The organism is Thiomicrospira cyclica ALM1, from assembly GCF_000214825.1.
GTDB lineage: Bacteria > Pseudomonadota > Gammaproteobacteria > Thiomicrospirales > Thiomicrospiraceae > Thiomicrospira > Thiomicrospira cyclica.
This window is the reverse complement of the sequence record NC_015581.1, coordinates 980,415-1,038,085: the sequence shown is the minus strand read 5'-3', so window position 1 is coordinate 1,038,085 and position 57,671 is coordinate 980,415. Positions and strand designations below refer to the sequence as shown.

Genomic DNA, 57,671 nt, shown 5'->3' with positions numbered 1-57,671 from the left:
ATCAAAAAACAGCGTCATATCGACAATTAAATCACGCAGAATCGGCAGGCCTGGTACCGGCATTAGTTCTATCGGTTGGCGTAATTCGGCCAGTGGCGTGATGCAACTGAGGCGATTGCGCCCATTGACCTGCATCGCATCCGAGCCGCACACGCCTTCTTGGCAGGAGCTACGAAAGCTGAGTGTTGAGTCTTGTTCGCGCAAGAGTTTGAGTGCATCCAGGAGCATCATGCCGGGGCTGATTTGTGCTTCATCCAGGGTCATTTCTTGCCAGTAGGGTTGTGCAGCTTGTGCGGCTGGCTCGGCTGCACTTTCGGGTTGGTAGCGTTGAATTTTAAACAGCACTGAGTTTTCTTTCATGAACTTTTCCTTCAGTTACCTTAATACACCTTAATACACCCGTTTAATCGGCGGAAACGCTGCAACCGTTTTGGGTTGCTGTTGCACCGGTTTTTGACTGAGACGGCGTTCGGGCTGATTAAAAAACAGTAAATGGACTAACCAGGCCTGGTCATCGCGGTCGGGGAAGTCATCACGCGCATGGGCACCGCGACTTTCGGTGCGGGCAATGGCACTTTCTAAGGTGGCCCAGGCCACGGCGAGCAGATTTTCACACTCAAAGGCTTGGATACGTTCGAGATTAAACGCCTGTGCTGGGTCGTGTAGCGGCAAGGATAGCAGCCGTTGTTCGAGTTCAGCCAGTTTGGATCGCGCGGCAACTAGGGTTGTCTGGTCTCGAAATACTCCGCAATGGCGTTGCATAATCTTTTGCAAGTCGCGTTTAAAGGTGACCACCGAGTCGTGATTATCACCGCTGTTGGTTTTGGGCTTGTCTGCTTGATAAGCCGCCATGCGCGCGATGATTGACTCGGGTATTGTTAGGTTAGAGAGCTTAGCCGGTGCGGCTGTTTCGGTTCGAGTTTCAGTTTGATTCAGAATATGTTCGGCGGCGGCTTTGCCAAATACCACGATATCCAGCAGCGAGTTGCCCCCGAGGCGATTGGCACCATGCACCGACACACAGGCACATTCGCCAATCGCATAGAGCCCCGCAACTGGCTGGTTTTCGCCGTTCGCATCACTTGTCACCTGAGTCATCACCTGGCCATGCAAATTGGTCGGAATGCCGCCCATCATATAGTGGCAAGACGGGTGAATCGGGATGGGTTGGGTAATCGGGTCGATGCCAGTAAAGGTGAGGCTGATCTCCCGAATGCCGGGCAGTTTTTGTTTAATCAGCTCGGCATCGAGGTGGGTGAGATCCAATTCAATATAGTCTTTGTTAGGGCCACAACCGCGACCTTGGTGGATTTCAGTGGCAATCGCCCGAGAAACGATATCACGCGAGGCGAGATCCTTGACCTTGGGGGCGTAGTTGGCCATAAAGGCGTCGCCCAATCCGTTGCGCAAAATACCGCCTTCACCTCGTGCCGCTTCAGAAATCAGCATACCGCGACCGGCTACACCGGTGGGGTGGAATTGCCAAAACTCCATATCCATCAGCGGCAGGCCGGCGCGTAACACCATCGCTAGGCCATCGCCGGTATTAATGCTGGCGTTGGTGTTAGTGCGATAAATTTGACCCGCACCACCGGTAGCCAGTAATACCGCATCGGCTTGAAACTGATGCCACTGGCCGGTAGCAATCTCCAGTGCCACCAAACCCACCACACGTTGATCTTCGAGGATTAAATCCAGGCTGAAAAATTCACTGAAAATTTGGGTGCCAGCGGCTAGGTTTTGCTGATACAACGTGTGCAAAATAGCATGGCCGGTGCGGTCAGCCACCGCGCAGGTTCGGGTCGCTTGGCTTTGACCAAAATGCTGGCTTTGTCCACCAAACGGACGCTGGTAAATTTTACCGTCGTCGAGCCGCGAAAAAGGCACACCAAAGTGCTCGAGTTCGCGCACGATTCGCGGTGCTTGTTGGCACATGTATTCAATCGCATCCTGGTCGCCCAAATAATCACTGCCTTTGATGGTATCGAACATATGCCAGTGCCAGTTGTCTTCGCTGATATTACCTAAGGCCGCATTAATACCCCCCTGTGCCGCCACGGTGTGCGAGCGGGTGGGATAGACTTTGGAAATCAGTGCGACCTGTTTACCAGCACGCTGGAGTTCGAGGGCGGCGCGTAATCCGGCACCGCCGGCACCGACAATGAGCACATCATAACGATGCCGGTGTAGCGGCGGGCAAGTGTCATCGGCGACTGAATGGGGCATAATCCGTCCTTAACGAAGTAGTAAAATAAGCAGCAGGCTTATGATATTTAGCAGCAGTAGGCTAAATATCCCAGTGTAGAGTTTGAGTGCCAGCTGCAAATGGCGAGCCGGGCAGTAGTCGATCAGAATATCGCGCAAGCCAATCCAGCTGTGAATAAGAATCAGCCCTAAAGCGATAAGACTGCTGACCAACAGCAGGCCTGGTTGCATAGGTTGCTCGCTTTGCCCCATAAGCAGTGGCCAAATTAGCCAAATAAAGCCCGGGAAAAATAGCAGTAAATACGTGGCGCTGAGTTGTTGCCAGAGATAACTCCACTTGCCATTCGGCCAGATTTTAGTCATGAGCCGCGCCCTCCAAAAAACAAGGCTAAGGCCAGTAATCCTGTACCGACTGCCCAAAAAATAAACACCAAACTCACCGCCCAGCCACTAAACCAGGCCTGCGGAACTTGATGATTCGCTGCTGGCCACCAGTCAATAATTAGGTGACGAACTCCGCTTAACCAATGAAAAAGTAATGAAGATAATGTTAATAAAATAAATAACTTACCGCTGACAGTTTGTGTGATATATGAAGTACTTAAGCCGGCCAATAACACGGCATTGGCCAAAATTAACCCGACTATTAAACACAAGGCTAACACCGCACCGCTAATTCGATGGCTAATTGATAATAGCGCATTGGGGTAAAAGCGAATGCGGGTGAGTTTGAGGTGGACCGGGTGCTGGCTGATCGGATTACGCATGGTCAGCGTCCTTATGGCCGAGCGCTTTCGCCAATAGGTTAGGGTTTATAATCCAGTCCTGTTGGGGTCGCTGGCGAAGCGTGACTTGGTGTTGCAGTTGTGCTTCAAAGTCAGGGCGTGCTAATTCTACCGCGCCCATGCTCATGAGATGGTCACTGGTTACTTGGCAATCAATCATCGGCCAGCCCCAATCTTGCAAATGCACAGTGAGTGCCACTAACGCCAGTTTTGAGGCATTGGGTACTAAACTAAACATGGATTCGCCAAAAAACATCTGCCCAAAACTTAAGCCATATAGGCCGCCGACCAGCTGGTCGTCTCGCCAGACTTCGACACTGTGCACATAACTTTGTTGATGCAGTTCTAGCAGGCTGTGTTGTAAGTCTTGGCGCAGCCAGGTACCGTCTTGGCCAGGGCGGGGGCAACTGGCGCAGTGGTTTAGCACCTGGGCAAGTGCGTGATTAAAGGTGATTTGCCAGGGTTGTTGTCGCCAGGCTTGCTTCAGACTGCGGCGAATTTTAATCTGGTCGGTATAGAGCACGGCGCGCGGTTCGGGCGACCACCAGGTCACGGGTTCGTCTTCGGCAGACCAAGGGAATATGCCTTGCGGGTAGGCTTGGCGCAGGAGTGCGGGTGTGATTCGATCACTCAGTGCCAGTAACCCGGGTGGGTCATCAAAGCAGTGCGTAGTTGGGGGAAATGGGTTAAGGCCTTGCGCTAAACACTGCGGGTCGAGCCAGCTGGGCAGATGGGTGTCGAGGGTGCGTAACGGTGTGCTCATCCTAATAGCTCCGAATTAAACTGGCACAAACGGATGCACTTCTTTAGAATAACGCTCTTATTATTAACTAATTTTGGCATCCGTTGAGACCTATGGCTGACGCTCCAGCAACATTTGTTCATTTGCATTTGCACTCTGAATACTCGGTTAAAGATAGTTTACTTCATATTAAACCGCTAGTGGCAAAGGTCAAGGGTCTCGGGCAACCTGCGTTGGCCTTGACCGATCAATCCAATATGTTTGCGTTATTGAAATTTTATAACGCAGCACGGAGTCAGGGCATAAAACCTTTATTAGGTGCTGATTTGTGGGTGCATCATGAGGGTGAGGTGTTTAGCATCACTTTGTTGTGTCAGAATCATAGCGGTTATCTGAATCTTTCTAAGCTGATTTCGCAAGCCTATTTAACCAATCAACAGGTCTATCAAGCCAATCAATTACCCTTAGTTGAGCAGGCTTGGTTGGCCGAGCATCAAGCGGGTTTGATTGTCTTGTTAGGTTTGCATAGTAATATCGGCCAAGCGCTAGCACGGGGTAATCAAGCCCTAGCCGATCAGCAGCAGGCCTGGTGGCAAACCCATTTTGCCGACCGGGTTTATTTGGAGCTGGTGCGCACGCAACGGCCTGGAGAAGAGGCGTTTATTCAGCAGGTGTTGCCTTTAGCGCAGGCTTGGCAGTGGCCCGTGGTGGCAACTAATGATGTGCGTTTTTTAGCCCGCGAAGACTTTGATGCCCACGAAATTCGCTGTTGTATTCATAGTGGTTATGTCATAGAAGATCCAAACCGTCCGCGTACCTATTCTGAGGAGCAGTATCTAAAATCGGCCGATGAAATGCAGGCACTATTTGCCGATATTCCTCAGGCGATTACCAATACGTGGTTGATTGCTCAACGCTGTAATTTGAGCTTGGATTTGGGTACCTACTATTTACCGGAGTTTCCGATTCCACCGGACATGACGCTGGACGAGTATTTTCGGCACGAATGTCATAAGGGTTTGGATGCACGGTTGGCGTTTTTATTTGGTGATTTAGCGGCCGAGGATTTTAACGCCAAGCAACAGGAGTACCGTGACCGATTAGATTTTGAGCTGAACACCATTTTGCAAATGGGTTTTCCGGGCTATTTTTTAATCGTTGCCGATTTTATTCAATGGGCTAAAAATAATCAGATTCCGGTTGGGCCGGGGCGGGGTTCGGGCGCGGGTTCTTTGGTGGCCTATGCCTTAAACATTACCGATTTAGATCCGATTCAATACGACCTGCTATTCGAACGTTTTTTGAATCCGGAGCGGGTATCGATGCCCGACTTTGACGTCGATTTTTGTATGGAACGCCGTGATGAGGTGATTGATTATGTGTCACGTCATTATGGCCGTGACCATGTTTCGCAGATTATTACTTACGGCACTATGGCGGCGAAAGCGGTGGTGCGCGATGTGGGGCGTGTGCTGGGTCATCCTTATGGCATGGTCGATGGGGTGGCCAAACTGATTCCAAATGAGTTGGGGATTAAGCTGAAGGATGCGCTCGAAAAGGAAGAAGATTTAAAACAGCGCTACCGTGACGACGAAGAGGTCAAAATGCTGTTGGATTACGCATTGAAGCTGGAAGGCACGGTGCGTAATGTCGGCAAGCACGCTGGTGGGGTGGTGATTGGACCGAAGCCGCTGGATTATTACTGTCCGCTTTATTCCGAAGCCGATGGTCGTGGTGTGGTAACCCAGCTAGATAAAAATGATGTTGAAACCATTGGTTTGGTGAAATTTGACTTTTTGGGCTTGCGGACCCTTACCATTATTGATTGGGCACTACAGGCGATTAATGCCGGCAAACAACCGGATGATGAAGGCTTTGTTGATATTAATCGCATTCCTTTAGCCGATCCGAAAGTGTTTGAGCTGATTAAAACCGGTAAAACCACCGGGGTGTTTCAGTTGGAATCGGCCGGGATGCAGGATTTGATTCGTCGTCTGCGTCCGGACTGTTTTGAAGATATAATCGCTTTGGTGGCGCTGTTTCGTCCCGGCCCGTTGGAATCGGGAATGGTCGATAACTTTATTGCGCGTAAGCATGGTAAAGAAGCGGTGTCCTATCCCGATGCCCAGTATCAGCATGACAGTTTAAAAGAAATTCTGGAGCCGACCTACGGCATTATCCTTTACCAAGAGCAGGTTATGCAGATTGCCCAGGTACTGTCTGGCTATACCCTGGGCGGCGCCGATATGTTACGCCGAGCGATGGGCAAGAAAAAGCCCGAAGAAATGGCCAAAGAGCGTGGCAAGTTTGAGCAGGGCGCGATTGATAACGGCGTTGATGGTCAGTTGGCGATGAAGATTTTTGACTTGGTTGAAAAGTTCGCCGGTTATGGTTTTAACAAGTCTCACTCCGCTGCCTATGCCTTAGTATCTTATCAGTCGGCTTGGCTAAAAACCCATTATCCGGCTCATTTTATGGCCGCACAGATTTCATCGGACATGGATAATACCGATAAAGTAGTGCACATGATTAATGAGTGCTACGCGATGAATTTAACCCTGTTGCCGCCGGATATTAATCGCTGTGCGATTCGCTTTCAGGCAGCGGATCCGCAAACGATTATTTATGGCCTGGGCGCGATTAAAGGTGTCGGTGAGGCGGCTTTGGATCAGGTGCTGGCGGATCGCCAAGCGAATGGGCCTTTTAGCGATTTATTTGATTTTGCTAATCGCGCCGGCAAGAAGATTAACCGACGTGTTTTAGAAGCCTTGATTCGAGCCGGTGCGTTTGATTCGTTACACACCAATCGCCAAGCGATGTTGGAATCGGTGGCCATGGCCTTGACACAGGCGGATCAGTTTTTAACCAATGCGCAATCGGGTCAGAGTGATTTGTTTGGTGAATTGGCCGCTGATATGGCCCCACCAGCACAATTAGCTGTGGTCGCTGAAATGCCAGAACGCCAACGCTTGCAGGGCGAAAAAGATACCCTAGGCTTGTATTTAACCGGCCACCCCATTGAAGCTTATCGCCAAGAATTGGCGGATTATGCCCGTTTGAGCTTGGCGCAGCTAACGCCGAATAAATACGAGAAACGCTGGGTAGCCGGCCTGGTGGTGGCGATTCGGACCAAAAATACCCGTAGTGGCGACAAAATGGCGTTTATTACCCTTGATGATCGCACCGCGCGTTTGGAAGTGGTGTGCCGCCCAGCGGTGTTTGATGCCGTACGCGACTGGTTGCGGGTTGATGAAGTCGTGTTGATAAAGGGTGCTGTTAGCGAAGATAACTTTAATGGCGGTATTAAATTAGATGCCGAACAGCTGGTTACTCTGGCTGAAATGCGGGCACAAGAAGCGCGGGCGATTAAGCTATATTGTGATATTGATCAGCTGGCGGAGTCTAAAATAGCGGCACTCCAAGATGGCCTGCTACCCTATTGGGCCACGCCCGAACAACAGGGTTTACCCTTAGTGCTGGAGTGCTATCAGCAGGTTGATGGTGCACGGGTGAGTATGCAATTAAAATCCCAGGAGATGGTGCGGCCAGAAGATGGTTTATTAGAGGTGTTGCATCAGCAGGCCTGGTCATTAGAGGTAGTGAAAAAACGCCAATAACAAGCCAATAATAAGCAAGGGTGTTAAAAAACCGCTAAAATACGCGTCATATCGTGAAAAAAACGTTAATTTAAGTAATTATTTGGGACCTAGCTGGAGGGACGATGTCGAACAATATCGAGTCAATTTTGACAGAAACACGGGTCTTTGAACCCTCAGATGCCATTAAACAACAGGCTGCTATTAAGGCAGATAAACTTGATGCCATGTATGCTAAAGCCGAGCAGGATCATGTGGGTTTTTGGGCCGATTTAGCCAAGGAAAAGTTGAGCTGGCACAAGCCGTTTACCAAAGCATTGGATGATTCCAAAGCACCGCTTTATCGCTGGTTTACCGATGGTGAGTTAAATGTTTCTTATAATTGTATTGACCGTCATCTCGATACCAAAAGCGATAAATTGGCAATTATTTTTGAAGGGGATAAGGGTGATGTGCATCACTATACTTATCAAGAATTGCACGATGAAGTCTGTCGTTTTGCCAATACCTTAAAAACCCAAGGCATTAAGCAGGGTGATCGGGTCATTATTTACATGCCGATGATTCCGCAAGCGGTGATTGCGATGCAGGCCTGTGCTCGTGTTGGCGCGATTCATTCCGTAGTGTTTGGTGGCTTTTCAGCCGAGGCGTTAAAAGATCGCGTTGAAAATGCTGCGGCTAAACTGATTATTACCACCGATGGTGGTTTGCGCGGCGGTAAGGCGATTCCGCTTAAAGGTGCGGTGGATCAGGCGTTAGCGAAAGGCTGTGATTCGGTTAAAAAAGTGATTGTTTATCAGCGCACCAAACAAGAAGTGGTGATGCAAGATGGTCGTGATATTTGGTGGCATGAAGCCGAAGCGGGCATGAGTAATTATCATGATCCGGTAATGCTACCCGCCGATCATCCGCTGTTTTTGTTATATACCTCTGGCTCAACCGGGACACCGAAAGGCGTACAGCATGGCAGTGGTGGTTATCTGTTAAACGCGATGCTGACGAATGAGTGGATGTTTGATTTAAATGACAAGGATGTGTTCTGGTGTACCGCTGATGTAGGCTGGATTACCGGTCACTCTTATGTCGCCTACGGTCCGTTAGCGATGGGTGCGACCATTGTGATGTTTGAAGGCGTGCCAACCTATCCGGATGCCGGTCGTTTTTGGCAGGTGTGTCAGGATCATGGTGTTACCGTGTTCTATACCGCACCGACTGCGATTCGTGCTTTGATGAAGTTTGGTAAGGATATTCCAGCGCAGTATGATCTTTCCAAGCTGCGTATTTTAGGTACGGTGGGCGAGCCGATTAACCCAGAAGCCTGGATGTGGTATCACGAAGTGATTGGTCGCGGTGAATGTCCGATCATTGATACCTGGTGGCAAACCGAAACCGGTGCCCATATGATTGCGCCTTTCCCAGGTGTTACACCGCTTAAACCAGGTTCTTGTACGCGTCCACTACCCGGAATTGATGCGATTGTCGTCGATGAAGAAGGCCATGAGATTGGCAATAACTCAGGGGGTTATTTGGTGGTGCGCAAGCCGTGGCCATCCATGTTACAAACCGTCTGGGGTGATGATCAGCGTTATATTGACACCTATTTTGCCAAGTTTAATAACCAATATTATGTGGTTGGTGACAGTGCGCATAAAGATGCCGATGGTTACATCTGGATTTTAGGTCGTATTGACGATGTGCTAAACGTATCAGGTCATCGTTTAGGTACGATGGAAATTGAATCGGCGTTGGTCGCTCATCCAAAAGTGGCCGAAGCTGCGGTGGTCGGTAAACCCCATGATGTTAAAGGCGAATCGGTGTTTGCTTTTGTAGTCCTCAATACCGATTTGCCAGCCGGTGCGGAGCGTGATGCGATGGTTAATGAATTGCGTAACTGGGTGGCTCAAGAAATTGGCCCGATTGCCAAGCCCGACGATATTCGCTTCGGGACCAATTTACCCAAAACCCGTTCTGGCAAAATTATGCGTCGTTTATTGCGCACCATCGCCAAGGGTGAAGAAATTACTCAGGATACCTCTACTTTGGAAGATCCGTCGATTTTGAAACAGTTGCAGCAGGCTTAGTAACTTTGAGCAGCTTGAAGAGTCGGTCTTTTTGGGGTGGGCGCAAAAAATCTTTGTGCTTGCCCTAAAAACTTTTGTGTGGCTTAAAAGCGAAAATATTGCGAACTTTGCTTTCAATCCACATAATAACCCGCGTCTGACGTTAAACATAACCCGTTTAGCGGTTGGATTTTTTTCTTAACGAGGAGCAAGCAATATGATGTTTAATCCAATGCATCAGGTGGGAGGCGCGAATGAATAACTCAAAAATCAAATTCGCCGTCATCCTACTCACCATTTATACCGTGCTTTACTTTGGTGTCGCCCTTATGACATCGGCAACCTTTAAAGATGTCGCCGCATTAGAAATTTTAGGTTTACCCATCGTGGTTTGGGGTGGACTTTTAATTATTATCGCTGGCGTAATTATTACCCGTTTGTATTTACGCAAGTTAGAACAACTTGAAGAAGGAGCGAATTAAGATGGAAAATATCGTTGCTTTTGGCGTTGTTGTTCTCGGTATCTTATTATCCCTATACATTAGTTACTATCACCGTCGTTCTACGGCATCGACAGCTAACTTTTATGTAGCTGGTGGTGGCATTTCACCGCGCGTTAATGGTATGGCCATGTTTGGTGACTATGCCAGTGCCGCGAGTTTCTTGGGTGTGGCCGGTGCCGTTGCCTTGATGGGTGTTGATGGTTGGTGGTTAGCACTGGGCTTTTTTGCCGCCTGGATAGTTGTTTTGCTTATCATTGCTGGCCCGTTAAAAAATGTCGGTAAGTTTACCGTTGCCGACGTATTGAACGCACGTTATGAAGGGTCTGAAAAAGGTATTCGCATGATTGCGATGATTTCGACCTTGGTATTGTGTGTTATGTATCTGGTGCCACAGATTGTGGGCGCGGGCTTGTTATTTAACCTGTTATTAGGTTGGGATTATTTGTACACGGTTATCGTAACCGGTTCCTTAATGGCGATTTTCGTTATTATGGGCGGTATGAAGGGAACCTCTTATAACCAAGCGGTACAGGGTGCTATTTTATTTGGTGCCTTGATGTTCTTACTCGTGTTTGGGATTATTGCTTTCTTTGGCGGTAACCCAGTGGGTATGGTTATTGAAGGTAAAGAGATTGTGCCGCCGTTGGTTGCAGCTGGTAATGCCGAAGCCGTTGCGGCGATTGCTGGTATGACCAATGCTGAAAGCGCTGTAGCGATTGAAACGGTTCGCGGTATGATGACTGACGCACCGAATGCGATTTCACCGGGCGTTGGCTTACGTGACTTGATGAATAACGCCAGTTTGGTATTGGCTTTGTTCTTGGGTGTATTAGGCTTACCTCATATTTTGATTCGTTTCTATACAGTATCGAATGCAAAAGATGCGCGTAAATCAGCTGAGTTCACCATTTGGGGCTTAGCGATTTTCTACGGCAGCGTGTTCTTTGTTGGTTTGATTGCGATGTATGCCTTATACCCAACCCTGGTTGAGTTATTAGCGGCGGGACAACGTGGTGTTGCCACCAATATGACTATGCCAATGCTTGGTGAGATGATGGGCGGTCAATTGTTGATGGGTGTGATTGCAGCCGGTGCGATGGCGGCGATGCTAAGTACCTCAGCAGGCCTGCTAATCTCAGCAACAACCAGTTTGTCGCATGACTTGTATAAAGGTGTGTTGCGTCCTAACTCGACCGATGCCGAGCAGGTTCGTTTTGCTAAATTTGGTGCGGGTACGCTGGCTGTTGTTGCGATTGGTATGTCAATCTGGTTACAAGAGCAGAACGTGGCCATGTTGGTTGCGATGTGTTTTGGTATCGCAGCGAGTACCTTTGCCCCGGCATTAGTATTTGCGGTTTGGTGGCGTAAGTTAACCAGCCAAGCGGTCATTATTGGTATGGCAGCAGGCCTGGTATCTTCGTTAATCTTTACCTTTGCAGCCTTCTTTGGTACCAAAACGGTATTGGGGATTGATGTGTTGGTTAACCCAGCGCTTTACTCTGTACCCTTAGCGGTGATTGTGACGGTGGTGGTGAGTTATCTAACCAGTAACCGTGGTAAAACAGAAGAGTTCATGGCGCAAGCCCATGGCAAATAAGCCAATTCTATTGGCGATTTAATGGGTTTAAACCCATAATTAAGGGAGCTTTGGCTCCCTTTTTTATTTAGCGTTTTTTGGAAGGATTTGTTATGGCGATGTCCGAGTTAGTGAGTTTTTTAGCCCAGGTTCACCCGTTTGATCGGTTGCCAGAAACGGATTTGGCCACAGCGGCAACGGCCATCGATTTGGTCTATTTTGCTCCTGATCAAATAATTCCCTTGTCGCAACAGCAAGATCCCTATTTGTACTTGGTACTCAAAGGGCGTGTGGCCGAATGTCATGATGAAGAGGGGGGTAATCATTGTGCGCTCTATGGACCGAATGCCCAGTTTGGTGCCGCGATGTTGCTGCAACAACAAACGCAATTGACCTATCATGCGGTTGAAGAAACCCTAACCTATCGCATGGCGAATGAAGTGTTTCAGCGCTTATTAAAAAATAATCCGGACTTTGAGGCGTTTTATTTTAATGATATTACTGAAAAGTTAAGTCGCTTTCATCAGCAGTTGCAAATGGAATCGTCCTCAGAGGCGATGATGGATGCGGTGAAAATTGCGCCATTACATGCTTTAGTTACGCTGGATAGCACCACGGATATAAAGAACTGCGTCGAACAGATGGAATATTTTAAAACCGATGCCTGCTTGGTGATGGATGGCGAGCGTCAAGGGGTGATTACCTCATCCGATTTGTTACGCGGTTTGGCGATTCACGGTTTTGATTTGACCAGTCCGATTGCGGATATGGTCAGCTATCCGGTGATTTCGATTGATAAGAATGATTATCTATTTAATGCCTTATTAAAAATGACCCGCTTTGGGGTTGATCGCCTCATGGTGCGCGATAAGCAATCCTTTATAGGAGTGTTACATCAAAAAGAGCTGATGAGCTTATTTGCCAATCAATCCGGCCTAGTCATGTTGACGCTTGAGCGGGCGCAGACAGTCGATGATTTACAAAAGGTCACCCAGCAGATTGATGATTTAGTCGCTGGTTTATCAAACAAAGGCGTAAAAACGCACTATATCGCAAAGTTGGTGAATGAGTTACACCGTAAGTTGCAGGCGAAGCTCTGGCAAATTTTGGATGTTGAACAGCAGTTTACCGATGCGACCTTTATTGTGATGGGTAGCGAAGGGCGTTCAGAGCAGGTGGTACGAACCGACCAGGATAATGCGGTCATTTTTGATGAGCGGATTGATGCTAACGTGCTGGCTGAGTTCTGCGAGACCTATTCAGCTGAATTAATTCAGCTGGGTTTTCCGCCTTGTCCCGGTCATATTATGGTTTCCAATCCGCAGTGGCGTTTAAGCGAAACCGCGTTTGCGCAGCAAGTGATTGACTGGTTTGAAAATCCATCGCAAGAACGGTTTATGCATCTGTCAATTTTATTGGATGCCCAGGCGGTGCAGGGGGACCCTGCACGCTTGGAGCGTTTAAAAGCGGTGTTAGCGACACAGGTGCAAAAACGCCAAATGTTTTTAGCCCAGTTTGCCCGCAGTGTGTTGCAGTTTGATACACCGATTGGCTTGTTTGGACGTTTAATTACTCAAAAAGATGCCGGTCATTCGATTGATTTAAAAAAGGGTGGTATTTTCCCGATTATTCATGGTGTGCGTTGTTTGGCTTTGGAATATGGTGTTGCCAAAACCAATACCCATTGGCGTATTCGTGATTTGATCAACCATAATGTGTTTGATGAGCGCTTTGGTGTCGAGCTGGGTGAAACCCTGAACTTTTTAAATACCTTACGCTTGCAAGGGATGCTTGAACAGAAGGCTTTAGACTTGCCGGTGGATAATGCGATTAAAACCGATAGCCTAAGCCAGCTTCAGCAAGATTTATTAAAAGATGCCTTTGGGGTGGTGAATAATTTCAAGAAGTTTGTTGAGCAACACTATAAGTTTGAAGGGGGCCTGTAATGGTGCTTTCTTCATTACGACAGAGTCTGCACCAGGCCTGGCTAAAGTGGCAATTGCGCGACCCTGCTTATGATTTTTTATTTGCCCCTGAGCCAGATCAAGAGGTGGTGTGTTTTGACTGTGAAACCACAGGATTAGATCCTGCCAAAGATAAGATTGTGACCTTGAGCGCGATTAAGATTCGTGGTCGGGAAATTTTAACCAGTGAGAGTTTGAATCTACAGTTTAAACAACAGCGCGATATTAACCCTGAAAGCATCCTGATTCATCAGTTGCGCAATATGGATGTCACTTTAGGACTTGATGAGCGCGAAGCGATTGAACAGTTTTTGGTCTTTATTGGTTCTCGCCCTTTAGTTGGTTATTACTTATCCTTTGATGTCAGTATGGTTAACGCGATTATAAAACCCTGGTTGGGCATTCCCTTGCCCAATCGGCAATTGGACGTGGCGGAATTGTATCATCAGCAGTTTTACCAGGATTGGTTGCAACCGGACCATGAAGTATTTGATCTGAGCTTTAAAACTTTGTTGTCTAAGTTAAATTTGCCAACACTGGGCCAGCATGATGCGTTTAACGACGCGTTAATGACAGCAATGATTTATGTCAGATTGCAAGCGAATCTTGATTAGCTTGGCTTTATCTGACCTTGCGTCTTGACAAATGGCATCTAGCTGATTATCCTTTGTTCAGTTTTTCAAATAGCCGTATCAGTTACCCCAATGCTCGCGTTTATTAGCGTCACTTTTGAGGTGGTTTGATAATTGAGAACCCCGTTTTTACGGGGTTTTTTGTTGGTTTAAGTCAGAGATGATGACAGTAAGGATAAGGCATGACGCTGGAACAAAAAATTGCAGACCTGGTAACGCCAGCTATTGAAGCTTTAGGCATGACGCTTTGGGGCTGCGAATATATCGCCGCTGGCAAGGATTCAACCCTAAGAATTTATATTGATCGTCCCGATGTCGGGGTGAATGTTGATGACTGTGCGTTGGCAAGCCGTCAAATCAGCGCGATTATGGATGTTGAAGACCCGATTTCATCTGCCTATTATCTTGAGGTGTCATCACCAGGTCTGGATCGACCTTTCTTTAAACCAGAACAGTATTTGGCCTATGTAAATAAAACGGTTAATGTTCGCACGCGTGCGCCAGAGATGGGTCGCCGTAAGTTTAAAGGCACGTTGGTTGAGGTGCAGGCGGAACAAATTTTGGTGGAAGTGGATCGTGAAGTCTATGAGATCCCATTTTCGAATATTGATAAAGCAAATTTAGTTGTTGAATTGTAAGGCGGTAACAGCATGAGTAAAGAAGTATTATCCGTTGTAGAGATCATGTCGAACGAAAAAGGTGTGGACGAGGAAATCATTTTTGATGCGATTGAGACTGCCTTAGCTATGGCTACCATCAAAAGCCATGATGACAAAATTGATGTGCGCGTTGAAATTGATCGTCACACCGGTGACTATAAAACCTTCCGTCGTTGGTTAGTTATTGAAGATGATGTCGCGATTGAAGGCGAGCCAGACATGTTCTTGCGTATGATGGATGCGACGGATATTGATCCGCATATTCAACCTGAAGAATATATTGAAGAAGCAATCGACTCGATTGAATTTGGTCGTATCGGCGCACAAACCGCGAAGCAGATTATTATTCAAAAAGTTCGCGAAGCTGAGCGCCGTAAGATGGTTGAAGATTATCAGCCCCGCGTCGGTGAAATTTTGACCGGTCAAGTAAAACGTATTGACCGTGGCGATGTGATTTTGGATATGGGCGATAATGTTGATGCGATTATTCCACGTAGTGAGCTGGTCGGTCGCGAAACCTTCCGGATGGGTGATCGTGTGCGTGCCTTTTTACAAGTGGTTGATTTCCGTCCACGTGGCCCGCAATTGTTCATGTCTCGTGCCTGTAAGGAAATGATCATAGAGTTGTTTAAAATTGAAGTGCCAGAAATTGGTGATGATCTGATTGATGTGATGGCGGCGGCGCGTGATGTTGGCTTCCGTGCCAAAATCGCGGTGCGTGCGAATGACCCACGCCTTGATCCTATTGGTGCTTGTGTTGGCATGCGTGGTGGTCGCGTACAAGCGGTCACTAACGAACTTAATGGCGAGCGTATTGATATTATTCAATGGGATCCAAATGATGCCCAGTTTGTTATTAACGCGATGGCTCCGGCTGAAATTACGGCCATTATGGTTGATGAAGATCGCCATGAAATGGATTTAGCGGTCGAAGATGAGCAGTTGTCCTTAGCTATTGGTAAAGGTGGTCAAAACATTCGTTTAGCGTCTGAGCTAACCGGCTGGGAACTCAATGTGATGAGTAAAACAGCGATGCAAGAAAAGCACAACACCGAAGCCAGTACGCAAATTGAGTTGTTTGTTGCCCATTTAGAAGTGGACGAAGAATTAGCTGAAGTCTTGGTGAACGAAGGTTTTACGAGTCTTGAAGAAGTGGCTTATGTCCCAACCGCCGAGATGTTAGACATTGATGGCTTTGACGAAGATTTAGTCAATGAGCTAAAACAGCGTGCCAAAGATGCGTTATTGACCTTGGCTATTGTAAATGAAGAAAAGACGGCCTTAGCCGAACCCGCTGACGATTTATTAGCCCTTGAAGGCATGACCGTTGATTTAGCAAAAACCTTAGCCGGTCAGGGTATTGTTACCCAGGAAGATTTGGCTGAGTTGGGAACAGATGAGTTGTTGGAGTTAGTTTCTCTACCAGAGCAGGCTGCGGCTGAATTAATTATGAAGGCACGTGCGCCTTGGTTTGAGTAACAGAAAGAAAGAGGTGAGTATGACAGAAGTATCGATATCCAAGTTCGCAGAGACCCTAAACCTTTCTGTGGAAAAACTCCTAGCCCAACTTAGTGCTTCCGGTGTTAAAGACAAGAAAGCTGATGACGCTATTACCGATGATGAAAAACGGACCCTACTGGCGTATTTGAAGGGTTTGCACGGCGATGCGGCTGAGGTTGAGCCCAAAAAAGTCACCTTGCATCGCAAGCAGGTAAAAACATTGAACCTATCCTCGAGTTCTGGTAAGCGTACGGTGAACGTTGAGGTGCGTAAGAAACGTACCTATGTGAAACGTACTGAGACTGTAGCGGGTGGTGAAGTGCTAGATACAGCGCCTGATACTGCTGAAACAGCGCTTGCCTCGACGACTCCAATAGCTACGACGGATACATCGTCAATTGCAACAACCGCATCAGATGTGACTCAGCCGATAGTTGAGCCTACACCTGCCGTGGCACCTGCTGAAGTTGAAGGAATGGTGGTTAAAAAACCAAAGATTGTTGGCGAAGATGCGGAATCTAAAGCAAATAAGAAGCCAAAAGATAAAAAGGCAAAAACACTTGAAAGCCGTTTAGAAGACGGCCCACCGAAAGCCAAGAAAACGATTAAAACAAAAATTGTAACTGATGATGCCCCGCCGGCAGGTGGGCGTCGTAAGCTTAAAAAGCGTCACGACAACCGTCATGATAATCGTCATGATAACCGCCAATCATCTGCGGATAATCAGCATGGTTTCCAGCGTCCAGCCGGTCCAGTAGTGCGTGAAGTAACGCTACCAGAAACGATTCAGGTAGCTGAGCTGGCCGATAAAATGGCGGTGAAAGCGGCCGAAGTCATTAAATTTATGATGACTATGGGTACCATGGTTACGATTAACCAGGTTCTTGACCAGGAAACTGCCGCAATAGTTGTTGAAGAGTTAGGTCATAAACCGGTGTTGTTGAAAGAAAATGCGCTGGAAGAGGAAGTTCTACAACAGGCGTATCATGGCGAGTATGTGCATCGTGCTCCGGTGGTTACCATTATGGGTCACGTTGACCATGGTAAAACCTCTTTGCTCGATTACATTCGTAAAGCAAAAGTGGCGCATGGTGAAGCGGGTGGCATCACTCAGCACATCGGTGCGTATCATGTTGAGACCCAAAATGGTGACATTACCTTTATCGATACACCAGGCCATGAAGCCTTTACGGCAATGCGTGCACGTGGTGCGAAAGCGACGGACATTGTTATTATCGTGGTCGCGGCTGATGACGGCGTGATGCCACAAACCAAAGAAGCCATCCAGCATGCGAAAGCAGCCGGTGTACCGATGGTGGTTGCCATGAACAAGATGGATAAAGAGGGCGCCAACCCAGAGCGCTTGATGCAAGAGTTGGCCGCCCTGGATGTCGTCCCTGAAGAATGGGGTGGTGAGGTGCAGTTTGTACCCGTATCAGCTAAAAAGGGTACCGGTATTGATAACTTGTTGGAAGCGGTGTTGTTAAGTGCTGAAATTTTAGAGTTGGATGCACCGGTAGAAGGACACGCAAAAGGTGTGGTTATTGAATCACGCTTAGATAAAGGTCGTGGTACTGTGGCTACCGTACTTGTTCAGTCGGGTACCTTGAGAAAAGGTGACATTGCCCTGTGTGGCATGGAGTTTGGACGTGTTCGTGCTTTGGTAAACGAGCTTGGTAAGCAGGTTGATTCTGCCGGGCCGTCGATTCCTGTTGAAATTTTAGGCTTATCGGGTGTGCCGTCTGCCGGTGATGAAATGATTACTGTTGATAACGAGCGTAAAGCACGTGAAGTGGCGTTGTTCCGTCAAGGCAAGTACAAAGAAGTTAAAATCGCGCGTCAACAAAGTGCCAAGTTGGACAATATGTTTAACAAGATGGCTGAGGGTGAAACCAAGTCCGTTAATATCGTGTTAAAAGCAGATGTTCAGGGCTCTATTGAAGCGATTTCGAATGCCTTAACCGATTTAAGTAATGAAGAAGTTAAAGTAAATGTGGTTAGCAGTGGTGTGGGTGGTATTACTGAAAGTGATGTTAACCTTGCGATTGCCTCGGAAGCCTTGGTGTTTGGTTTTAACGTACGTGCTGACGCAACGGCGAAGCGTTTGATTGAGCGTGAGTCGGTCGGTCTTTACTACTACAGCATCATTTATGAAGTTGTCGATGAGGTGAAGCGTGCCATTGAAGGTAAACTTTCAGCGGAACAGCGTGAAGAAATTATTGGTGTTGCTGAAGTGCGTGATGTCTTTAAAGCACCGAAGATTGGTTTAATTGCCGGTTGTATGGTTATTGAAGGTACGGTTGAGCGCAGTCAGCCAATTCGTGTTTTACGTGACAACGTCGTAATTTATGAGGGTGCGCTGGAGTCTTTACGTCGCTTTAAAGACGATGTGAAAGAGGTTCGTCAAGGTATGGAATGCGGTATCGGTGTGAAGGATTACAACGATGTGCGCGTGGGTGACCAGATTGAAGTCTTTAAACGTTATGAAGTGAAACGGACGTTAGATTAATGTCACAAGAATTTAGTCGTACCGATCGCGTATCACAAGAAATATTTCGGGTGTTATCAAACCTGTTGCGCCGCGAGATCAAAGATCCGCGGTTGCAAAGCTTGACTCTAACTGAGTGTCAGGTGAGTAAGGATTTGGGTATCGCTAAGGTGTATTTTTCGGTCCTTGGCGCCAAAGAAGGTGACCAAGCCGTGCTTGATGCGGAACAGGCGTTGAAAAAAGCGACGGGGTTTATGCGTTCTGAACTTGCCCAGGCTTTACGCTTGCGAGTTACGCCGCAATTACGGTTTTATTACGATACTGTGCCTGATCGCGTTGATCATATTGAGGCGCTAATTCGTAAAGCCTTGCATTAATTCATGAGTCAGACGCGTCAGCGACGCCGTGTCGTGAATGGCATTGTATTGGTGGATAAGCCGGCAGGCATGACTTCTACGGAAGTGGTCAAGCGAGTGATTAAAGCCTATCGCGCGAAAAAGGCAGGTCACTCTGGGACGCTAGATCCTTTCGCTACCGGTTTATTACCTGTCTGTTTGGGTGAGGCGACCAAGGTATCGAGTATGTTGTTGGCTTCAGATAAACGTTACATTGCAATACTGGATTTAGGTCAAAAAACCGATACCGGTGACCGCGATGGTGAGGTGATTGAAACCTTGCCTGTTCCTGAACTAACCGCCCAGTCAATAGAACAGGTGCTACAGTCTTTTCGTGGCGAGATTGCCCAAATCCCACCGATGTATTCATCGATTAAGTTTGAAGGCAAATCCTTGCATGTCTATGCTCGTAAGGGGATTGAAATTGAGCGTGAACCGCGCAATGTGACGATCCATGAGTTAACACTACTGAATTTTTCAGCGCATCAAATTCGCTTTGAAGTGCATTGCTCTAAAGGGACATACATTCGTGTATTAGGCGCCGAAATTGCCGAGGCTTTGGGGACGCTAGGCCATTTAACGGCCTTGCACCGTACTCAAACGGGCGTTTTTAATGCTCAGGATATGCAACCTTTGCATGAGATATGCACCTACCCGAATTCCTCGATCCACCCTCTGGATATTGCGTTATTGGAATACCCCGCACTCTACTTAACTGCTGAACAAAAAGAGCATCTGTGGTTAGGTGGTTTTTTGTTTGATGTTTTGCCTGCACAAACGGATGTTACCCATATGATTCGGTTATATGATGATAAGGGGATGATTTTTGCGATGGGTGAGTGGCAGGCTGATAAGCAGCGTTTAAAAATTAAGCGTGGCTTTCATTTAAATCCGGATGATCCGAATGCGCTCTGTGCCACACAACCTCGCTTGGACCGCTGAACAACGCGACTCTTTTAAGCCCTTGCACTATGATCCCACCTTGTGTTGGCTTGATACGCGAAGTGCTGATCAGTTTTGTCAGGTTCGTTTTGAACGGGCGTTTCCTTGGCAATTGCCGCTTAACCCTAACTGTCTAAACCAACTTCCTAATCGTGAACAACCCTTAGGTCTGATTGCCGATGTTCAGTCGGTGCTGATTTACCAGGCCTGGTTAGCGGAAAAAGGTTATCAATTGCAGGCCTGGTTAAGCCCGGAGCAGTTTTTGCAATTAGATTCCGGTCAATGGCCAATGGTGTCTGGCCCACAAACTCGGCGTTTATGGCAAGCCAATCCGTTTTTAATCGAACAGTTAGCAAACGCTTTATTATTTCCGCAGGTTATATCGTCTGATAGGGGTTCAGCTCGATTAGCACTTGATCTCGGCTGTGGCGGTGGGCGTGAAGCAGTCTATCTGGCTAAGCAAGGTTGGCAGGTAGTGGCGGTAGATAATCAAGCGCCTGCTTTGGAGTGTGCCATGGATTTAGCCCGCGCAGAGCAGGTGTTGGTTGATTTTCGGTTAGCCGATTTAACCAAGCCGTGTGAACGTCCCAGCGAAACCTTTGATGTAATTTATCAGTTACGTTTTTTAGATCGTAATTTATTTGATTATATTGAAACCCAGCTTAAGCCGGGTGGCTATGTTTTAATTGAAACTTTTGCGGAAGGCGTGCAAGCCTTTGGATCACCAAAAAATCGGAAGTTTATTTTACAGCCAGGTGAATTAGCGCAACGCTTTGCGCATTTTGACATAATTGTTGATAAACTAGGGACTTTGTCGGATGGACGGCCTATGAATGCCTTTTTAGCCCGCAAACCGACTTACAAATCGAGGAGTGAGTATGACGAAAGTAAAGAGCAGTGAATTATTTGATTATTTTCAGACTAATGCGATTTGTGAGTCGCTGACTCGTGAAGAAGTCGATACCTTAACCGCTTATTTAATTGAACGGAGCTATGAGCAAAGCTCCATCATTTCGGATTTAGGCGAAGTGGGTGATGCGATGATGTTTATTATCAAAGGGCGCGTTGGTTTTGTTAGCTTTGATGGTCAGGATGAGGTCAATGTTGGCAGTCAGGGCGTGGGTAATCTGATTGGCGAAATGTCGTTTTTTGATCGTAAGCCACGTAATTTACGTATGTACTGTGAATCGAAAAAAGTGAAGTTGTTGTTTTTAACTCGTGCCATGTATGACCGTTTAAAAGTTGAGCATCCGTTTATTGCGGTGAATATTTTAGAGAATGCCGTGGTGAGTTTGGATCATCTAGTACGTTCGATGAGTGAAAATATGGCACAGATTGAGCATTATATGCATGGCTATGGCCGTCACTAACTAAAATCGGTATGCAAAAAGCCTTGAAAACGCTTTAAAAACATGGATAATGCTAACATCTTTCTGCTATCGGTCGCGGAAACGATGTCTTTAAATCGATCGATCACTATGGAGAACACCATGATTAATGCTGAAACAAAAGCGAAAGTTGTTGCTGATTACGGCACTAACGCACAAGATACCGGTTCTACAGAAGTTCAGGTAGCGTTATTAACCCAGCGTATCAAATACTTAACTGAGCACTTTAAAGCGCACAAGCAAGACAACCACTCGCGTGTTGGCTTATTACGTTTAGTTAGCCGTCGTCGTAAGTTACTTGATTATTTACATAAGAAAGACGGTCAGCGTTATTTAGACCTTATCGGTCGTCTAGGCTTACGTAAGTAATTGCTAGGTTAGCGCCTGAAAAAAAGCCCCGCTGGTCGGGGCTTTTTTGTGGCCGATTTTCTATCCACGTTGGCTAATTAAGGCTACAATAGCAGCGAGAAAATAGAAATGATGACATTAAAAATTAAGTAGGTATTAACGCATGGCAAAACATTTAACTCGTTTTCAATACGGTCAGCATCAAGTCACCTTAGAGACTGGTGAAATTGCTCGTCAAGCCGACGGTGCTGTCATCGTTGGCATGGGTGACACGCGCGTATTGGTTACAGTCGTGGGCGCAAAGCAAGCTAAAGAAGGACAGGATTTTTTTCCATTAACCGTCAATTATCAGGAAAAAGCTTTTGCAGCCGGTAAGATTCCCGGTGGTTTTTTAAAGCGTGAAGGGCGTCCTTCGGAATATGAGACCTTAACCTCACGTTTAATTGATCGTCCGATCCGCCCTTTGTTCCCTAAAGGCTTTATGAACGAGGTACAAATTATTGCTACGGTGTTAGCTTTAGATCCCGAAGTAGGTGCAGAAGTACCAGCGATGTTGGGAACATCAGCGGCATTGGCGATTTCTGGTATTCCTTTTAATGGGCCTATAGGTGCCGCCATTGTGGGATACAGTAATGGTGATTATTTACTAAATCCATCAAAAGCGGAATTAGAAACGTCTGATCTTGAGTTAAGTGTGGCTGGTACGGAAACGGCGGTGTTAATGGTGGAATCGGAAGCGAGCGAATTACCGGAAGATATTATGCTCGGTGCGGTGATGTTTGGTCATCAGCAAATGCAGGTGGCTATTCAGGCGATTCGCGATATGGCGACCTCGATTGGCAAGCCGCGTTGGGATTGGCAGCCAGCCGCTGAAAATACCCCGTTGAAAGACCAAGTGTTTGCATTGATTCGTGGCGATGTCGAAGCCGCCTACACCATAGCGGATAAAATGGCTCGTTATGCTGCCTTAGATGCCGCTAAAGCGAAACTAATGGCTGAGCTTGCTGTATCAGAAACCCGTCCAGATGGCGCGGCAGAGAAAGAGCTTGAAGGATTGTTTGGTAAGTTGCAAAAAGCTATTGTTCGTGGTCGTTCGGTTGCCGGTGAACCGCGTATTGATGGGCGTGATAATCATACCATTCGTGGCATTGATTGCCAGGTTGGTATCTTACCTAAGGTTCATGGTTCAGCATTGTTTACTCGGGGTGAGACACAAGCCTTGGTGGTGACCACGCTTGGCACGGAAACCGACGCGAAAATTGTCGATGAGCTAACTGGTTCGTACAAAGACCGTTTTATGTTGCACTATAATTTCCCGCCTTATTCTGTGGGCGAATGTGGGCGCATGGGAACACCGGGTCGTCGTGAAATCGGTCATGGCATGTTGGCGCGTCGCGGGGTTGCGGCTATGTTGCCTACGGCTGAAGAATTCCCTTATACCGTTCGCGTAGTATCTGAAATTACTGAATCCAATGGTTCAAGTTCTATGGCTACCGTCTGTGGTACTAGTATGGCGTTAATGCATGCCGGTGTTCCGATTGCGGCACCCGTTGCAGGTATTGCGATGGGCCTTATTAAAGAAGACGCTGGTTTTGCCGTGCTTTCAGACATTCTTGGTGATGAAGATCATTTGGGTGATATGGACTTTAAGGTTGCTGGTACAGATCAGGGCATTACTGCACTGCAAATGGATATTAAGATTGAAGGGATTACCGAAGAAATCATGCGTATTGCGCTGGATCAAGCGAAAGTCGGTCGCTTACATATTCTAGGTGAAATGGCGAAGGCAATTAATAGCTCAAATCAAGAGGTGGCTGATACTGCGCCACGCTTTACGACTATGAAAGTCAAAGCGGATAAAGTACGCGAAATTATTGGTAAAGGTGGCGCGACGATTCGTGCTATCACCGAAGAGAGCGGTGCCGTTATTGAGCTGCAAGATGATGGTACTGTGCGTATTGCCGCTACCGATCAAGCTTCGGCTGATATCGCGATTTCCAAGATTAATGCCATAATTGCTGAACCAGAAATTGGTAAGGTATATGATGCTAAGGTTATGAAAATTGTTGATTTTGGTGCCTTTGTATCTTATATGCCAGGTCGTGAAGGTTTAGTGCATGTGTCTCAGATTGCTGAGGAACGTGTTGAAAACGTAGCCGACTATCTAGCCGAAGGCCAAGAGATTCAAGTGCGTTTGTTAGAGATTGACAAGCAAGGCCGTGTTAAGTTATCGATTAAAGGTGTTTAGTTACCGGAGCTTGCTCTTCTCATTTGACTTTTGCTTTATCGAGTTTGTATGCCCCAGCGACGCCTCTTTTTGCGCAGCAAAAATCGAAGGAGCAGGGGTATACAGACGGATAAAAGCCTAAAAGAAAGAGCTTTCCCCATACAACCAAAACCGTTGCAAAACGGTTTTTTTATTTGTGAGGTTTTATGCCAACCAGTTTTGAAACATTTGAGTTTATCAGTGAAGATTTTATCGACAGTTTATCGGTAAAGGTACAAACCTTCCGTCATAAGGTAACCGGCGCTATGCATTATCATTTAGCGGCCGATGATGATCATAAGGTGTTTATGGTGGCCTTGCGTACCGTACCAGAAGACTCCACCGGGGTGGCGCATATTTTAGAACATACCGTGTTGTGTGGTTCTGAGCGTTATCCAGTGCGTGACCCGTTCTTTATGATGATTCGCCGTTCCATTAACACCTTTATGAATGCCTTTACTTCTAGCGATTGGACGGCGTATCCCTTTGCCACCGAAAATGACAAGGACTTCAAGAATCTACTAGACGTTTACATGGATGCGGTGTTTTTCCCCAATTTAGATCCGCTCGATTTTGCGCAAGAAGGTCATCGTTTTGAATTTGAAACCCCAACCGATGCCAGTTCGCCTTTAACCTATAAGGGTGTGGTGTTTAATGAAATGAAAGGCGCGATGAGTTCGCCGGTTTCGACTTTGTGGCAAGTGTTAACGAGTGAGCTGTATCCAACTTCGACCTACCACTACAACAGTGGCGGGGAGCCGGAAGCCATTCCTGACTTAACTCATGCCCAACTGGTCGAGTTTCATCGCAGCCATTATCACCCATCGAACGCGGTGTTTATGACCTATGGCAACCAAACTCCGGCCGAGTTGCAAGCCGATTTTGAGCGTTTGGCGCTGGCTCGTTTTAGCCAACCTATTGAACCGATTTATGTTGAAACCGAACAGCGTTTTAGTGCGCCTAAAGTTGTAGAGCAATCTTATGCTTTAGATGAAGAGGATACCACCCAAAAAACCCATATTGTGCTGGGCTGGTTGTTAGGCTTAAACAAGGATCCTATGGATGTGCTAAAGGGCCATTTGTTAGCTTCGGTGTTGTTGGATAACAGTGCCTCGCCCTTACGATTTGTGTTAGAACAAACTGAGTTGGCCACTGCGCCTTCACCGCTATGTGGCTTAGAAGACTCCAATAAAGAAATGGCCTTTGTGGTCGGCGTGCAAGGCAGTGAGCCGGAGCATGCACAAGCGGTAGAAGATTTAATTATCAATGAGTTACAGCGAATTGTTGATGAAGGTATTGACCAATCGCATGTTGAAGCCATGTTACATCAATTGGAGTTGAGTCAGCGTGAAGTGGGTGGTGATAGCTATCCCTATGGCTTGGAGTTAATGCTGGGTGCCTTGCCTGCTGCTTTGCACCAAGGTGACCCGGTGGCCTTACTAGATGTGGATAAGGTGTTGCTGGCATTACAGGAAGAAGTGTCTCATCCAGACTTTATTCCGAATTTGGTGCAGGCCTGGTTGTTAGATAATCCCCATCGCGTGCGTCTAACCCTTAAGCCTGATGCAAATCTAAATACACAGCGTGAGCAGGCTGAAAAGGCCAAGTTAGCGACGATTCAGCAGACATTAACGGTCGTTGAACAGCAAGCCATTATTGATCAAGCCGTTGCGCTGGAGCAACGCCAAGCACAACAAGATGATCCAACGATTTTGCCAAGCGTTACCAAAGATGATGTTAATCCAGAAATTATTCAGGTCTTGCCGAAGCAATCCAAGCAAGTCGCAGGTGGAAAAATCACCGCCTACGAACGTGGTACCAATGGTTTGGTGTACCAGCAATTAATCGTTGATATGCCCGATTTAACCGCGGCAGAGCAAACCTTGATGCCGTTATTTAATAGCTGTTTAACCGAAGTGGGTAGTGGGGGGCGCGATTATTTGACAACTCAATCCTTGCAAGCAGCGGTGACTGGCGGGTTGGGTGCGCGTTCTGCCGTTCGAGCCGATATTTTAGATAAGACGGCTTATCACAGTCATTTTATGTTGACCGGTAAGGCCTTGAATCGTCATCAGCAAGATCTGGCGGATTTGATGCAACAAACCTTGTTAACAGTGGATTTTAGTGAAACGGCGCGTTTACGTGATTTAGTGGCACAGATTCGTTCGTCAATGGAGCATCGCATTACCGGTGCCGGCCATAGTTTGGCGATGAGTGCGGCAGCACAAGCGTTTTCACCAGTGGCACAGTGGAATTTCCAGCGTTCCGGTTTAGCCGGCATTCAGTTTATTAAGCAATTAGATAAAGCCCTGCAGGATCAAACGGCTTTAGAGGACTTTGCCCATCAGTTAGCGGTTTTGCGCGACAAGATCGCCAGCGCGCCAAAACAAGCGCTATTGGTAGCGGATGATGCTGGTTATGATGCGGCCTATGCTGCTATGGGTGAGTTACTCAATGCCTCGACAACTTCGAATGCTCAGTCATTGCGTTTGGCACAGCCTACAGTGGTTCAACACCAGGCCTGGTTAACTTCAACTCAGGTTAATTTTTGTGCCCAAGCTTATCCGGCGGTAATGTGGGGCCATGAAGATGCGCCATTGTTGTCGGTGATGAGTGCTTGTTTGCGCAATGGCTTTTTACACAGTGCGATTCGTGAAAAAGGCGGCGCCTACGGCGGTGGTGCCAGTTTTGATGCTGAGTCCGGCGCGTTAGTGATGTTTTCTTATCGCGACCCGCGTTTAATGGAGACTTATGCCGATTTTGACCGAGCCTTGGATTGGTTAATGACTTCCGCAACGCAAGAGCAGGTGGATGAGGCGATTTTGAATATTGTCAGTGCCATGGATAAACCCGGCTCTCCGGCTGGTGAGGCGAAAAAAGCCTTTTATCAAGAGCTCTATGGTCGTGACCATGACAAGCGAGTTGCTTACCGTCAAGCGGTACTCAATGCCGATTTAGAACAGGTTAAAGCCGTGGCGCAACGATATATCCAAGGTCAAGCCACGCGTGCGGTATTAACTCAAGCGAGTCAGTCGGAGTTATTAACGACCAATGGCTTTGAATTGATAAAGATGTAACGTTTTTCTGAACGTTAACATCTAAAATGTAGCGATGAAAAATCCCCGCTATTGCGGGAATTTTTTAGAGTTGCTTTATAACTTAGGTTGATGCCGTCGTGTTATAGCCACCATCAACATAGGTTATTTCACCGGTGATGCCTGACGCTAAGTCTGAACATAAGAAAGCACAGGTATTGCCGACTTCTTCAATGGTCACATTACGACGTAACGGGGTTGCTTGAGCCGCCTTATCCAGCATTTGCCGAAAATCTTTAATACCTGAAGCGGCGAGGGTGCGAATCGGGCCAGCAGATACTGCGTTCACGCGGATGCCATCTTGACCTAAATCCGCCGCCAAATATCGTACAGTGGCTTCTAATGAGGCTTTAGCAATGCCCATGACATTATAGTTGGGTACGGCACGTTCGGCGCCCAAATAGGAAATCGTCATTACCGAGCCTTGGCGTGCTTTTAACATCTCATAACCGGCCTTGGTGAGCGCGGTTAAGCTGTAGGCACTAATGTCGTGCGCGATTTTAAAGCCTTCGCGAGTAGAGGCATCAATCATGCGGCCTTCGAGTTCTTCACGCGGTGCAAAGGCTACCGAATGAACTAAAATATCCAGACCTTCCGGCCAGTGGTTTTTTAATTGGGCGAACACATCGGTGATTTGTTGATCGTCTGCGACATCGAGTGGCAAGACGATATTAGAGCCAAGTTCTTCAGCGACCTTTTCGACTCGACTTTGCAGTTTCTCGGTTTGGTAGGTTAATGCAATCTCTGCGCCTTGCTCATGCATTTGTTTTGCAATACCATAAGCGATGGATTTATTATTTGCGACGCCTACAATTAAAGCGCGTTTGCCAGTTAAAAAGCCCATATTTTTCTCCATTTTGGCTAATTGTGACTCGTTAAAATGCCAACATTATAGCGTGAAACCTAAAGGTGAACCAAACAATGCACTTAACCAGGCCGGGTCAGTTCTTCGCGTCATTTGTTAAACCTTTGTTAATACTGGCAATTGCACTTGGTTTAGTGGCTTGCGCTGATCAGTGGAATCGCCCCTATACCGAAGAAGCGGTTGTATCAAATACACTTTTTACCGCCTTTTCAGCACCACCGAAACACTTGGATCCAGTGCGCGCTTATAGCTCGAATGAATGGCAAATTATCAGCCAAATTCTGGAACCGCCATTGCAGTATCACTATCTTAAACGTCCCTTTACCTTGGAGCCGCTGACGCTCACCGAAATGCCAAAAGTACGTTATTTTAATGCCGAGAGGTTCGAAGTTGCGCATGATGCGGCAGATCTGGCCTATTCGGAGTTTACCCTTAATCTGAAGTCCGGTATTCAATTTCAGCCTCATCCGGCGTTTGCGCGTGATGCCAACGGCGAATTTGTTTATCTGCCATTGGATGCGCGTAAAGCCGCCAACTTAGGTTCACCCTTTGAGCTGTCACAACTGGCCACGCGTGAGCTCACGGCTGCCGATTATGCCTATGCGATCAAGCGGATGGCGGTGCGCCAAAATCACTCGCCGGTGCTCGATACCATGATGAATTATATTGTTGGGCTGCGTGAGTTTAGTGAGCAGGTGAGTGCTGATCGAGCCGAAGTTGATCGCGAAGCCTTTTTTGATTTGCGCCCCTATCAAATTCCGGGCGTTGAGGTGGTCAATGACCATCAGTTGCGCATTCAAATTGAAGGGGTTTATCCGCAATTTATGTATTGGTTGGCAATGAATTTCTTTGCACCCGTGCCTTGGGAAGTGGAGCAGTTTTATGCGCAACCAGGCCTGGTGGCACGCAATATCAACTTTAATACTTTTCCTGTGGGAACCGGACCGTTTTTCCTAGAAGAAAATAATCCGAACCTGCGAATGCGTTTAGTGCGCAATCCAGTGTTTCATGAACAGTTTTATCCGGATTCGGGTTTAACCTATTACATGCCTGAGAGTCTGTTACGTGATGCTGGCAAGCGCTTGCCGCTATTGGACCAAGTGGTCTATACCTTGGAAAAAGAAAGTGTGCCTTATTGGAACAAGTTTTTGCAGGGGTATTATGATGCTTCGGGTGTGAGTTCCGACAGTTTTGATCAGGCGGTACAGGTATCGGTGAGCGGTGAGTTGGATTTAACCGGGGAGATGGCCGAAAAGGGTATTCAAATGCGTTCGGGTATAGAGCCAACGGTGTTCTATCTGGCGTTTAATATGTTGGATGATGTTATTGGTGGTTACAGTGCCGATCGGCAAAAATTGCGCCAAGCGCTCAGTATCGCGGTGAATTATGAAGAGTTTATTTCGATTTTTATGAATGAACGCGGCATGGCGGCACAAGGACCAATTCCACCTGGGATATTTGGTCACTTGGAAGGTGAAGAAGGTGTTAACCCCTACGTGCATGAGTGGGTAAATGGCGAGTATCAACGTAAATCATTGGACACGGCACGTGAGTTGTTGGCACAAGCAGGCTACCCAAATGGCTTAAATCCAGCAACTGGACGACCTTTACAGTTGCATTTCGATGCGGTGGCGACCGGGCCGGATGATCGCGCGCGGATGGATTGGATGCGTAAACAGTTTGAAACCTTGGGTATCGAATTGGTCATTCGCGCAACTGATGCCAATCGCTTTCAAGACAAGGTTCGCAATGGTGATGCGCAGATTTTCTTTTGGGGTTGGGGCGCGGATTACCCCGATCCGGAAAACTTTTTATTTCTACTTTATGGGCCCAATGGCTCGGTCGCAACGGGCGGTGCCGGTATTAATTCAGCCAATTATGCCAATCCCGAATTTGATCGTTTGTTTGAACAAATGCGCAATATGGAAAACTCACCGGAGCGTTTAGTGATTATTCAAGAGATGTTGGACATCGTGCGCCAAGATGCGCCTTGGGTGTTTGCACTTCATCCGCGTTCGTTAGCGCTCTATCACAGCTGGTATCACAATGTATGGCCGAATCGTTTAGCCAATAACAGCGTGAAATATTTATCGGTCGATCCTGAATTGCGTTTGCAAAAACAAGCGGAATGGAATCGCCCAGTGGTATGGCCATTGTGGTTAACGGGGTTCTTAACATTGGCGTTGTTTATTTGGGCGGCGCGTGCCTATCGTGCGCGTCAGCAACAACGCATTCAACCGCAATCGACTAACACGGGAGGGCGCAAGCTATGATGGCGTATATTGTTCGGCGCTTGATTTACGCCATTCCGATTTTGATTGGGGTGAATTTCATTACCTTTGTATTGTTCTTTATGGTCAATACCCCCGATGATATGGCGCGGGCGCAATTGGGTGCGAAACAAACCACGCCGGAATTGATTGCCAGTTGGAAAGCGGAGCGTGGTTACGACAAACCGCTGTTTTTTAATAGCGAGGCACCAGGTCTGGTTAAGGTATCGGATACCTTGTTTGTTGAGCAGTCGCTGAAATTGTTTGTGTTTGATTTTGGTAAATCCGATGCCGGGCGGGATATCGCCTCAGACATTAAAGAGCGGATGTGGCCGAGTTTGGCGATTGCCTTGCCGACCTTTGCGATTGGGCTGATTACCACCATTACGCTGGCGTTGCTGATTGTGCTATTTCGCGCCACGGTGCTCGATACCACGGCGATGGTGATCGCGGTGATGATTATGTCAATATCCGGGCTGTTTTATATAATTGCCGGTCAGGTATTGTTTAGTAAAATCCTGCACTGGGTGCCGATTTCCGGCTATGAACCTGGCTGGGCGAGTGTTAAGTTTTTAATCTTGCCGGTGTTGATTGGCGTGTTTGCCGGTTTGGGGGCGGGCACCCGTTGGTATCGCAGTATTTTCTTGGAAGAAATCAACCGCGATTATGTGCGAACCGCCCGCGCGAAAGGGCTGTCTGAAATCAGTGTGCTGTTTAAACACGTGTTGCGCAATGGCATGTTGCCGATTTTAACCGGCGTGGTGGTGGTGATTCCGAGCCTGTTTATGGGCAGTTTGATTATGGAGTCGTTTTTCGGTATTCCCGGTCTCGGCAGCTACACCATAGATGCGATTAACGCGCAGGATTTTGCGATTGTGAAGGCGATGGTATTTTTTGGCGCGGTACTCTATATCATCGGTCTGATTTTAACCGATATTTCCTATACCATTTTTGATCCAAGGGTACGTTTATCATGATGTGGGTATGGCTTTGGACAGATATTATGGTGTGGGGGCTGGTGCTTGCGCTTGGCGCCTGGGGTTGGACGATTTCGCGCTCGCCACAGGTAAAGACGCAATGGCTGGCGATTTTTCGCTCGAAAATTGCGATGGCCTCCGCGATTGTCTTATTGTTCTATTTATCAATTGCCTTGTTAGACTCGTTGCATTTTCGGTTAGCTCTGCCAGATCAAAATCAAGGGCAAACGTCTGGACAAGAACGACAGTATGCTGGTCAAACCACCAGCGCCTTGGATTGGGTATTTAATGAAATTCGCAGTCAAACCGAACGCACTTATTCGGCGCCATTTGCGCTAAAAGAGCATAGCACCTCGATTGTAAAGGATGAAGACGGGCGCGTGTTGCAACAGCATTTAGAGTTGCTGCATGCTGGTGCGCATCTAACCGATCCATCACAGCGTGCCGCCGACATCACACAAAAATCGGTGTTTGCGCTGGCGGTGGCATTGGCGATAAGCGGGCTATTAATCAGCTTGCATTTGGCTTGGCGATCCCGTGCTTTAGGGCGGCGTTTTGGCGAACAAGCAGGCCTGGTGCTGAAGGGCAAAGCTGATTTGCCATGGCGTACCGCCTATCTAACCTTTACGCTGGGCTTGGTGATTTTGTCTTGGCTGTATTATTTAGGGCATTATTATCATGTGCTTGGCACTGATAAGGTTGGTGGTGATGTGCTCTATCAAAGCTTTAAAAGCGTGCGTACAGGGGTGTTGATTGGGGTGCTCACCACTTTGGTCATGTTGCCGTTGGCGTTGATTTTGGGCATCAGTGCCGGGCTGTTTCGCGGTTGGGTCGATGATGTCATTCAGTACGTCTATACAACATTGAACTCGATTCCGGGGATTTTGTTAATTGCCGCCTCGGTGCTGGTGATGCAGACCATTATCACCAATAACCCGCAGTGGTTTGAAACGGCCACCGAACGCGCCGACTTCCGCTTGTTGGTGTTGGTGCTGATTTTGGGCTTAACCAGTTGGACCAGTTTGTGTCGTCTATTACGTGCTGAAACCTTAAAAATCAGCCAAGTTGAATACGTTACCGCCGCACGCGCTTTTGGTGTTAGTCGCTTTAAAATTATTACCCGCCATATTCTGCCCAACGTGATGCATATTGTGTTGATTGCTGTGGTATTGGATTTTAGTGCGTTGGTGTTGGCTGAAGCCGTCTTGTCGTATGTCGGTGTCGGCGTTGATCCGACCATGAATAGCTGGGGCAATATGATCAACCAAGCGCGCCTAGAAATGGCCCGTGAACCGATGGTTTGGTGGTCATTATTTAGCGCTTTTGTGTTTATGTTCATTCTGGTACTCGCTGCCAACCTCTTTTCCGACCGCGTCCAGCGCGTGTTAGACCCGAAGAATAATTAAGGGGTATGTAAGTCATGGCTTGGTTTGCGGCACCGTTGATTGTAAAGGGTTTGACTTGGAGCGCCGGAGTGGCGGCCAGTGTATTGGCGGGTAAAAAAACCAAAGACTGGGTGAGTGAAAAACTGGAGCAGAAAACCCGCGATAAGATGATGACTGAACTTAATAGTCAGGCTACAGCCTATTTAACCGAGCTAGAGCAGGCCTGGTATCGTGCCTTTTGGTATTATTTTGCGATTCAAAACGGCTTGTTACTGGTTGCGCTTGGCTTGAGTGTTTGGCTCGGTCCTTGGGTATTCTATCTCGGCCTAGGCATGGTATTTGTTTGGAATGGGGTGCTGGCCTATAGTTATAAAAGCGCCTTGCAACAACTTTGGCAACATAAAAGCCTGCAAGCACTGATCGCGGCCCGTTTATTTGAATCGCTAAGCCAGCATTTAAAAAGCCTATCTCAGATCGAACAACGCTGGGTTGATTGGTTTGTCGCGGAAAAACAAACCGAAATTTGTCAGCATGCTGCTACGCACCTTTATCCAAGAGTTCGTTTTGCACTAATCAATGTAGTGTTGATGTTAGTATTAACTTTAGTCGTATTCCGTTTAGCGGTTATACCGTTTATATAAGAGGAACTCGTATGAAAAATCCGGTTTTAGCAATTGAGAATTTAGTAGTAAATGTCGGCGATAATGCGCTGATTGATGGTATTAGCTTGCAAATTCAGCCGGGTGAGATTTTTGCTTTGGTTGGCGAGTCGGGTAGTGGTAAATCTCTAACATCATTAGCGGTGATGCGCTTGTTACCCGATGCGCTGCGCATTGAAGTGGGCGATATTCAGCTGCACAACCAGTCTTTGCTGAACTTAACCGAAGCCCAAATGCAAAAGGTGCGCGGCAAGTCGATTGCGATGATATTCCAAGAGCCGATGACCTCACTCAACCCAGTCATGCGTGTGGGGGATCAAGTGGCTGAAGTGTTGCGCGTGCATTTAGGTCTATCCTCAAAAGCCGCCCAAGCCAAAGCGATTGATTTATTCAACGAAGTGGGCATTCCAGAGGCTGAACAACGCATTAATTGGTATCCGCACCAACTATCTGGTGGTCAAAAACAACGGGTGATGATTGCGATGGCACTGGCGTGCGAACCGGATTTATTAATCGCCGACGAACCGACCACGGCGTTGGATGTCACCATTCAAGCCCAAGTATTAAAACTGCTGAAGAAACTGCGTGATGAACGGGGTTTATCTATTTTGTTTATCACCCACGATATGGGTGTTGTCGCTGAAATGGCCGACCGTGTGGCGGTGATGCAAAAAGGCCGGATTGTCGAAACGGCCGAAGTTGAGCACTTTATTAAAGCGCCAACCCACCCCTATACCCAACAGCTGCTTGCCGATGCCTTGCCACAGCGTAACTACAAACCCCTACAAACCAATGAGTCCTTGCTGGATTTACGCGGTTTAAAAGTCCATTTCCCGATTAAGAAGGGCATATTGCAGCGCACGGTTGGCTATGTAAAAGCTGTTGATGGGGTTGATTTAGTGATTCGACGTGGTGAAACCCTTGCGCTGGTAGGTGAATCGGGCAGCGGAAAAAGCACCATTGGCCAAGCCATTCTGCGGTTAATCGACAGCACCGAAGGCGAAATCCGTTATCAAGACGTTAATCTCGCACAACTCAATGAACGCAAAATAAAACCTTTGCGCAAAAAAATACAGGTGATTTTCCAAGACCCTTATTCGGCGCTAAATCCACGCATGACCATCGGTGAAATCATTCGGGAGGGCATGGTCAGCTTAAAAGTCGGCTCGCAAAACAAAGCCGATCAAAATCAGCGCATTGACGAACTGCTCCAACAAGTCGGGCTATTAGCGGAGCACAAAATGCGCTACCCGCACGAATTCTCTGGCGGCCAGCGCCAACGCATTGGTATCGCCCGCGCCCTAGCGGTTGAGCCAGAATTAATTATCTGCGACGAACCCACCAGCGCACTAGACGTCACCGTGCGCGCGCAAGTATTAGATTTGCTCAACCACCTGCAGAAAACCTACAATCTATCGCTATTATTTATCACCCACGATTTATCCATCATCCCGCGTATCGCGCATCGCGTAGCTGTTATGTCCGAAGGCAAAATCGTCGAGCAGGGCGACGTCCAATCCATCCTCGAAAACCCACAACACATCTACACCCAAACCCTGCTAGCCGCTGCGCCGAGTTTTCATGATATGAGGCAGAGTTTGTAAAGCGCCTAAACCCGATCAACAAACTGCAGAACATATAGTTTTATGAATCATTAATATCCTTCACCTGATGCCACTGAAAGCTGAAGATCATGCTGCTTTTGGAGTTTACGATCGAGCAGCTTACCATTGAGATTTACAGGATCCTTTATCGTAGTTTTATCGCCATGATTAACGTTGCCTACTACTAAGTGCTCGTTAGGCGCGACAACAACATGCGAGACTATAATGAGGTCGCCACTAGGTGGTAGAGGGGTAATCCGTTGCGCCAGACCTTTCTTTTTGTTAGGCGGAGTGTAACGAATTGCCAGCGCGTATGGCGGCATCTCCCCGAGATCATATGTGGAAAAGGGAATCCATCTCAGTGGATAGTTGAACAACTTTATTCGCCCGTCTTCTGCTTTTGCGAGGAATGCAAAACTGTAATTTCCACGTACGTTTTCATAAAGCTTTTTGGCGTTGTCAGGAATGGTTTCACACGCATCTGTTCGGGTGATCTCACCAGTTTGCCAATGAAGTAAATCATAGGATGCGTTCTCATCATTCTCAATGCCATACAAGGGCGGATCATTACGTGAAAGCCAATGCGCCATTGCCCAGGCTTCTTGCATCCGGATATCAGCCATTGTCATACCGTATATACGGCAAAGACGCACGAAATCAAAATAAGTGCGCGGCTTGATCACCAATAAAATCCACATGAGGGCAGATTCCGCTGTCAAAAATGTTTTGCCCCCTTGTTCATGAGAAGGTCTCCGCACCACATTGCAGCGCCTACAGCGCAATGTTATGTTTTCAATGTAGTCTGCTTCCAGCGGGTCAGTGAAAAGTTCACGACTTTCTATATGATCAGCTTGCAACTCAAGCCGACTACCGCAATCTTGACACTGCCCTGTTTGTGCATAAGCCCAATCCATGACAATGCGCATGGTGTTACCCTTACCGTAGCGTCGCTTGAAACCATCAGATGACGCAAGGCTTGTACCTGTTTGCGAAGGGTTGAGGTGTCCGAGGATAAGTGCGCCCAATTCTTTCCAGTTCACCAGTCCATTTTCGACGAACGAGATGATTAAATCTTGCCACTGACTTTCCGACCAATTGCTGTCGTGAAGCCCGAATCCTGCTACAGGTGCAACATCTACAGTGGCATCAAGAGGAGTTGCTTCATCAGTAAAGTGTGGATCTATTGGATGGTCTCTATTCATAGCTACTATCCTCAACTTTTTGTTGCAAAATCTCAATCGTTTCAGCGGGTGAGACTTTTAATGAGTTACAGTAAAGCACGAACTCAACAATATCTAAACGCCGTTCGCCCCGTTCGATTTTGCTAATAAATGACTGATCAACGCCAATATACTCGGCCAATTCTGATTGCGTTAGCCCGCTATTCTTTCTTAGTTGAATCAACATTAGTTGTGCTACCTTATAGCTACCACTGTGTATGGTTTTCATCTGCTCATCTCCGCATAGTTGCAAAATTATATGAGATGCGGCAAAATATGCCAAAATCGCATATTTATAACGGGAAAATGCACTAGAAATGAAAAAATCGTTAGCTATTAAATTGCTAGATGAGTTCAACAACTTGTTAAGTCTCAGATTTGAGTGTCCACTTGATCTAATGGATGCGGCTGAAAGAGCGACTCTCTCTGCTGGTGAAAAGGCCTTGCGTCCCTCGGCTGATCGGAGCCGGGAGCTCTTCACCCTAGTAAATAGTAAGCTCGGCCTTAACAAGCAACGTATTAAGGTGTTTATTGACCTTGCAGCTAAGCAGCGACAGTACTTCAACTATCATGATAAGAATACGCTAGCCACGCTCTTTGACAATTCGAATCATGATGCGTTCGCAGCTTGGTGCGAGGTAAAGGGGATAAGTAATTATTTGCTAGAGACCTTCAATCCAATCACGATTGATGAGACAGTGTCAGGTTTACACGACTTTCTGAAATCTGGCAGCGTTAACCGCAGCGATGCACGTGACTGTGCCATTGAAGAAAAGCAAGTTCTTATTCAGCGTGCGTTGTTTGGTGGCTTCGTTTTCTGTGCTTTTGAAGACAGCATAATGCATAAAGTCTTTAATGAAGACGCACTTAATGAATATCATGCTAACTTTTTTAACCACCTTCGCACTCATCATTATAAGCAGTTACATCGAGAATGCGCCCTGATCTACCAGGATGTTGATATAGGTGCTTATGTCGAGCATACCGATCAAGAAATATCCGATCTACTTCTTACAGGGGTTCGAGATAGCTATGAACGTCTAGCAAATCACTGTTATTTTGCGATGCGCTTGCGAGCAGCACCTGGCGGCGAAGCCCGACAGTGGCGCCTGTTCGCTGATATCATTATTTATGCTGAAAAACATCGTGAAATTGCTTTATCAAAAGGTTATTTTCGACCAAACACCATTCGTGAGATTACCAAAGCTTATATCGGGGAAGCTCTCAATTCTGAATCAGCTAACTTTGAACTAGTTAATGAGGGGTTCTTTTTTAAGGATTGTTTTATTCTTTCTCACGCCGATGAAGAAGGCACAACCAACCAACTCTATGACATTCTTATCTTATTTGAAAAAAATGAACGTGATGAGCGGGTAATACCTTGTCCTGCATGTCGTTCGCACAAAGTTGGTGGGAATTCATACCCAACTATTGGGATTCGAAGTTGGGAGTGTAAGAATCTAATTTGCCCTGAACGTAGCGCCTATGATCGTGGAAACCGCTACTCCCTGGCATCAATTATGAAACAAGAAGCTATTGTGTCAGCAGAAGATCAGATTCCGATCCAAGTCCGCAGACGTTGGCGAAATGATGTGCTCTTTGGTGTCCGCGATGAAGAAATCATTGATATGCTTGTTCGTCAATTCAGCCTGCATAAAGATCGTGTACTTGTGATTGGGCAAGATAATGGTGAGACTACCAGTTATCTTGGACGTAAAATTGTATACGAATCCTTTGGGTTGTTGAAGTCGGATGCAGGCATTCGCAATCGCTTCTTTGACAGCGCCTTCTTCAAGCGTTTTGCACTGGAGCGCTCTCAATGCGCAATTATTTCTGAATCATCAGAACAGCGATTAGAACCAGGTATACGACTTATAAATGTTGACTGTGAAAGTGGACTGAAAGCTTTGCCGCCAGAGAGCATAGACGGTGCAGTTACATCACCACCGTATTTCAACGCACGTGAATATTCTCAGTGGCCAAATATCTATTGTTATCTCTTTGATATGTTCAACGCTTCGAGAGCGGTTTTCAAGGTACTTAAACCGGGTAGTCTGTTCATCTATAATATTTTCGACTACTTTGATAATGAGAATATCGTCGCTTTTTCAACTATGGGTAGGAAACGAATGATATTAGGTGCTTATATCATACATTTGTTTGAGAAGGCGGGCTTTAAAATCGCGGATAATGTGATTTGGTTTAAAGGTGATATCGAAGGCAAGCGCAATTTCAATGGTGGAAATACATCACCATATTACCAGCTTCCTTTCAATTGTTGGGAGCATTGTCTTGTGTTTCGCAAGCCCGGAGCGGAAGCAGTCCCACTGTCAATTAAGGTGTTAAAGCAACGCCCTGTCTTCAAGATGGTGCGCGGCAAGAATACTCACGGGCATACCGCACCGTTCCCCCCAGAGATACCCCAACTTCTTATTGACACCCTCCCAAAAGGTGCTGTCATTGTTGATCCGTATGGCGGTAGCATGACAACCGCCTGTGTTGCCGTGCAGAACGGCATGGCTGCGATAATGTTTGAGCTGGATAAGAACTATTTTGAACTTGGCTTGAAAAAAGTTCAGGAAGCTATGAAGACAACAAGTGAAAAACTATCCGATAGGTAATAGCAAGGGTTTTGTTTTGCTTTCCCATATTACAAATAAAATTTAGCTGTGTGTAGTGGTAAAGTGAAATTGGCTACCTAAATAGTGCAATACGATTCACAACTTAGGTCTTCATAGTCATAAATCGATAGGACCAATAAATATCCAAGGAATTGAGCTAGGTCTAAAAGAAGGGCTACCTTCTTTCACAGAAGATTTTAACTCATATATCTATATGTGTGATGAGTTGGTAGAAATCTACCGAGCGATGATTCGAGATTTGAAGCCGGAGAAAGCCGATAGCCTTATAGAATGGGTCGGCATATAACAAGTGGTTCCAAGTGACGCCTACGGCGCACCTGAACCAAGCGTTGTGCATGATAGATGGTGTCGCAGAGATGCCAGGTGACGTGTCCAGGCTCAAGCGTGAGAAGCAACCGATGTCTGATTTCGTCAGGGATGCTTTGATGGAGTCTGGGTTGATGGATGCGTATGAAGCCAGGCCCCCATACCAACGAAACGATTACCTTCTATGGATCAACGAAGCGAAAAGACAGAGCACAAAGGAAAAACGGCTGAGACTTTAATGGTCTAATAAAGTTGGAAGGTATGATAGCCTTCACAAACGGATATTTAGGAGACCATTACAGTTGTCGATCATGCGGGTTAAAGCTTGTGCCTTTTTTCAACCTGTCTTACACTGTATGACATTATTAATATTGTTGGAGTAGGGCAGATGATTTCTTTGACGATTCGATTAGACGAGGAAACCGATTCGCTGTTAAATAGTTTGGCGGAGCGCTTGCAGGAGAGCAAATCTTCGTTAGCACGCCAAGGAATCATGACCTATTTACAGCAGCAACAGAAAAAAGAGATTCAAAAGCAAGCTCTTGAACAGTCTTTTAGCGTGTCTTCTATTGACGAGGTTCAAAAACGGGTAGCGGAATCGGAAGCGAGTTATCAACTCAGTGATGAAGAATACGAGCAAGTGATGAATGAGTTTTTTGCGCGTGAGCTTGGTCTGGTTCGATGAGGCTGGTTAAAACGCGGCCTTGTGTTGTGCGTCTGCAAGCTATTCTTTGTTATATTGCGCTTGATAATCCACCCGCTGCGTTGAGTTTTGAGCGTGAATTACAGGCCAAGCTTGAATTGGTTAAAAACCAGCCATTTATGTGCCGACCTTTCCATTACCTCAAGCATGAGGCTTATCGTGATTTAATTCATCAAGGTTATAGGATTATTTATAAAGTGGAGCAGGGTGCGCTGCTTTTGCTCGATATTTTTAAATGGCAACAGCGATAATTTTGATTAATAGCGATTACTAAGCTTATGAGTCCAGAGAACTTAAAACAACTCGTTACACTCACGATGCCTTACGGTAAATACAAGGGGCGAATTATTGCTGATTTGCCAGGACATTACCTTAATTGGTTTGCGCGTGAGGGTTTTCCATCGGGAAATATAGGGCAATTGTTGGCGCTCATGCACGAGCTGGATCACAATGGTTTAAAGCACCTTCTTGATCCGTTAAGAAAATAGGCTTGTTCAATGGCGCAAGAGTATTTTGATGGTTCTTAAAACTTGTCAACTTAATAGGGCGGTAATACGCTCTAATAACCAGGTCTGCTAATTATGGAATTACGTTTAGTTCGACAGATAGCTGATATTAATCGCCAGGCTTGGAATGCGCTGGTCATTGATAGTAATCCGTTTTTGCGCCATGAGTTTTTGCAGGCGTTGGAAGATCACCAATGCGCCAGTGCGGAATTTGGTTGGTATCCGCAACATGTGGCTTTATATGATAAAGAGCGTTTAATCGCTGCCATGCCACTGTATGCTAAAACTAATTCCTATGGCGAATTTGTGTTTGATCACAGTTGGGCGCAGGCCTGGCAATCTGTGGGTTTGGCGTATTTTCCAAAATGGGTCACCTCGATACCTTATGCCCCAGTCACCGGGCAACGATTTTTGATTGCGGCTGATTATAATGCCGATCAAATCCGCGCCCTGTTGGTTCGGCAGCTGCAAAATTTGGCGAGTGAACAGCAGGTGAGCGGTTGGCATATTCTATTTGCGGATGCGTTGGGCGAGCACACTGATCAAGCCTGGTTAAACCAGCAGACCGATTGGTTGATTCGCCACGATTGTCATTTTCATTGGTTTAATCGCGTTTATCACACCTTTGATGACTTCTTAGCCCAGCTAAAACCTAAAAAACGGAAGAATATCAAGCAAGAACGGCGCAAAGTTGCCGAGGCAGGGGTGATTTTGCGGCGCTTAAACGGTCACACGGCTAGTGAGCAAGACTGGCAGGATTTCGCCCATTTTTATCAAAAAACCTTCCATGAAAAATACAGTTTGGCCACGCTTAATCGAGACTTTTTTCAAGCGGTGGCGCAGGCATTGCCTGATCAGGTGTTGTTAGTGATGGCACAGCGTGATGGCAAGAACATTGCCGGCTCGTTGATGTTTTACAGTGATACAACCTTATTTGGACGCCACTGGGGGTGTGTTGAGGAGGTCAATTCGTTGCATTTTGAGGCTTGTTATTACCAAGGCATTGAGTTTGCAATAGAGCAGGGGTTGCAACGCTTTGAGCCTGGCGCAGGTGGCGAGCACAAAATCGCTCGTGGCTTTGAGCCGGTGATGACCCAGTCGGCGCATTGGCTAAGGACGAATCCGTTTGAGCAAGGCATTAAAGGGTTTTTGGCTGACGAAAAACGGATGATCGACGATTATTACCAAGACTGTGTTTTGCATAGCTCGTATCGAGCAACTTGCTGAAAACCCGCGTGCTGAAGGGTGTATCAAAATTACAATATGTTGTTACTAAAAGACGCCCCGGATTGCTATCAACACGGGGCGTCTTTTATAGTTTTCTGCTAAAGACGTTATTACGCACGCTTACGGAATTCGCCGGTACGAGTATCGATTTCGATTTTTTCTCCGATTTCGATGAATGCCGCGACTTGCAGTTCAGCACCACTATGTAAACGAGCCACTTTCATAACCTTGCCAGAGGTGTCGCCACGCGCGGCAGGTTCGGTGTAAGCGACTTCACGCACAATAATGGTTGGCATTTCGATTGAAATGGGCTTGCCTTCGTAGAAGGTCACTTCACACTGGTCTTCCATGCCATCTTCAAGGTAGTTTAACGCATCACCCAAGTTATCTTTTTCGATTTCGTATTGGTTGTATTCTTCGTCCATGAATACATACAACGGATCGGCAAAGTAGCTGTAAGTACAGGGTTTTTTCTCAAGAATAACTTGATCAAACTTATCATCTGCTTTGTAAACCTGTTCAGTGGCACTGCCATTTAGCAAGTTTTTCATCTTCATTTTAACGACCGCTGCGTTACGGCCTGATTTGTTAAATTCAGTTTTTAAAATGACCATCGGGTCATTGCCAATCATAATGACGTTACCTACGCGAAACTCTTGTGCCGTTTTCATTTGTAAAATCCTAAACATTAAGAATAAAAAATCGCGATATTATACCTTGCTTTGCACAAACTTGACGAGATTAGTGCTTAATTCTCCGATTTTTTCCAGCTGTTGCGCCCAGTGTATAGCGTGTTGTTGCCATGCTGGCCAGTGGTTAACTAGGTCTAACCAGACCTGCTTATTGAGTTGTTGTTGGTTCCAAGCGATTTGCCAGTCTCGAATGGTCTGCTCGAGCTGGCTTTCCATCCCACCGGTATAGGCATCATTAAAAGCATGAAGTTTATTCCAGTGGGCGTCATCATCGGTTGGGTAGATATGCCAAACAAAGGGTTTTGCGGCCCATTGTGCGCGCACAAAGGATTCTTCGCCGCGCACAAAATTCAGGTCGGCTTTTAAAAGTAGCTGATCATAGTCGGTTTGTGACATAAACGGCAGGCTATAAAGATGGATTCGACCTTGTTGCCAATAACCATCGGTGGCTAAACGCGTTTGGATTGCGCGAGCTAATCCGCCATGAGCACGACCGGCTGGTATCAGCAGCGTTACGCTGTCATAGCCCTTGGGTAAGGGGATATGGGGTTCACTTAAAATATTAATTAATTCCTGTAGTGCGTTGTTTTCATAACAAAATACCGAAATTTTAAAAGTATTTTTAGCTAGAGTTAAGCCATTTGGTAAGGTGGTATTTTGAGTGGTGCTTTTCGTGATTGCTTGTTGGCGTTGTGCGTAATCGCCTTCACGCATTAAGCCACCGGTACTAGGTCGCAGACCGGGAAAGAAAAACGTTTTATCTAAGCCACAGGGCTGTTTTGAGGGGCGTAAATGAAAGTCGCTCACCCAGGATTCCGCACTCAGATACTCTAGATTGAGCCAAATTGGCTGTGCGGATTGGTTGCGCATCGCCTGTCGATAGGCTGTGGGTAGTTCGCAACCAAAGGTTTCAATGACCACTGTTGCAGGCTGAATCTCGCTAAAATCATCCAGCCAATGTCGAATAGTAATCCCGTGACAAACCTGTTGTTCACGTCCGGGATCGTAATCCGGTTCCATAGCGGCCAGTGCTTGCGGTTGATCCAGCCATAAACGCACTGTTTGCTGATGGTCATGATGTAACAGTTTTGCTAGGCGCCAGCTTACGCCGATGTCGCCATAATTATCAATGACACGGCAAAATAGATCCCAAGTTTTGTTCATGCATTTGTACTCATATTATCTTTATTACGCGGTGGCGATTTTGGTTAATTATTGTAGCGACTTTTAGATTGGTTGCGGCTCGGCTTAACAATTATGTTAACTTTACGAAAGTCAGCAAGACGGCTTGGCGTGTTTTTGAAAAGTGTTACAATGCTAAATATTAAAAATGTAACACCATTCAAAAAGGAATGTCATGGCGGTCTTTGCATTGGTAGATGCGAACAGTTTTTATGCGTCTTGTGAAATTTCATTTCGGCCAGATCTTGCCAAACGCCCGGTGGTGGTGTTGTCTAATAATGACGGCTGTATAGTGGCGGCCAATCAAATAGCCAAGGATTTAGTAAAGCGGCATGCACGTGACTATGGTCAGGGTGGTTATGCATCGGCAACACCCGCTAGTATGATGTTTCAGCCTTATTTTAAGGTGGCTGACCTACTTGAGCGTTATAACACCGCGGTTTTTAGCTCGAATTATGAATTGTATGGCGATATGAGTACGCGGATGCATCAGTTATTGGGTGAGTATGCGGCGGGACAAGAAATTTATTCGATTGATGAATCTTTTTTAGATTGGTCAGGGATGTCGGCGTGGGATTTAACCGCCTATGCGCAGATGATTCGCGACAAAATTAAACAAGGTCTAGGTCTGCCCGTGGCGGTGGGGGTTGGTGCTTCCAAAACCTTAGCAAAACTGGCCAATAATCTGGCCAAAAAACAACCGGCTTTTGATGGGGTGCTAGATTTAACTGCAGTGAGCTCCGCGACTCGAACGGCGTTGTTAAAACAAGTGCCTGTGGGTGATGTTTGGGGAGTGGGGCGACGCATGGCTCCTAAGTTACAGGCGCTGAATATTCAGAGCGCCTATGATTTACAACAGGCCGATGCTAAGACCTTACGGCGTCATTTTTCGGTGGTGATGGAGCGTTTGATTGCCGAGTTGAACGGAGAAAGTTGTTTAGCACTCGAAATGGTGGCACCGGCAAAACAGCAAATTATTCGTTCACGTTCGTTTGGTCAACCGGTGATGGAATGGGATTGGCTGGCTCAGGCCGTGGCGAGTTATACCGCGCGTGCGGCGGAAAAGCTGCGTCAGCAAGGCTCGGTGTGTCAGCATATTCATGTGCACTTGCGAACCAATCCTTATGATACGAAACAGCCTTATTATGCTAACTCGCATGGCATGGGGTTGGTTTATCCCACCGATAATAGTCAGTTGTTGATTAAGCTAGCAAAACGCTTACTCAAGCGGGTTTGGCAACCAGGCCTGGCGTATCACAAAGCCGCTGTAACCCTTTCGGCGATAAGTGATAAAGGACCGTTGCAATTAGATGCTTTTGCGCCCAATCCTAGGTTTTCAGCTAACCCCAAAGCAGAAGCTTTGATGACGACGTTGGATGCGATTAATCAAAAAATGGGTCGCGGGTCGATTCAGTTTGCCGCCGAAGGCTTGGCGGATAAGGCGCAGTGGGCGATGCGTCGCGCGAAATGCTCGCCGCGTTATACCACACGGTTTGATGAAATTTTGGTGGTGCATTAAATGACACAGACTTGGACATGGTGGTCTGCAAAACCGGTTGGCTTTAATTTAGAGGACTGGGTTTTAGTGGATATTGAAACGACCGGCGGCAAGCCAGGGCTAGATGAGATTATTGAAATCGCGGTGCAACGCTTTCATCAAGGAGAGTGGGTGCAATCTTGGCAACAGCTGATTCGTCCGCACCGAACCATTCCGCCGTGGATTACTCGCTTAACCGGGATTAGCAATGCGATGGTTGCCGAGGCACCGCTTTTTGAGGAGATTGCCGAGGATTTGGCGGCACTGTTAGCCGATAAAGTTTTTGTAGCTCATAATGCGCGCTTTGATTATGGTTTTATTAAACATCAGTTTAAGCGAATAGGTATTGATTGGCGGGCAACGACCTTATGTACGGTTAAGTTATCAAGACAGCTGTTTCCGGAGCATAAACGTCACGGCCTGGATCATTTAGTGACGCGTTATGCTTTGCCACAGGTTGACCGTCATCGTGCGATGGGCGATGTGGATCTCGTCGCTGCCTTTTTAGCGCAATTAACCCACGAGGTATCGGCGGATCGTATTTGGTCTTTATTAGCTGAGCTGTTAGCCCAACCTAGCCTACCGGCCAATCTCGATCCGAGTGAATTGGCTGATTGTGAAGATGTACCGGGCGTGTACCGCTTTTATGGTGCGCAAGGCCAGTTGTTATATGTCGGTAAATCGGTGCAGCTGCGCACGCGTATTTTAAGTCACTTTACCCAGGATCATCGTGCCGCAAAAAATCTTAAGATGGTGAGTGAGATACATCATGTCGATTGGACAGAATGCGACGGCGACTTGAGTGCGCAACTGCTAGAGTCCCAACAAATCAAGACCTTATCGCCACAATATAATGTTAAATTGCGCAAACATACCCGTTTGTGGCGCTGGGTAAGGCATCTAAACCAAGACGGCTATGCGCAAATGAAACTGGTGGCAAATGACGGACTCACCGCCGATGAATTACATCAGAGTTTTGGGCTGTTTCGTTCGCAAAAACAAGCGGAAGAAGCGATGCGAACCAAGGTTAAGGATGCGAATCTGTGTCAACGTTTAACGGGGCTAGATAAGAAAGCCAAGGGCAGCTGTTTTGCCTATCAATTAAAGCAGTGTCGTGGTGCTTGTGTGCAAGAAGAGTTGCCGCTTGCGTACAATCTTCGTCAGGATTTAGCGTTACAGACTTGGCAGCAGCAGGCCTGGCCTTGGCAAGGCCCGGTACTGGTTCGAGAAACCCCAACCAGTGAACGGGGGCTGTTGGTGTATCAATGGCAAGTTATTACAGATGTTGAAGATGAGACGAGCCTATTTGAAGCCTTGAGCAGCAGGCCTGCTTGTGAGCAGTCACTTGATTTAGATGCCTATCGGATTTTATGTAAGTTTTTATTAAAGCCACCAGCGGGCATGGTGATTAAGCCCTTAGTGTGGTTGGAAGAGGGAGGCGAAATTCATGGCTAGCAAGGACAAATCAGGACGTGGCGGTAAGCGGGAGGGAGCTGGTCGTAAGGCAGGCAGTGGTCCTTATGGCGAGGCCACCAAGGTGATGCGCGTACCTGGATCGAAAGTCACTCTTATTAAAACCTGGTTACAACAGTGGCAAGAACCTTGCGAACGGCATACTTTCGATTTAGAGCCTGGCTTTAAAGGCGTTAATCCAATCACCGAATTGGCCTTGCCCGTGTTTAGCCACAAGGTAATTGCGGGTTTTCCCTCACCAGCTGATGACAACCAAGAAGAAACGATTGATTTGAACGAGGTTTTTGTGCCTCATACAAAAACCAGCTTTGTGGTGCGAGTTCAAGGCGATTCGATGCAACAGGCGGGGATTTTGCCGGGTGATCAATTGGTGATTGATCGCAGTATTACACCAGTGTCCGGCAACATTGTTATCGCCTCGGTGAATGGGGATTTAACCCTGAAGCGATTAATTAAACAAGCAGGACAGATTTGGCTCTATCCTGAGAATCCAGCCTATCAACCCATTGCTGTAGCTGAGGAAACTGAGCTGGTTATTTGGGGAGTCGTTGTTTCAGTGTTACGCAAGTTAATTTAGCACTGAGTTTTGGTCAGGCTAAACACTTTTTTCCCTTAAAGTACATCGGAGGCAAACTCTGCCAGTCGAGACCGCTCGCCTTGTTTTAAAGTCATGTGGGCGCCATGTGCCCAATCTTTAAAGCGATCAACAACATAGGTTAAACCCGAAGTGGTCTCTGTTAGATAGGGGGTGTCAATTTGACCTATATTACCCAAGCAAATAATTTTGGTGCCGGCACCCGCACGCGTAATGAGAGTTTTCATTTGCTTTGGGGTAATGTTTTGAGCTTCGTCAATAATAATGTACTTTTTCATGAAAGTACGACCGCGCATAAAGTTTAGTGATTTTATTTTGATGCGCTTGCTAACTAGTTCGCCAGTACTTTGCTTTTCCCAATCAGTGTGTTGTCCGTCGCTTGCAGTAAGTACCTCTAAATTATCCATCAGCGCACCCATCCAAGGGGTCATTTTTTCCTCTTCAGTGCCCGGTAGGAAGCCAATATCTTCGCCAATTGGGATGGTGGCGCGGGTCATAATGATTTCGTTGTAGATGCTGCTATCAAGTGTTTGTTCTAAGCCACAAGCGAGTGCAAGCAGGGTTTTGCCGGTACCCGCTGGCCCCAATAGTGACACAAAATCAATGTCTGGATCCATTAAAAAGTTCATTGCCATATTTTGTTCGACATTGCGTGCGTTAATTCCCCACACAGCATGACTTTTTGACCCATAGTCCGTTAGGGTCTCGAGTGTTGCGAGCTGGTTGTCAATTTTGCGAATAATAGCGCTGAATCCTGAATCATTTGGGCTAATCAGGCATTGATTAGGATACCAATGACTATTGGGTTCGAGCTTGAGTTCGTAAAAAGTGCGACCCTCATTTTGCCAGGCTTTCATGTGGTCACTGTGTTGTTCAAAAAAATTGTCTGGTAGTAATTCATAACCGGTGTACAGCAAATCGGCATCTTCTAACACACGATCATTGTAATAATCTTCCGAGTGCAACCCGACCGCAGACGCTTTAATGCGCATATTAATGTCTTTGGTAACCAGGGTAACATTTCTGTCTGGAAACTCGTTCTTTAGAGCTAAGCCTACTTTAAGAATTTGGTTATCCGCTTTGTGGCTAGGAATGGCAACGGGTAGATCAGCGTTAAGTGGCGCCGTTTCAAAAAATAGTTTACCTAAGTGACTGATCTCTGCTTTTCGTTTAGTGGGATAGATGTTGTCCAGCGCCAGTCCACTCTTAAGCATCTCAAAGTTAGATCCGTTAATGATTTGATCCATTAAACGATTGGTTTCGCGAACATTTCTTGCAACCTCTGACATGCCTTTCTTTGCGGCATCCAATTCTTCTAATACAGTCATAGGGATAAAAATGTCATGTTCGTCAAAATTGAACAATGCCATGGGGTCATGCATTAAAACGTTGGTATCAAGGATAAATAGTCTTGGTTGAGTTGATGCCGTCATTAAGCTGTCCTCTGGTTAAACCTGGGTAAGTTTTTTTAATACATCTTGCGCGTGATTGGGAACACGTACTTTCCGCCAAGATGCGATAACATCACCTTGCGGATTGAGTAAAAAAGTTGAGCGTTCGATGCCCATATATTCTTTGCCAAAGTTTTTCTTTAGCTTGATAACCTTAAAAGCCTTACAGAGTTTTTCTTCAGGGTCACTAATGAGTTCGAATGGAAAATTATATTTTTCCTTAAAACTTTGATGCTGTTTTAAGCTATCTTTGGATACGCCATAAACGTGACAATTTTGTTTTACAAAGGCTGGGTAAAGATCACGAAAGTCTTGTCCCTGTTGTGTACATCCAGGGGTGTTGTCTTTAGGGTAAAAATACAAAACGGTATGCTGACCAAGCAATGTTTGTTCACTAATGACCTGATCCGGTGTCGCAGGAAGGCTAAATGTTTGCAGGCGTAGCTGCTGATCGGTCTGGGCTGCAAAATCCATAATCATGGGTTCCTTTTAAAGGTAATTGATACTATGACTTAGTATGGCGTTAAACTAGACGGCTCGCAACTGCTTGAGCCCACATAAACGAATGATTTGTTATAAAGGTTATTGGCGGTTGAACTAATTCAACCTTAGCGTTAATATTACGCTTTTAAAACGACGTAATCTGTTTACGTTGTTCTCTGATAGATAATTTTGGAGTTGGCCTTGGCATTGACTGGCAGCATGGTGGCATTGGTCACCCCGATGAATGAAGATGAAACGGTAGATTATCCGGCATTAGCTCAATTAATTGAATGGCATATTGCTGCCGGAACCCAAGCCATTGTTGCTGTTGGTACGACTGGTGAATCGGCAACACTCGACATGACGGAGCATTGCGCTGTTATCCAGTTTGTTGTTGAACAGGTAGCTGGGCGAGTTACGGTGATTGCAGGTACGGGTGCCAATTCGACCAGTGAAGCCATCGAGCTAACCCAATGCTCCAAAAATACTGGTGCAGATGCTTGTTTATTGGTAACGCCTTACTATAATAAGCCAACCCAAGAGGGCTTGTTTCTTCATCATAAAAAGATTGCGGAAGCGGTTGATATACCTCAGATTTTGTATAATGTTCCGGGTCGAACAGCCTGCGATATGCAGCCCGAAACGATCGGTCGATTAGCGCAAATTTCTAACATTATTGGGGTCAAAGAGGCGACCGGCGACTTAGCACGTGTCGCTAAAATTCAAGCACTGGTTCCGGCTGATTTTTATCTATACAGCGGCGATGACGCTACCGCAGTAGACTTTATTTTGTTGGGTGGGCATGGTGGCATCTCTGTAACAGCGAATCTCGTTCCGGATCAAGTGGCCTTAGCTTATCAAGCGGCTTTAAGAGGGGATGCTGAAGATGCGCATGCATTGGATCAACCCATGGCGTTATTGCATCAGCGCTTATTTGTAGAAGCAAATCCCATTCCGGTCAAATGGGCGCTTTCACAGATGCAAAGGATTAGTCCGGCCATTCGATTACCATTAACCCCTTTATCGGAACCTTTTCATGGTTTAGTGTCAGAAGCTATGAAGCAAGCAGGAGTACGCACTTGAACACATTTTACAAAGCAGCAGTCCTGGTAGCGGCATTAACGCTGGTAACTGGTTGTTCGGTTTTTAAAGGGGGCGAAACCGATTTTCGTGATAGTGAAGGGCGTTTATTACAAGGCTTAGAGTTACCGCCAAATTTCGTCTCTCCTGGTCAGGAACGTGCTCAGGTTAATGATCGTTTAGTTGCACCCATGTTGCAAGAGCAGGATACTCTACCTCGTGTGCTGACCTCTGGAGTTAATGTTGAATCAAATTTAGTCCAGCGTTGGTTAGTCTTCGACAACAAATCAAGTTATGAGGTTTACAATCTTTTACAGCGCTTTATCGCTGGTCAGGGTTTCGATATCGCATCGGCAAACTTTGATATTGGTTTGATTCAAACCGATTATCTTGCGCGTAGTGATGTTGCCCCCGTGGCATTGGAAGTGGGTTTATTAACCCGCTTGTTAAACCGTTGGCGTGATGAGCGCGTCACAGGGCTTTATGATCGCTATAGCTTTCAAATTACCGAACAAGATGGTCAAGTCGCTGTTTATGTTCAGCATAATATGATGACGGCTGACTCTTCAGGTGATATTACTCAATGGCGTTTGCGTTCTTATGATCCGATGATGGAAATGTTAGCGCTGTACCGGTTCTTGGTATTTAGTGGCGAGACGGCAGAAGGTGCGATCGATAAAATTGCCCAAGCACCTTATTACCATGAGGTCCTGCGTGGTGAAGAAATGCTAGGAGTCGCCTTGGCCGCTCCGATTGATCAAGCCTGGGACTATTTGCAAGCACAAGCGGTACGCGCCGATTGGAATATTGTCAGTCAATCGCGCAATGAACGTATCATTTTGGTTGAAGTGAGTAAAGATATTAGCAGTTTGAGTTGGTTAAACCGTATTTTCGCAAGTCAATCTAGTCGTGTGTTGGTGTTAATGCTTGCAGCGGATACTGAACGTGATGGCATTACCTTGGTTGAAATCAATGCTCAGGCAAACGATACGCCGCTGAATGGCGAGCAACGACGTGCCTATCTTGAACAGCTTGGCCTGTTATTCGATTAAATTAATTCGTCTCAACAACCCTCAGTGATGAGGGTTTTTTCATTGGAAGTTAGGTTATGTATATTATCTGGGGTCAGTCTGCCCACTCTGAATACCGTCTTAAGCAATTAACTGTTAGATTACAGCAACTGGGTGCGTTGAATCAGTTGCGCAGCCAATGGTTTTATATGGTTACAGTGCAAGAAGAGCTCTCTGAGAAACGGCTTGCTGAATTAAGTTTATTGCTCAATGGTCAGACTGATGTTTTGAGTGCCTATACCTCAGAACCTAGTTGTGTTGTGACGCCACGAGCCGGCACTATTTCACCTTGGTCTAGCAAGGCGACGGATATTGCGCATTTATCTGGCTTTGATCAGGTAACACGGATTGAGCGGGGTACAGCTTATTACTTGTCTGGTCATGATGCGGGTCAAGCCAGCACTTATTTTACCAAACTCTATGATCGCATGACTTCACAAGTCTGGACCGATATAGGTCAATTAGCGACCTTGTTTCAGCAAGGTCAACCAAGACAGGTTAATTATGTCGACGTTTTAGCCGGTGGAAGCGCGGCTTTAGTCGCAGCTAACCAATCTTTGGGTTTGGCATTAAGCGATGATGAAATTGATTATCTGGTAACCAATTTTAATCAGCTGGAACGCAACCCAACCGATGCGGAATTAATGATGTTTGCGCAAGCCAATTCCGAGCACTGCCGCCATAAGATTTTTAATGCCGACTGGGTCATTGATGGTCAAGCGAAGGATAACACCTTGTTTGGGATGATTCGCAATACCTACAAGCACCATCCAGACGGTGTACTGTCGGCTTATAGTGATAACGCAGCCGTAATGACCGGACCGCAAGCAACGCGTTTTTTCCCAGACGCGAATACCGCAGAGTATGGCTATTCGAGTGAACCGACTCACATCCAAATAAAAGTAGAAACTCACAACCACCCAACCGCTATCTCACCCTTTCCAGGCGCCGCGACAGGTGCGGGTGGCGAGATTCGTGACGAGGGTGCTACAGGTCAAGGCTCCAAACCCAAGTCTGGTTTAACCGGTTTTACGGTATCTAACCTTAATATCCCAGGTTTTAAACAGCCCTGGGAGCGTGATTATGGTCGTCCGGGTCGTATTGTGTCGGCTTTGGATATTATGATTGAAGGACCCTTGGGTGCGGCAGGCTATAACAATGAATTTGGCCGTCCAGCAATTAATGGCTATTTTAGAACCTATGAAAACCCTCTTTTAACCGAAGAGGGTCAAGAGATGCGCGGTTATCACAAGCCAATTATGCTGGCTGGTGGTCTAGGCAATATTCGCGAGATGCACGTTAAAAAACAAGATATTCCGGCGGGTGCTAAGTTGATTGTGCTAGGTGGTCCGGCCATGTTAATTGGCTTGGGCGGTGGTGCGGCATCCAGTGTTGATACGGGATCAGGCGCCGAAGATTTGGACTTCGCCTCGGTACAGCGTGACAACCCTGAAATGGAGCGCCGGGCGCAAGAGGTCATTGATCGTTGTACCTTTTTAGGTCGCGACAATCCGATTGCATCTATTCATGATGTCGGTGCAGGCGGCTTGTCAAATGCCTTTCCTGAACTGGTTAATGATGCGGGTCGGGGCGGTATTTTTGATTTGCGCAAAGTGCCTAATGATGAACCGAGTATGTCTCCGATGGAGATTTGGTGTAATGAATCTCAGGAACGCTATGTTTTAGCGATTTATCCAGACCGTTTAGCCACGTTTGAAGCCATTTGCCAGCGTGAGCGTGCGGTTTATGCGATTGTCGGTGAGGCTACTGCTGAGCAAAAGTTACAGGTACGTGATACCCTGTTGGATGTTAGTCCCGTTGATTTACCTTTAAACGTGTTGTTGGGCAAACCGCCAAAAATGCAACGAGATGTTACTACGCGCGTTATCGGTCAACCTGGCTTTGAATCAGCCATTCTTAACCTGGAAGAAGTGACAGAACGTTTGCTAAAACTGCCGACCATTGCCAGCAAATCCTTTTTGATTACCATCGGGGATCGCTCAATCACGGGCATGGTGACGCGTGATCAAATGGTCGGGCCCTGGCAGGTACCCGTTGCCGATGTGGGTGTGACAGCTGCGGATTATCAAGGTTATTTCGGTGAAGCGATGGCGATGGGGGAGCGACCACCGGTTGCGCTGATTAACCCAAAAGCATCGGCTCGTTTGGCGGTTGCAGAGGCCATTACCAATATTGCCGCGGCACGGATCGAACATTTATCAGACATCAAAATGTCGGCTAATTGGATGGCAGCAGCGGGGCATCCCGGTGAAGACGCCGCCCTGTTTGCAGCGGTTGAAGCGGTTGGGATGGAACTATGCCCTGCGCTCGGTATTACAATTCCTGTCGGCAAAGACTCCATGTCGATGAAAACCGTTTGGCAGGAAAACGGCGAGCAAAAAGCCGTTATTGCACCAGTATCTTTGAATATTACTGCCTTTGCGTCAGTAACGGATGTGCGCAAAACCTTAACACCACAATTACGTACCGACTTAGGTGCGACCCAGTTATTACTAATTGATTTAGGTCGTGGTCAGAATCGTTTAGGGGGCAGTTGTTTAGGTCAAGTTTATAATCAGATTGGCGAGCATAGCGCTGACTTGGATAATGCCCAAGAACTAGTGGCGTTTTTCAATGCGATACAGCAATTAAATGCGCAAGGATTGATTGTGGCTTATCACGACCGATCAGATGGTGGTTTGCTAGTAACGCTAATGGAAATGGCGTTTGCCGGTCATTGTGGTATTGATATTGATGTGACCAGTCTTGGTGCCGAACCGATTGCGGCCCTAACCGCTGAAGAATTAGGTGCGGTGATTCAAGTAAAAACAGCAGACTTGGATCAAGTCAATGCGATTTTCGTCGCTCATGGGCTTGATCAATTAAGTCATAACATTGGTCAACTGAATGACAGTGATGAAATTCACATTATCCATCAGTCCCACACGTTATTGAATGGCGCAAGATCCCATTACCAGGCCTGGTGGTCGGAAACCTCGTACCGGATGCAAGCCTTACGAGATAATGAAGATTGTGCACAACAAGAGTTTGATGCGATTACAGATAGCCATGCGACAGGGTTGGTTGCAAAACCGAGTTTTGATATCAATGACAATATCAGCGCGCCTTTTATTAACACCGGTGTTCGTCCGAAGATGGCTATCCTGCGTGAGCAAGGGGTCAATGGTCAGCAAGAAATGGCTGCCGCCTTTGACCGTGCCGGCTTTAATGCGGTTGACGTTCACATGAGCGATATTCTAAGTGGACAGGTGTCCTTGGACGCATTCAAAGGCTTAGTGGCTTGTGGTGGCTTCTCCTATGGTGATGTGCTGGGTGCAGGTCGGGGCTGGGCGAGTTCGGTGTTGTTTAACCCAAGAGCGCGTGATGAATTTGAGGCTTATTTCAATCGTGAAGATGCTTTCAGTCTTGGGGTATGTAATGGCTGTCAGATGATGTCAAATTTGAAGTCGATTATTCCTGGGGCACAACATTGGCCAGCCTTTGTTCGCAATCGATCAGAGCAGTTTGAAGCCCGTTTGTCTTTGGTTGAAGTGCAACAATCGCCCTCTATTTTATTGGCGGGCATGGCAGGTAGTCGCATTCCCGTTGCTGTGGCGCACGGTGAAGGGCGTGTCGATTTTGCGCAAGCGGCGGGTGACCAAACGCAAGCGCATATCGGCCTTCGTTATGTTGATGCCAAAGGCGTGCCAACCGAACGCTATCCATTTAACCCTAATGGATCTTCGCAAGGAATTACCGGATTAACAACGGATGATGGCCGTGTCACCATAATGATGCCACACCCTGAGCGGGTATTCCGAGCGGTGCAGCATTCCTGGTGTCCTGATGAATGGACTGAGGATGCACCTTGGATGCGCTTATTCCGTAATGCACGTCGCTGGATCGGGTAAGATTGGCTATAAAGACACTTTAATGTGCTATAAGATAATTCTTTTGTAAGATGAAAGAGCAGGGTTTGACTTTGTTTTAGCTTTTAGTTAACTTAGTTGAACTTTTTGGGAAGCGCGTGCGCTTAATATTATAAATAATCAAAACGGAGAGACCTTATGTCTTTGAGTCGTCGTGAGTTTTTACATGTAATGGCTGTTGCAGCTGCTGCGGGCATGCTACCTGCTGGAGCACGTGCAATGGGTGGGAAGCCAAGTGGCGCTGATCTATCGATGTATGATATGCCAATGAAAGGCAATGTTCGTTTACTGCACACAACCGATACTCACGCGCAATTGAAACCGATCTTTTTCCGTGAACCGAACGTTAACTTGGGTGTAGGCCCAGCACATGGCCAGCGTCCACACATCGTCGGTAAGAAATTACTTGAAAGCCTTGCTGAGAGTGGCGTAAAAATTGAAGAAGGTTCAGCAGAAGCCTATGCATTTACTTACCTAGACTTTGATGAAGCCGCTAAGAAATACGGCAAAGTAGGTGGTTATGCGCACCTTAAAACTCTAATGGATATGTTGCGCAATCAAGCCGGTGGTCGTGAAAACACCTTGTTGATGGACGGTGGTGATACCTGGCACGGTTCAGCAACGGCACTATGGACCCGTGGTATGGACATGGTTGAAGCAACCAACATCATGGGTGTTGACGTAATGACCGGTCATTGGGAATTTACTTATCAGCAAGAAGAAGTATTACGTAACTTGCAAGCATTCAAAGGCGAATATCTTTCTCAAAACACTCGTCTTCGTGAAGATGCGCTATTTGGTGATGAATATTACGAAATGGCTGAAAAATATGGTCATGGCTTATACAACGAAGACGAATTGCGTCCATTTAAGCCTTACACCGTCAAAACTATTAACGGTAACCGCATCGCGGTAATTGGTCAAACCTTCCCACGTATGTCTAATGCGAACCCAATTGCTAACTTCCCAGATTGGTCATTTGGTTTACGTGAAGAAGAACTGCAAGAAACGGTTGAGCATATTCAAGCGAATGAAAACGTAGCTGCAATTGTGATGATTTCGCACAATGGTATGGACGTGGATATCAAGATGGCTGGTCGTGTTACCGGTATTGATGCTATTTTCGGTGGTCACACTCATGATGGTATGCCAGCTCCGACCAAAGTGCAGCGTCCAGATGGCGGCACCTGTTATGTTACTAACGGTGGTTCAAACGGTAAATTTGTCGGTGTTATGGATTTAGACATTCGTAACGGCAAGTTACAAGACGTTCATTACCGTTTATTACCGGTATTCGCGAATGTACTACCAGCTGATCCAGAGATGCAGCGCCACATTGATGCCGTTTATGCTACTGTTTATGATGATAATGTTATTGAAGCACGTCATTCTAACTTCAAGGTAAATCCAGATCGTCTTGGTAAAACTTACGGTGAGATTCTAAATGAAGAATTAGCGATTGCAGGTGAAACATTATACCGTCGTGGTAACTTCATGGGTACATGGGACCAAATCATTGTAAACGCATTGCGTGAAGAGCATGATGCACAGATCGCTATGTCAGCCGGTGTTCGATGGGGTACTTCAGTAATGGCGGGTGAAATGATCACCATGGAACGTGTCATGGATGAAACCTCATTAACCTATGGTGAAACTTACCGCACTGAACTAACCGGTGCGCAGTTGAAGGATATCTTCGAAGGTATTGCTGAAAACCTATTTGTTATCGATCCATACCTACAGTCAGGCGGTGACATGGTGCGTATTGGTGGTATGGATTACACCATCGACCCGAATGAAGCATTAGGCAACCGTATTTCTAACATGGTGTTAGATGATGGTACACCGATTGAAATGGACAAGAGCTATTCAGTTACTGGCTGGGCGCAAGTTGATCAAGTGGGTGATGGCCGTCTGGTTTGGGATATCGTTGCTGACTACTTACGTCGTGAAGCTAAGAAAAACAATGGTGTTGTCAACCTAGATAAAGTTAACCGTCCAACCTTGGTTGGTGTTAAAAATGATCCAGGTTTGGCTGATTATGCCGGCGAGTTAATCTAAGTCGAATTCTTTGATTTAGTCGATAAAAACCCAGCTTCGGCTGGGTTTTGTATTTCAATTTGAATCACCGGGTTGATTCTTCTATAATGCGTTTCCTATCCATTCTTTATTTCGTTGTTGCTAATAAAGTTCGCTGAATCTCGCTTGTGAATAAATCACTGAGCTGAGCAAAATTTTAACTATCGAGTCTATTATGTTGTTTTCACAAAAAAAGAAAGACTGGTTTGGTAATGTCCGTGGTGATATTCTGGCCGGTATCGTTGTAGCTTTAGCGCTGATCCCCGAGGCGATTGCCTTTTCAATAATTGCGGGAGTTGACCCAAAAGTAGGGCTCTATGCCTCTTTCACTATTGCCGTAGTTATCGCCATTGTCGGTGGTCGCCCAGGTATGATCTCAGCTGCTACCGCGGCAACCGCTTTGTTGATGATTCATCTCGTCAAAGATCATGGCTTAGAATATTTACTGGCGGCTGGGATATTAGCAGGCCTGCTGCAGATACTGGCGGGTTATCTCCGCATGGACCGCTTTATTAGCTTTATTTCTCGTTCGGTAATGACCGGGTTTTTAAATGCGTTGGCCATCTTAATTTTTATGTCGCAGCTGCCCGAG

Annotated in this window: 47 protein-coding genes (2 of these 47 cut by a window edge); 35 read left to right on the top strand and 12 right to left on the bottom strand. The window is 46.7% G+C overall.

The window, feature by feature from the left end:
• The 5 genes in view from THICY_RS04520 to aat are tightly spaced (at most 30 nt apart) and all read right to left on the bottom strand, a layout consistent with a single transcriptional unit that may run on beyond the window.
• Positions 1–360: the beginning of a succinate dehydrogenase iron-sulfur subunit gene (locus THICY_RS04520; protein WP_013835428.1), read on the bottom strand. Its footprint begins 375 nt before the window's first position; only the first 360 of its 735 coding nucleotides appear in the window; its start codon is at positions 358–360; its stop codon lies beyond the left edge, outside the window.
• A gap of 30 nt (positions 361–390) precedes the next feature.
• A complete protein-coding gene (sdhA, locus tag THICY_RS04515) occupies positions 391–2,226 on the bottom strand; it encodes a succinate dehydrogenase flavoprotein subunit (RefSeq protein ID WP_013835427.1) in 1,836 nt (611 codons plus the stop codon).
• A gap of 9 nt (positions 2,227–2,235) precedes the next feature.
• Positions 2,236–2,568 carry a succinate dehydrogenase, hydrophobic membrane anchor protein gene (gene sdhD, locus THICY_RS04510; protein ID WP_013835426.1) on the bottom strand — a complete coding sequence of 111 codons (333 nt, stop codon included), beginning with the start codon at positions 2,566–2,568 and terminating at the stop codon, positions 2,236–2,238.
• A complete protein-coding gene (gene sdhC / locus THICY_RS04505) occupies positions 2,565–2,972 on the bottom strand; it encodes a succinate dehydrogenase, cytochrome b556 subunit (RefSeq protein ID WP_013835425.1) in 408 nt (135 codons plus the stop codon). The genes sdhD and sdhC overlap by 4 nt, the downstream gene beginning before the upstream one ends.
• Positions 2,965–3,753: a leucyl/phenylalanyl-tRNA--protein transferase gene (gene aat / locus THICY_RS04500; protein WP_013835424.1), complete on the bottom strand. Its 789-nt coding sequence runs from the start codon at positions 3,751–3,753 to the stop codon at positions 2,965–2,967. The genes sdhC and aat overlap by 8 nt, the downstream gene beginning before the upstream one ends.
• Before the next feature lie 92 nt (positions 3,754–3,845).
• On the opposite strand from aat, the gene dnaE reads away from it, so the two are divergent.
• The 16 genes from dnaE (at position 3,846) to THICY_RS04420 (ending at position 27,126) form a co-directional block, all read left to right on the top strand.
• The gene (gene dnaE / locus THICY_RS04495) at positions 3,846–7,349 is read left to right on the top strand and encodes a DNA polymerase III subunit alpha (protein ID WP_013835423.1); all 3,504 of its coding nucleotides are present in this window, start codon (positions 3,846–3,848) and stop codon (positions 7,347–7,349) included.
• Between the two features lie 104 nt (positions 7,350–7,453).
• Positions 7,454–9,409: an acetate--CoA ligase gene (gene acs, locus THICY_RS04490; protein WP_013835422.1), complete on the top strand. Its 1,956-nt coding sequence runs from the start codon at positions 7,454–7,456 to the stop codon at positions 9,407–9,409.
• 233 nt (positions 9,410–9,642) lie between these two features.
• Positions 9,643–9,870 (top strand): hypothetical protein, encoded by a 228-nt coding sequence (locus THICY_RS04485; RefSeq protein ID WP_013835421.1) that lies wholly within the window; start codon positions 9,643–9,645, stop codon positions 9,868–9,870.
• A gap of 1 nt (position 9,871) precedes the next feature.
• Positions 9,872–11,488, top strand: coding sequence for a sodium/solute symporter (locus THICY_RS04480; protein WP_013835420.1), 1,617 nt, complete (start codon positions 9,872–9,874; stop codon positions 11,486–11,488).
• A gap of 92 nt (positions 11,489–11,580) precedes the next feature.
• Positions 11,581–13,413: a putative nucleotidyltransferase substrate binding domain-containing protein gene (locus THICY_RS04475; protein WP_013835419.1), complete on the top strand. Its 1,833-nt coding sequence runs from the start codon at positions 11,581–11,583 to the stop codon at positions 13,411–13,413.
• The gene (locus THICY_RS04470; protein ID WP_013835418.1) at positions 13,413–14,045 is read left to right on the top strand and encodes a 3'-5' exonuclease; all 633 of its coding nucleotides are present in this window, start codon (positions 13,413–13,415) and stop codon (positions 14,043–14,045) included. Before THICY_RS04475 ends, THICY_RS04470 begins: the two co-directional genes overlap by 1 nt.
• Positions 14,046–14,245: 200 nt before the next feature.
• Positions 14,246–14,701: a ribosome maturation factor RimP gene (gene rimP, locus THICY_RS04465; RefSeq protein WP_013835417.1), complete on the top strand. Its 456-nt coding sequence runs from the start codon at positions 14,246–14,248 to the stop codon at positions 14,699–14,701.
• A gap of 12 nt (positions 14,702–14,713) precedes the next feature.
• The gene (nusA, locus tag THICY_RS04460; RefSeq protein ID WP_013835416.1) at positions 14,714–16,201 is read left to right on the top strand and encodes a transcription termination factor NusA; all 1,488 of its coding nucleotides are present in this window, start codon (positions 14,714–14,716) and stop codon (positions 16,199–16,201) included.
• Positions 16,202–16,220: 19 nt separating this feature from the next.
• A complete protein-coding gene (gene infB / locus THICY_RS04455) occupies positions 16,221–18,731 on the top strand; it encodes a translation initiation factor IF-2 (RefSeq protein ID WP_013835415.1) in 2,511 nt (836 codons plus the stop codon).
• A complete protein-coding gene (gene rbfA / locus THICY_RS04450) occupies positions 18,731–19,087 on the top strand; it encodes a 30S ribosome-binding factor RbfA (protein WP_013835414.1) in 357 nt (118 codons plus the stop codon). Before infB ends, rbfA begins: the two co-directional genes overlap by 1 nt.
• 3 nt (positions 19,088–19,090) lie before the next feature.
• Positions 19,091–20,047 carry a tRNA pseudouridine(55) synthase TruB gene (gene truB, locus THICY_RS04445; RefSeq protein WP_013835413.1) on the top strand — a complete coding sequence of 319 codons (957 nt, stop codon included), beginning with the start codon at positions 19,091–19,093 and terminating at the stop codon, positions 20,045–20,047.
• Positions 20,010–20,948, top strand: a complete 939-nt coding sequence (locus THICY_RS08600; RefSeq protein ID WP_013835412.1) for a class I SAM-dependent methyltransferase — start codon at positions 20,010–20,012, stop codon at positions 20,946–20,948. The genes truB and THICY_RS08600 overlap by 38 nt, the downstream gene beginning before the upstream one ends.
• The gene (locus THICY_RS04435; RefSeq protein ID WP_013835411.1) at positions 20,926–21,417 is read left to right on the top strand and encodes a Crp/Fnr family transcriptional regulator; all 492 of its coding nucleotides are present in this window, start codon (positions 20,926–20,928) and stop codon (positions 21,415–21,417) included. The genes THICY_RS08600 and THICY_RS04435 overlap by 23 nt, the downstream gene beginning before the upstream one ends.
• Before the next feature lie 120 nt (positions 21,418–21,537).
• A complete protein-coding gene (gene rpsO / locus THICY_RS04430; protein ID WP_013835410.1) occupies positions 21,538–21,804 on the top strand; it encodes a 30S ribosomal protein S15 in 267 nt (88 codons plus the stop codon).
• A 142-nt stretch (positions 21,805–21,946) separates the two neighbouring features.
• Entirely contained in the window at positions 21,947–24,031 is a 2,085-nt protein-coding gene (pnp, locus tag THICY_RS04425) for a polyribonucleotide nucleotidyltransferase (RefSeq protein WP_013835409.1), read from the top strand.
• 185 nt (positions 24,032–24,216) lie between these two features.
• Complete coding sequence (locus tag THICY_RS04420) at positions 24,217–27,126, top strand: insulinase family protein (protein WP_013835408.1); 2,910 nt, start codon at positions 24,217–24,219, stop codon at positions 27,124–27,126.
• An 82-nt stretch (positions 27,127–27,208) separates the two neighbouring features.
• Here the strand turns inward: THICY_RS04420 and THICY_RS04415 are convergent, their stop codons facing one another.
• Positions 27,209–27,988, bottom strand: coding sequence for an enoyl-ACP reductase FabI (locus tag THICY_RS04415; protein WP_013835407.1), 780 nt, complete (start codon positions 27,986–27,988; stop codon positions 27,209–27,211).
• Between the two features lie 77 nt (positions 27,989–28,065).
• Between THICY_RS04415 and THICY_RS04410 the strand changes: the two genes are divergently transcribed.
• Genes THICY_RS04410 through THICY_RS04390 form a run of 5 tightly spaced genes read left to right on the top strand, consistent with a single transcriptional unit; the run spans position 28,066 to position 34,904 of the window.
• Positions 28,066–30,282 carry an ABC transporter substrate-binding protein gene (locus THICY_RS04410; RefSeq protein WP_013835406.1) on the top strand — a complete coding sequence of 739 codons (2,217 nt, stop codon included), beginning with the start codon at positions 28,066–28,068 and terminating at the stop codon, positions 30,280–30,282.
• The gene (locus tag THICY_RS04405) at positions 30,279–31,256 is read left to right on the top strand and encodes an ABC transporter permease (protein ID WP_013835405.1); all 978 of its coding nucleotides are present in this window, start codon (positions 30,279–30,281) and stop codon (positions 31,254–31,256) included. Before THICY_RS04410 ends, THICY_RS04405 begins: the two co-directional genes overlap by 4 nt.
• Positions 31,253–32,662 (top strand): ABC transporter permease, encoded by a 1,410-nt coding sequence (locus THICY_RS04400; protein WP_013835404.1) that lies wholly within the window; start codon positions 31,253–31,255, stop codon positions 32,660–32,662. Before THICY_RS04405 ends, THICY_RS04400 begins: the two co-directional genes overlap by 4 nt.
• Positions 32,663–32,676: 14 nt before the next feature.
• Positions 32,677–33,282 carry a hypothetical protein gene (locus tag THICY_RS04395; protein ID WP_013835403.1) on the top strand — a complete coding sequence of 202 codons (606 nt, stop codon included), beginning with the start codon at positions 32,677–32,679 and terminating at the stop codon, positions 33,280–33,282.
• An 11-nt stretch (positions 33,283–33,293) separates the two neighbouring features.
• Positions 33,294–34,904, top strand: a complete 1,611-nt coding sequence (locus tag THICY_RS04390) for an ABC transporter ATP-binding protein (RefSeq protein WP_013835402.1) — start codon at positions 33,294–33,296, stop codon at positions 34,902–34,904.
• A gap of 50 nt (positions 34,905–34,954) precedes the next feature.
• Here the strand turns inward: THICY_RS04390 and THICY_RS04385 are convergent, their stop codons facing one another.
• Positions 34,955–36,106 carry an HNH endonuclease gene (locus THICY_RS04385; protein ID WP_013835401.1) on the bottom strand — a complete coding sequence of 384 codons (1,152 nt, stop codon included), beginning with the start codon at positions 36,104–36,106 and terminating at the stop codon, positions 34,955–34,957.
• Complete coding sequence (locus tag THICY_RS04380) at positions 36,099–36,353, bottom strand: helix-turn-helix domain-containing protein (protein WP_013835400.1); 255 nt, start codon at positions 36,351–36,353, stop codon at positions 36,099–36,101. Before THICY_RS04380 ends, THICY_RS04385 begins: the two co-directional genes overlap by 8 nt.
• Before the next feature lie 88 nt (positions 36,354–36,441).
• On the opposite strand from THICY_RS04380, the gene THICY_RS04375 reads away from it, so the two are divergent.
• The 6 genes from THICY_RS04375 to THICY_RS04355 all read left to right on the top strand — a co-directional run bounded on the left by THICY_RS04375 (position 36,442) and on the right by THICY_RS04355 (position 41,508).
• Positions 36,442–38,745 carry a DNA-methyltransferase gene (locus THICY_RS04375; RefSeq protein ID WP_013835399.1) on the top strand — a complete coding sequence of 768 codons (2,304 nt, stop codon included), beginning with the start codon at positions 36,442–36,444 and terminating at the stop codon, positions 38,743–38,745.
• Between the two features lie 356 nt (positions 38,746–39,101).
• The gene (locus THICY_RS08870; protein ID WP_407635091.1) at positions 39,102–39,311 is read left to right on the top strand and encodes a YdeI/OmpD-associated family protein; all 210 of its coding nucleotides are present in this window, start codon (positions 39,102–39,104) and stop codon (positions 39,309–39,311) included.
• A 149-nt stretch (positions 39,312–39,460) separates the two neighbouring features.
• Positions 39,461–39,757, top strand: coding sequence for a ribbon-helix-helix domain-containing protein (locus tag THICY_RS04365; protein ID WP_013835397.1), 297 nt, complete (start codon positions 39,461–39,463; stop codon positions 39,755–39,757).
• Positions 39,754–40,026 carry a type II toxin-antitoxin system RelE/ParE family toxin gene (locus THICY_RS04360; RefSeq protein ID WP_013835396.1) on the top strand — a complete coding sequence of 91 codons (273 nt, stop codon included), beginning with the start codon at positions 39,754–39,756 and terminating at the stop codon, positions 40,024–40,026. Before THICY_RS04365 ends, THICY_RS04360 begins: the two co-directional genes overlap by 4 nt.
• Positions 40,027–40,053: 27 nt before the next feature.
• Positions 40,054–40,263, top strand: coding sequence for a DUF3820 family protein (locus tag THICY_RS08720; RefSeq protein ID WP_013835395.1), 210 nt, complete (start codon positions 40,054–40,056; stop codon positions 40,261–40,263).
• A gap of 93 nt (positions 40,264–40,356) precedes the next feature.
• Complete coding sequence (locus tag THICY_RS04355) at positions 40,357–41,508, top strand: GNAT family N-acetyltransferase (protein ID WP_013835394.1); 1,152 nt, start codon at positions 40,357–40,359, stop codon at positions 41,506–41,508.
• A gap of 110 nt (positions 41,509–41,618) precedes the next feature.
• Here the strand turns inward: THICY_RS04355 and efp are convergent, their stop codons facing one another.
• Together efp and earP are read right to left on the bottom strand one after the other, a co-directional pair.
• Positions 41,619–42,179, bottom strand: coding sequence for an elongation factor P (gene efp / locus THICY_RS04350; protein ID WP_013835393.1), 561 nt, complete (start codon positions 42,177–42,179; stop codon positions 41,619–41,621).
• A gap of 39 nt (positions 42,180–42,218) precedes the next feature.
• Positions 42,219–43,364: an elongation factor P maturation arginine rhamnosyltransferase EarP gene (gene earP, locus THICY_RS04345; protein ID WP_013835392.1), complete on the bottom strand. Its 1,146-nt coding sequence runs from the start codon at positions 43,362–43,364 to the stop codon at positions 42,219–42,221.
• A 193-nt stretch (positions 43,365–43,557) separates the two neighbouring features.
• On the opposite strand from earP, the gene THICY_RS04340 reads away from it, so the two are divergent.
• The 3 genes from THICY_RS04340 to THICY_RS04330 are packed head-to-tail and all read left to right on the top strand — an operon-like array spanning position 43,558 to position 46,969.
• On the top strand, positions 43,558–44,901 hold the full coding sequence (locus THICY_RS04340; protein ID WP_013835391.1) for a Y-family DNA polymerase: 1,344 nt from the start codon (positions 43,558–43,560) through the stop codon (positions 44,899–44,901).
• Positions 44,902–46,374 (top strand): 3'-5' exonuclease family protein, encoded by a 1,473-nt coding sequence (locus THICY_RS04335; protein ID WP_013835390.1) that lies wholly within the window; start codon positions 44,902–44,904, stop codon positions 46,372–46,374. It begins immediately after the preceding gene.
• On the top strand, positions 46,367–46,969 hold the full coding sequence (locus THICY_RS04330; RefSeq protein WP_013835389.1) for a LexA family protein: 603 nt from the start codon (positions 46,367–46,369) through the stop codon (positions 46,967–46,969). The genes THICY_RS04335 and THICY_RS04330 overlap by 8 nt, the downstream gene beginning before the upstream one ends.
• Positions 46,970–47,004: 35 nt before the next feature.
• Here the strand turns inward: THICY_RS04330 and THICY_RS04325 are convergent, their stop codons facing one another.
• Positions 47,005–48,420 (bottom strand): PhoH family protein, encoded by a 1,416-nt coding sequence (locus tag THICY_RS04325; protein WP_013835388.1) that lies wholly within the window; start codon positions 48,418–48,420, stop codon positions 47,005–47,007.
• Between the two features lie 15 nt (positions 48,421–48,435).
• Complete coding sequence (locus THICY_RS04320; protein ID WP_013835387.1) at positions 48,436–48,912, bottom strand: peroxiredoxin; 477 nt, start codon at positions 48,910–48,912, stop codon at positions 48,436–48,438.
• A gap of 210 nt (positions 48,913–49,122) precedes the next feature.
• On the opposite strand from THICY_RS04320, the gene dapA reads away from it, so the two are divergent.
• The 5 genes from dapA to THICY_RS04295 form a co-directional block, all read left to right on the top strand.
• Positions 49,123–50,004 carry a 4-hydroxy-tetrahydrodipicolinate synthase gene (gene dapA / locus THICY_RS04315; protein WP_013835386.1) on the top strand — a complete coding sequence of 294 codons (882 nt, stop codon included), beginning with the start codon at positions 49,123–49,125 and terminating at the stop codon, positions 50,002–50,004.
• Positions 50,001–51,053 carry an outer membrane protein assembly factor BamC gene (gene bamC / locus THICY_RS04310; RefSeq protein ID WP_013835385.1) on the top strand — a complete coding sequence of 351 codons (1,053 nt, stop codon included), beginning with the start codon at positions 50,001–50,003 and terminating at the stop codon, positions 51,051–51,053. Before dapA ends, bamC begins: the two co-directional genes overlap by 4 nt.
• A 56-nt stretch (positions 51,054–51,109) precedes the next feature.
• Positions 51,110–54,982, top strand: coding sequence for a phosphoribosylformylglycinamidine synthase (purL, locus tag THICY_RS04305; protein WP_013835384.1), 3,873 nt, complete (start codon positions 51,110–51,112; stop codon positions 54,980–54,982).
• A gap of 156 nt (positions 54,983–55,138) precedes the next feature.
• Positions 55,139–57,061 carry a 5'-nucleotidase C-terminal domain-containing protein gene (locus THICY_RS04300; RefSeq protein ID WP_013835383.1) on the top strand — a complete coding sequence of 641 codons (1,923 nt, stop codon included), beginning with the start codon at positions 55,139–55,141 and terminating at the stop codon, positions 57,059–57,061.
• Positions 57,062–57,254: 193 nt separating this feature from the next.
• Positions 57,255–57,671: the beginning of a SulP family inorganic anion transporter gene (locus THICY_RS04295; protein ID WP_013835382.1), read on the top strand. Its footprint extends 1,077 nt past the window's final position; only the first 417 of its 1,494 coding nucleotides appear in the window; its start codon is at positions 57,255–57,257; its stop codon lies off the right edge, out of view.

What these genes read in the sequence shown, in the direction of transcription:
- sdhA (WP_013835427.1), bottom strand. Translation starts at nt 2,226, where the DNA reads ATGCCCCATTCAGTCGCCGATGACACTTGCCCGCCGCTACACCGGCAT.
- sdhD (WP_013835426.1), bottom strand. Translation starts at nt 2,568, where the DNA reads ATGACTAAAATCTGGCCGAATGGCAAGTGGAGTTATCTCTGGCAACAA.
- sdhC (WP_013835425.1), bottom strand. Translation starts at nt 2,972, where the DNA reads ATGCGTAATCCGATCAGCCAGCACCCGGTCCACCTCAAACTCACCCGC.
- aat (WP_013835424.1), bottom strand. Translation starts at nt 3,753, where the DNA reads ATGAGCACACCGTTACGCACCCTCGACACCCATCTGCCCAGCTGGCTC.
- dnaE (WP_013835423.1), top strand. Translation starts at nt 3,846, where the DNA reads ATGGCTGACGCTCCAGCAACATTTGTTCATTTGCATTTGCACTCTGAA.
- acs (WP_013835422.1), top strand. Translation starts at nt 7,454, where the DNA reads ATGTCGAACAATATCGAGTCAATTTTGACAGAAACACGGGTCTTTGAA.
- THICY_RS04485 (WP_013835421.1), top strand. Translation starts at nt 9,643, where the DNA reads ATGAATAACTCAAAAATCAAATTCGCCGTCATCCTACTCACCATTTAT.
- THICY_RS04480 (WP_013835420.1), top strand. Translation starts at nt 9,872, where the DNA reads ATGGAAAATATCGTTGCTTTTGGCGTTGTTGTTCTCGGTATCTTATTA.
- THICY_RS04475 (WP_013835419.1), top strand. Translation starts at nt 11,581, where the DNA reads ATGGCGATGTCCGAGTTAGTGAGTTTTTTAGCCCAGGTTCACCCGTTT.
- THICY_RS04470 (WP_013835418.1), top strand. Translation starts at nt 13,413, where the DNA reads ATGGTGCTTTCTTCATTACGACAGAGTCTGCACCAGGCCTGGCTAAAG.
- rimP (WP_013835417.1), top strand. Translation starts at nt 14,246, where the DNA reads ATGACGCTGGAACAAAAAATTGCAGACCTGGTAACGCCAGCTATTGAA.
- nusA (WP_013835416.1), top strand. Translation starts at nt 14,714, where the DNA reads ATGAGTAAAGAAGTATTATCCGTTGTAGAGATCATGTCGAACGAAAAA.
- infB (WP_013835415.1), top strand. Translation starts at nt 16,221, where the DNA reads ATGACAGAAGTATCGATATCCAAGTTCGCAGAGACCCTAAACCTTTCT.
- rbfA (WP_013835414.1), top strand. Translation starts at nt 18,731, where the DNA reads ATGTCACAAGAATTTAGTCGTACCGATCGCGTATCACAAGAAATATTT.
- truB (WP_013835413.1), top strand. Translation starts at nt 19,091, where the DNA reads ATGAGTCAGACGCGTCAGCGACGCCGTGTCGTGAATGGCATTGTATTG.
- THICY_RS08600 (WP_013835412.1), top strand. Translation starts at nt 20,010, where the DNA reads ATGCGCTCTGTGCCACACAACCTCGCTTGGACCGCTGAACAACGCGAC.
- THICY_RS04435 (WP_013835411.1), top strand. Translation starts at nt 20,926, where the DNA reads ATGACGAAAGTAAAGAGCAGTGAATTATTTGATTATTTTCAGACTAAT.
- rpsO (WP_013835410.1), top strand. Translation starts at nt 21,538, where the DNA reads ATGATTAATGCTGAAACAAAAGCGAAAGTTGTTGCTGATTACGGCACT.
- pnp (WP_013835409.1), top strand. Translation starts at nt 21,947, where the DNA reads ATGGCAAAACATTTAACTCGTTTTCAATACGGTCAGCATCAAGTCACC.
- THICY_RS04420 (WP_013835408.1), top strand. Translation starts at nt 24,217, where the DNA reads ATGCCAACCAGTTTTGAAACATTTGAGTTTATCAGTGAAGATTTTATC.
- THICY_RS04415 (WP_013835407.1), bottom strand. Translation starts at nt 27,988, where the DNA reads ATGGGCTTTTTAACTGGCAAACGCGCTTTAATTGTAGGCGTCGCAAAT.
- THICY_RS04410 (WP_013835406.1), top strand. Translation starts at nt 28,066, where the DNA reads ATGCACTTAACCAGGCCGGGTCAGTTCTTCGCGTCATTTGTTAAACCT.
- THICY_RS04405 (WP_013835405.1), top strand. Translation starts at nt 30,279, where the DNA reads ATGATGGCGTATATTGTTCGGCGCTTGATTTACGCCATTCCGATTTTG.
- THICY_RS04400 (WP_013835404.1), top strand. Translation starts at nt 31,253, where the DNA reads ATGATGTGGGTATGGCTTTGGACAGATATTATGGTGTGGGGGCTGGTG.
- THICY_RS04395 (WP_013835403.1), top strand. Translation starts at nt 32,677, where the DNA reads ATGGCTTGGTTTGCGGCACCGTTGATTGTAAAGGGTTTGACTTGGAGC.
- THICY_RS04390 (WP_013835402.1), top strand. Translation starts at nt 33,294, where the DNA reads ATGAAAAATCCGGTTTTAGCAATTGAGAATTTAGTAGTAAATGTCGGC.
- THICY_RS04385 (WP_013835401.1), bottom strand. Translation starts at nt 36,106, where the DNA reads ATGAATAGAGACCATCCAATAGATCCACACTTTACTGATGAAGCAACT.
- THICY_RS04380 (WP_013835400.1), bottom strand. Translation starts at nt 36,353, where the DNA reads ATGAAAACCATACACAGTGGTAGCTATAAGGTAGCACAACTAATGTTG.
- THICY_RS04375 (WP_013835399.1), top strand. Translation starts at nt 36,442, where the DNA reads ATGAAAAAATCGTTAGCTATTAAATTGCTAGATGAGTTCAACAACTTG.
- THICY_RS08870 (WP_407635091.1), top strand. Translation starts at nt 39,102, where the DNA reads ATGATAGATGGTGTCGCAGAGATGCCAGGTGACGTGTCCAGGCTCAAG.
- THICY_RS04365 (WP_013835397.1), top strand. Translation starts at nt 39,461, where the DNA reads ATGATTTCTTTGACGATTCGATTAGACGAGGAAACCGATTCGCTGTTA.
- THICY_RS04360 (WP_013835396.1), top strand. Translation starts at nt 39,754, where the DNA reads ATGAGGCTGGTTAAAACGCGGCCTTGTGTTGTGCGTCTGCAAGCTATT.
- THICY_RS08720 (WP_013835395.1), top strand. Translation starts at nt 40,054, where the DNA reads ATGAGTCCAGAGAACTTAAAACAACTCGTTACACTCACGATGCCTTAC.
- THICY_RS04355 (WP_013835394.1), top strand. Translation starts at nt 40,357, where the DNA reads ATGGAATTACGTTTAGTTCGACAGATAGCTGATATTAATCGCCAGGCT.
- efp (WP_013835393.1), bottom strand. Translation starts at nt 42,179, where the DNA reads ATGAAAACGGCACAAGAGTTTCGCGTAGGTAACGTCATTATGATTGGC.
- earP (WP_013835392.1), bottom strand. Translation starts at nt 43,364, where the DNA reads ATGAACAAAACTTGGGATCTATTTTGCCGTGTCATTGATAATTATGGC.
- THICY_RS04340 (WP_013835391.1), top strand. Translation starts at nt 43,558, where the DNA reads ATGGCGGTCTTTGCATTGGTAGATGCGAACAGTTTTTATGCGTCTTGT.
- THICY_RS04335 (WP_013835390.1), top strand. Translation starts at nt 44,902, where the DNA reads ATGACACAGACTTGGACATGGTGGTCTGCAAAACCGGTTGGCTTTAAT.
- THICY_RS04330 (WP_013835389.1), top strand. Translation starts at nt 46,367, where the DNA reads ATGGCTAGCAAGGACAAATCAGGACGTGGCGGTAAGCGGGAGGGAGCT.
- THICY_RS04325 (WP_013835388.1), bottom strand. Translation starts at nt 48,420, where the DNA reads ATGACGGCATCAACTCAACCAAGACTATTTATCCTTGATACCAACGTT.
- THICY_RS04320 (WP_013835387.1), bottom strand. Translation starts at nt 48,912, where the DNA reads ATGGATTTTGCAGCCCAGACCGATCAGCAGCTACGCCTGCAAACATTT.
- purL (WP_013835384.1), top strand. Translation starts at nt 51,110, where the DNA reads ATGTATATTATCTGGGGTCAGTCTGCCCACTCTGAATACCGTCTTAAG.
- THICY_RS04300 (WP_013835383.1), top strand. Translation starts at nt 55,139, where the DNA reads ATGTCTTTGAGTCGTCGTGAGTTTTTACATGTAATGGCTGTTGCAGCT.